The organism is Vibrio rhodolitus (assembly GCF_003350325.1).
GTDB lineage: Bacteria > Pseudomonadota > Gammaproteobacteria > Enterobacterales > Vibrionaceae > Vibrio > Vibrio rhodolitus.
Genome location: NZ_QLYZ01000010.1, coordinates 115,344 through 156,130 on the forward strand (window position 1 = coordinate 115,344; position 40,787 = coordinate 156,130).

34 protein-coding genes and 1 pseudogene (1 of these 35 only partly in view) are annotated in these 40,787 nt (G+C 45.4%); 16 read left to right on the forward strand and 19 right to left on the reverse strand.

Going from position 1 to position 40,787, the window contains the following annotated elements:
* The 3 genes in view from DPF93_RS11420 to DPF93_RS11430 are tightly spaced (at most 11 nt apart) and all read left to right on the forward strand, a layout consistent with a single transcriptional unit that may run on beyond the window.
* Positions 1 to 3,322, forward strand: the 3' portion of a protein-coding gene (locus DPF93_RS11420; RefSeq protein ID WP_114766291.1) for a response regulator. Its footprint begins 1,847 nt before the window's first position; only the last 3,322 of its 5,169 coding nucleotides appear in the window; the start codon falls outside the window, past its left edge; its stop codon occupies positions 3,320 to 3,322.
* A 9-nt stretch (positions 3,323 to 3,331) separates the two neighbouring features.
* Positions 3,332 to 4,498 (forward strand): HD domain-containing phosphohydrolase, encoded by a 1,167-nt coding sequence (locus DPF93_RS11425; RefSeq protein WP_114766292.1) that lies wholly within the window; start codon positions 3,332 to 3,334, stop codon positions 4,496 to 4,498.
* A gap of 11 nt (positions 4,499 to 4,509) precedes the next feature.
* The gene (locus DPF93_RS11430) at positions 4,510 to 6,033 is read left to right on the forward strand and encodes a response regulator (protein ID WP_114766293.1); all 1,524 of its coding nucleotides are present in this window, start codon (positions 4,510 to 4,512) and stop codon (positions 6,031 to 6,033) included.
* A 39-nt stretch (positions 6,034 to 6,072) separates the two neighbouring features.
* Here the strand turns inward: DPF93_RS11430 and DPF93_RS21475 are convergent, their stop codons facing one another.
* The 3 genes from DPF93_RS21475 to DPF93_RS11440 form a co-directional block, all read right to left on the reverse strand.
* Positions 6,073 to 6,657 (reverse strand): GGDEF domain-containing protein, encoded by a 585-nt coding sequence (locus tag DPF93_RS21475; RefSeq protein WP_244204714.1) that lies wholly within the window; start codon positions 6,655 to 6,657, stop codon positions 6,073 to 6,075.
* Complete coding sequence (locus DPF93_RS21480) at positions 6,654 to 7,373, reverse strand: hypothetical protein (protein WP_244204715.1); 720 nt, start codon at positions 7,371 to 7,373, stop codon at positions 6,654 to 6,656. The genes DPF93_RS21475 and DPF93_RS21480 overlap by 4 nt, the downstream gene beginning before the upstream one ends.
* A 198-nt stretch (positions 7,374 to 7,571) precedes the next feature.
* The gene (locus DPF93_RS11440) at positions 7,572 to 8,456 is read right to left on the reverse strand and encodes a LysR family transcriptional regulator (RefSeq protein ID WP_114766294.1); all 885 of its coding nucleotides are present in this window, start codon (positions 8,454 to 8,456) and stop codon (positions 7,572 to 7,574) included.
* Positions 8,457 to 8,552: 96 nt separating this feature from the next.
* On the opposite strand from DPF93_RS11440, the gene DPF93_RS21330 reads away from it, so the two are divergent.
* A complete protein-coding gene (locus DPF93_RS21330) occupies positions 8,553 to 8,723 on the forward strand; it encodes a hypothetical protein (RefSeq protein ID WP_164675355.1) in 171 nt (56 codons plus the stop codon).
* 95 nt (positions 8,724 to 8,818) lie between these two features.
* Here DPF93_RS21330 and DPF93_RS11445 read toward each other — a convergent pair whose 3' ends face one another.
* The 3 genes from DPF93_RS11445 to DPF93_RS11455 form a co-directional block, all read right to left on the reverse strand.
* Positions 8,819 to 9,358, reverse strand: a complete 540-nt coding sequence (locus DPF93_RS11445) for an isochorismatase family protein (RefSeq protein ID WP_114766295.1) — start codon at positions 9,356 to 9,358, stop codon at positions 8,819 to 8,821.
* Positions 9,359 to 9,380: 22 nt separating this feature from the next.
* Positions 9,381 to 9,851, reverse strand: coding sequence for a GNAT family N-acetyltransferase (locus DPF93_RS11450; RefSeq protein ID WP_114766296.1), 471 nt, complete (start codon positions 9,849 to 9,851; stop codon positions 9,381 to 9,383).
* A 188-nt stretch (positions 9,852 to 10,039) separates the two neighbouring features.
* Complete coding sequence (locus DPF93_RS11455) at positions 10,040 to 11,659, reverse strand: NAD(P)/FAD-dependent oxidoreductase (protein ID WP_114766297.1); 1,620 nt, start codon at positions 11,657 to 11,659, stop codon at positions 10,040 to 10,042.
* Between the two features lie 350 nt (positions 11,660 to 12,009).
* On the opposite strand from DPF93_RS11455, the gene fdxA reads away from it, so the two are divergent.
* Entirely contained in the window at positions 12,010 to 12,333 is a 324-nt protein-coding gene (gene fdxA / locus DPF93_RS11460) for a ferredoxin FdxA (protein ID WP_075649025.1), read from the forward strand.
* A 291-nt stretch (positions 12,334 to 12,624) separates the two neighbouring features.
* Here fdxA and DPF93_RS11465 read toward each other — a convergent pair whose 3' ends face one another.
* Entirely contained in the window at positions 12,625 to 13,359 is a 735-nt protein-coding gene (locus DPF93_RS11465; RefSeq protein ID WP_114766298.1) for an RNA methyltransferase, read from the reverse strand.
* Between the two features lie 293 nt (positions 13,360 to 13,652).
* On the opposite strand from DPF93_RS11465, the gene DPF93_RS11470 reads away from it, so the two are divergent.
* From DPF93_RS11470 to DPF93_RS11480, 3 genes are all read left to right on the forward strand, one after another.
* Complete coding sequence (locus tag DPF93_RS11470) at positions 13,653 to 14,807, forward strand: flavohemoglobin expression-modulating QEGLA motif protein (RefSeq protein WP_114766299.1); 1,155 nt, start codon at positions 13,653 to 13,655, stop codon at positions 14,805 to 14,807.
* A gap of 207 nt (positions 14,808 to 15,014) precedes the next feature.
* Positions 15,015 to 16,346 (forward strand): MFS transporter, encoded by a 1,332-nt coding sequence (locus tag DPF93_RS11475; RefSeq protein ID WP_114766300.1) that lies wholly within the window; start codon positions 15,015 to 15,017, stop codon positions 16,344 to 16,346.
* 215 nt (positions 16,347 to 16,561) lie between these two features.
* Positions 16,562 to 17,143 carry a prepilin-type N-terminal cleavage/methylation domain-containing protein gene (locus DPF93_RS11480; protein WP_114766301.1) on the forward strand — a complete coding sequence of 194 codons (582 nt, stop codon included), beginning with the start codon at positions 16,562 to 16,564 and terminating at the stop codon, positions 17,141 to 17,143.
* A 145-nt stretch (positions 17,144 to 17,288) separates the two neighbouring features.
* Here DPF93_RS11480 and DPF93_RS11485 read toward each other — a convergent pair whose 3' ends face one another.
* Entirely contained in the window at positions 17,289 to 18,560 is a 1,272-nt protein-coding gene (locus tag DPF93_RS11485) for a DEAD/DEAH box helicase (protein WP_114766302.1), read from the reverse strand.
* 224 nt (positions 18,561 to 18,784) lie between these two features.
* Here DPF93_RS11485 and DPF93_RS11490 point away from each other — a divergent pair, with 224 nt between their 5' ends.
* Together DPF93_RS11490 and DPF93_RS11495 are read left to right on the forward strand one after the other, a co-directional pair.
* Positions 18,785 to 19,321: a cytochrome b gene (locus DPF93_RS11490; RefSeq protein WP_114766303.1), complete on the forward strand. Its 537-nt coding sequence runs from the start codon at positions 18,785 to 18,787 to the stop codon at positions 19,319 to 19,321.
* Positions 19,322 to 19,433: 112 nt separating this feature from the next.
* Complete coding sequence (locus DPF93_RS11495) at positions 19,434 to 19,907, forward strand: peptide-methionine (S)-S-oxide reductase (protein ID WP_114766304.1); 474 nt, start codon at positions 19,434 to 19,436, stop codon at positions 19,905 to 19,907.
* A 17-nt stretch (positions 19,908 to 19,924) separates the two neighbouring features.
* Here DPF93_RS11495 and DPF93_RS11500 read toward each other — a convergent pair whose 3' ends face one another.
* The 7 genes from DPF93_RS11500 to trxB form a co-directional block, all read right to left on the reverse strand.
* Positions 19,925 to 21,331 (reverse strand): aspartate aminotransferase family protein, encoded by a 1,407-nt coding sequence (locus DPF93_RS11500; RefSeq protein WP_114766305.1) that lies wholly within the window; start codon positions 21,329 to 21,331, stop codon positions 19,925 to 19,927.
* Between the two features lie 39 nt (positions 21,332 to 21,370).
* On the reverse strand, positions 21,371 to 22,900 hold the full coding sequence (locus tag DPF93_RS11505) for an NAD-dependent succinate-semialdehyde dehydrogenase (protein ID WP_114766306.1): 1,530 nt from the start codon (positions 22,898 to 22,900) through the stop codon (positions 21,371 to 21,373).
* A 105-nt stretch (positions 22,901 to 23,005) separates the two neighbouring features.
* The gene (locus DPF93_RS11510) at positions 23,006 to 23,494 is read right to left on the reverse strand and encodes an Lrp/AsnC family transcriptional regulator (protein ID WP_114766307.1); all 489 of its coding nucleotides are present in this window, start codon (positions 23,492 to 23,494) and stop codon (positions 23,006 to 23,008) included.
* Positions 23,495 to 23,520: 26 nt separating this feature from the next.
* Positions 23,521 to 24,708 carry a M24 family metallopeptidase gene (locus DPF93_RS11515; RefSeq protein WP_114766308.1) on the reverse strand — a complete coding sequence of 396 codons (1,188 nt, stop codon included), beginning with the start codon at positions 24,706 to 24,708 and terminating at the stop codon, positions 23,521 to 23,523.
* Positions 24,709 to 24,919: 211 nt separating this feature from the next.
* The gene (gene cydC, locus DPF93_RS11520) at positions 24,920 to 26,656 is read right to left on the reverse strand and encodes a heme ABC transporter ATP-binding protein/permease CydC (protein WP_114766309.1); all 1,737 of its coding nucleotides are present in this window, start codon (positions 26,654 to 26,656) and stop codon (positions 24,920 to 24,922) included.
* The gene (gene cydD / locus DPF93_RS11525; RefSeq protein WP_114766310.1) at positions 26,649 to 28,436 is read right to left on the reverse strand and encodes a heme ABC transporter permease/ATP-binding protein CydD; all 1,788 of its coding nucleotides are present in this window, start codon (positions 28,434 to 28,436) and stop codon (positions 26,649 to 26,651) included. The genes cydC and cydD overlap by 8 nt, the downstream gene beginning before the upstream one ends.
* Positions 28,437 to 28,564: 128 nt before the next feature.
* Positions 28,565 to 29,527, reverse strand: a complete 963-nt coding sequence (gene trxB, locus DPF93_RS11530; protein ID WP_114766311.1) for a thioredoxin-disulfide reductase — start codon at positions 29,525 to 29,527, stop codon at positions 28,565 to 28,567.
* 514 nt (positions 29,528 to 30,041) lie between these two features.
* Between trxB and DPF93_RS11535 the strand changes: the two genes are divergently transcribed.
* Both DPF93_RS11535 and DPF93_RS11540 read left to right on the forward strand, forming a co-directional pair.
* Positions 30,042 to 30,698 (forward strand): 2OG-Fe dioxygenase family protein, encoded by a 657-nt coding sequence (locus DPF93_RS11535; protein ID WP_164675356.1) that lies wholly within the window; start codon positions 30,042 to 30,044, stop codon positions 30,696 to 30,698.
* Positions 30,682 to 31,923: a cysteine desulfurase-like protein gene (locus DPF93_RS11540; RefSeq protein ID WP_114766313.1), complete on the forward strand. Its 1,242-nt coding sequence runs from the start codon at positions 30,682 to 30,684 to the stop codon at positions 31,921 to 31,923. The genes DPF93_RS11535 and DPF93_RS11540 overlap by 17 nt, the downstream gene beginning before the upstream one ends.
* An 82-nt stretch (positions 31,924 to 32,005) precedes the next feature.
* Here DPF93_RS11540 and DPF93_RS11545 read toward each other — a convergent pair whose 3' ends face one another.
* Positions 32,006 to 32,830 (reverse strand): DUF2797 domain-containing protein, encoded by an 825-nt coding sequence (locus DPF93_RS11545; protein WP_114766314.1) that lies wholly within the window; start codon positions 32,828 to 32,830, stop codon positions 32,006 to 32,008.
* 234 nt (positions 32,831 to 33,064) lie between these two features.
* On the opposite strand from DPF93_RS11545, the gene DPF93_RS11550 reads away from it, so the two are divergent.
* Positions 33,065 to 34,378, forward strand: a complete 1,314-nt coding sequence (locus DPF93_RS11550) for a GGDEF domain-containing protein (protein WP_208638785.1) — start codon at positions 33,065 to 33,067, stop codon at positions 34,376 to 34,378.
* Between the two features lie 111 nt (positions 34,379 to 34,489).
* Here DPF93_RS11550 and DPF93_RS11555 read toward each other — a convergent pair whose 3' ends face one another.
* From DPF93_RS11555 to DPF93_RS11565, 3 genes are read right to left on the reverse strand one after another with little or no spacing between them, the layout of a single operon-like run.
* On the reverse strand, positions 34,490 to 35,230 hold the full coding sequence (locus tag DPF93_RS11555; RefSeq protein ID WP_425275305.1) for a SanA/YdcF family protein: 741 nt from the start codon (positions 35,228 to 35,230) through the stop codon (positions 34,490 to 34,492).
* Positions 35,230 to 35,553 (reverse strand): DUF3392 domain-containing protein, encoded by a 324-nt coding sequence (locus DPF93_RS11560; RefSeq protein ID WP_114766315.1) that lies wholly within the window; start codon positions 35,551 to 35,553, stop codon positions 35,230 to 35,232. The genes DPF93_RS11555 and DPF93_RS11560 overlap by 1 nt, the downstream gene beginning before the upstream one ends.
* A gap of 56 nt (positions 35,554 to 35,609) precedes the next feature.
* Positions 35,610 to 37,298, reverse strand: coding sequence for an NAD-dependent malic enzyme (locus DPF93_RS11565; protein ID WP_114766316.1), 1,689 nt, complete (start codon positions 37,296 to 37,298; stop codon positions 35,610 to 35,612).
* Positions 37,299 to 37,526: 228 nt separating this feature from the next.
* On the opposite strand from DPF93_RS11565, the gene DPF93_RS11570 reads away from it, so the two are divergent.
* From DPF93_RS11570 to DPF93_RS11580, 3 genes and pseudogenes are all read left to right on the forward strand, one after another.
* On the forward strand, positions 37,527 to 39,872 hold the full coding sequence (locus DPF93_RS11570; protein ID WP_114766317.1) for a helicase-related protein: 2,346 nt from the start codon (positions 37,527 to 37,529) through the stop codon (positions 39,870 to 39,872).
* Between the two features lie 229 nt (positions 39,873 to 40,101).
* The gene (locus DPF93_RS11575) at positions 40,102 to 40,479 is read left to right on the forward strand and encodes a transporter (RefSeq protein ID WP_114766318.1); all 378 of its coding nucleotides are present in this window, start codon (positions 40,102 to 40,104) and stop codon (positions 40,477 to 40,479) included.
* 148 nt (positions 40,480 to 40,627) lie between these two features.
* Positions 40,628 to 40,787, forward strand: a pseudogene (locus DPF93_RS11580) (IS3 family transposase); the annotation flags it as partial.

Consider the following 40,787-nt stretch of genomic DNA (forward strand, 5'->3'; position numbering starts at 1 on the left):
TGCCATGAGCGGTAACGCGGTCTTCATTCCTCCGATTAAGTCCGATGTGGTGTTGCAAGAAGAAGGTGAAACGCGACCGCCAACGATGTTTTTTGCGGTGCCGGTGACCAATAGTGCAGGCGAAACTATCGCAGTTTTGACTAAACGAGTGGATTTTCAAGGTGTGTTCTCCGGCGTTCTTTCAGCCGGATTTATCGGCAAAAGTGGTGAAACCTACGCGATTGATCGCTCCGGTTTACTGCTCTCCAATGTGCGCTTTGAGCAGCAACTGCAACGAATTGGTCTGTTAGATGAAGGGCAACGCTCTTCACTCAACATTCGCGTTGCCGATCCGCAGCAAGACCTTTCTCAAACACCTCAGAGGGCCGACCCCAACTGGCCGCTTACGGTTATGGCTGAGAGTATTAGTCAGCGTCAGTCTGGACGAAATTTGACGGGATACAATGATTACCGTGGCATACCTGTGGTGGGTAAATGGATATGGGATGATGCGTTAAATATTGGCATTGCGGCAGAAATGGATGTGAATGAAGCCTATTCGCTCCTTAACACATTTCAAATTACCGTTTGGTCCATGCTGACGGTGGCGCTGGTGCTAATGATAGGAACCAGTGCGTTTACCCTGCGCTTGGGTACGCGTGCGACGGCGGCTCTTGCAAGAACTCAGGTCGAGCTAGAAAGGCAAGTTAAGCAGCGCACCGTCGAATTGGAAATAAACGCCGAGCGGACACGTAACATTATCGACAATGCCTCTGACGGCATTATTGTGGTGAATAGCCAAGGGGTTATCGTTGAATTTAGCCCTGCAGCCGAGCAGATATTTGGCTATCGCGCTGAAGAGATCCTCAAACCGAAAACTTTAATTGAGTCGCTGGTGTTGCCTCCATTTCATGATGCCTACCAGCAGCAAGCAAATACAGAGCAGAGCCAACTTAATTTGGTGATGGAGTTTATCGGCTATAAAAATCCAGGTGAAGAAATCGATTTAGAAATATCGGTTAGTCAATCTGAAATCGCGGGTGAGGTGCTGTATACCGGGATTGTGCGTGATGCCACCAAACGCAAAGAAGCCGAGCGAGAGCTAAAATTAGCCAAGCAAAAAGCTGAGGAAGCCACCCAAGCCAAAAGTGATTTTCTTGCCAACATGAGTCATGAAATTCGCACTCCCATGAATGCCATTATTGGCATGAGTTACTTGGCGATGCGAACCGAATTGAGTAAAAAACAGCAAGATTATGTCAGTAAGATCCAAATATCTGCCGAGAACCTTTTGGGGATTATCAATGATATTTTGGACTTTTCTAAAATTGAGGCGGGCAAACTCGATCTTGAGCAAGTGGACTTTAACTTACAAGATACCATCGATAATCTTGTCCAAGTTGTCTCGCATAAATGCCAAGAGAAGGGATTAGAGTTATTAGTTAATTTGGATCCTAAGCTACCCAATAACTTAATTGGTGACTCGCTACGACTTGGACAGATATTGCTCAATTTAACCAATAATGGCATGAAATTTACCGAGCAAGGTGAAATTGTTGTCAAAGCAGAATTGGTGGAACAAGTCGATGACACCATCACCGCTAAGTTCTCTATCGCCGACACTGGGATAGGCATGACAGCGGAACAAATGGCTCGTCTATTCCAGTCATTTAGCCAAGCTGACGCGTCTACCACCCGTAAATACGGTGGTACCGGTTTAGGTTTAACCATCAGTAAGAACCTAGTCGAAATGATGCAAGGTAAAATTTGGGTGGAGAGTGAATTTGGACAGGGAAGCACGTTTTGTTTTACTGCCAAGTTTGGGTTGTCGCAACAACTTGAAACCAACAACATCAACAACACCGATAGCTTAGAAAATTTGTCGGTCTTGATCGTTGATGATAGTGATGCCGCTCGGGAAATTCTTGATACGATTTGTCAAAGCCTACATTTCACCACAGATGTTGCCTCGTCCGGTGCAGAAGCGTTAGAGAAAATTGAACAATCTCAGTCAGTTGGTCAGCCGTTTGATGTGATCCTCGCGGATTGGAAGATGCCAATGATGGATGGCTTGGAATTAGGTCGCCGCATTGCTCAAATCGATCATTTAGAGAAGTCTCCCTATTTTGTCGTCGTCACGGCGTATGACAAAGATGAGCTAACAGAGCATCTTGATGGGCTTAGCATCGACGCTTCATTGACCAAGCCAGTGAGCGCATCGACTTTACTCGATACGCTAATTGGCGTCATTCACCAAGAGCAGGGGCAACGCCAGTCAGTATCCAGCAATCAAATTGACACATCAATAGCCCAGGGCATCGCTGGCGCTCAGGTGTTACTGGTGGAAGATAATGAGATTAACCAGCAAATTGCTCTGGAGCTATTGAGTTTAATTGGCGTTGAAGTGGCGACCGCCAGTAATGGTCAGGAGGCGGTAGATAAAGTCTTGGCACATCCTTTCGATTTAGTCTTAATGGATATTCAAATGCCCGTCATGGATGGTTATCAAGCAACGCGCACCATTCGCAATACAGGGAAATATGACTCGCTGCCAATTATCGCGATGACAGCCAACGCGATGTCTGGAGATAGAGAAAAGTGCCTTGAGGCGGGAATGAATGCCCACTTGCCTAAACCTATCAACCCTAATCAAGTCTTCCAAGCGCTTGCTGATTGGATAGCACCGACCGGACAAACTGTTGAAGTACCAACTCATGCCAGTGATGACGATAATTTCGTTATTGAGGGTCTAGATACTCAAAGCGCATTAGCACGAATGGGTGGCAATACCAAAGCCTATCAAAAGACACTTCACAATGTGGTTCAAAGTGAAGCGGACGTTGCACAACGTATAAGCAATGCGGTCGAACAAGGGGATATCGATACTGCGGTCATTTCGGCTCACTCGCTAAAAGGCATCGTGGGAAATATTGGCGCGAACTATTTGGTGGAACCAGCACAAAAGCTCGAGCACACACTTACTGAGCAGAAAAATCAGCAGCGTTGTGAACTCGGTAAAGCAGAAAAAGAAATGATTGCCGAAATCGATACCTTAGTGAAGAAGATGATTAGCGCGATTACGCAAGCGCTTAACTCTAGTGCGCGAGCGCCAGAAAAGCATGATTTTGATGCGGTTAAGTTTCAGCAGCTTGCGACACAGCTTTACAGCCAATTAGATGACTATGACAGTGCTGCAGTCGATACCTTTGATGAAATGATGGCGAGTTCGGGAGCGACTGTTAATCCAGATCTTGCTAAACAAGCGTCGAGTGCTATTGCCAATTATGATTTTGAAGCTGCCTTGCCACTGATTAAGAAACTGCAACAAGAGATTAAGGTTTAAGGAGGAGTGATGATAGAAAGTGCCCGCAAAGACAAATCCGTTATCTTAGCGATTGACGATACTCCAAACATTATTGATACCGTAAAAAGCATCTTGGCAGAGGAACATACAGTATTAGCCGCGCCCAACGCTCAAGTTGCATTTCATGTCCTTGCCAAACGTCTTCCCGATTTAATTTTGCTTGATGTGATGATGCCTGGAATCGATGGCTATCAGATGTGTGAGCAATTAAAAGCAAATCCTGAAACACAAGATATTCCGGTGATCTTTCTCACCGCGAAGTCGCAAGAGATCAACGAGACGACCGGGCTTGCATTAGGCGCAGTTGATTATATTACCAAGCCAATTTGTCCGATGACGTTAAAGCAGCGGATAAAAAATCACTTGATGCTTAAAATCGCTCATGACCAGCTTGCCAAGCAGAATCAAATGTTAGAGAAAAGGGTGCAGGAGCGCACAAGGCAGCTAAATGATCTACAAGATGTAGCATTAGTCGCGATGGGGGCATTAGCGGAGTCGCGCGATCCGGAAACGGGCAATCATATTCGTCGCACGCAGGGGTACGTAGAGCTGCTGGCTAAAGAGTTAGCCAAACTCGAGCAGTATCGTGATTATCTGCAACCAGAAGTTATCACAGCGATGGCGAAATCAGCGCCATTACATGACATTGGCAAGGTTGGGGTGGTTGACAGTATTTTGCTCAAACCTGGTCCTCTAACTGAGGATGAGTTTGAGGAAATGAAAAAACATACTCAGTATGGCTACGCCGCAATCTGTGCGGCTGAAGGCTCGCTTGGTTATGCTGATAACTTCCTTATTTTTGCCAAAGAAATCGCTTATTCCCACCATGAAAAATGGGATGGTTCTGGCTATCCACAAGGTTTAAAGGGGCAGGATATACCGCTATCTGCGCGAATCATGGCGATAGCTGACGTATATGATGCGTTGATTTCTGAACGCGTCTATAAGCCAGCCTTTAGCCATGAAAAGTCAGTCAGCATTATTGAGCAAAGTCGCGGCAGTCATTTCGAGCCTTTGCTGGTGGATGTGTTTCTCGCTAATGCCGACCGCTTTCGTCAAATTGCGGCGGTCTATCAAGATAATTCCAGTAGCCAAAGCAATGGCATAAACAAGCAAGAAGCGCCAAACGCAAACAATATGGTAACCAGTGAGTAAGGAAGAGTGACATGGATGAATTTAAACGGGTGAATTACGACTCGCCTTACAAAGGAATGTCGGTACTGATTGTGGATGATTTTGAAGCCATCACTCGAACATTGTGCAGCGCGTGTGAACAGATGGGGTTTAAGAATGTGTACCAAGCTCGTGATGGGCTGGAGGCCGTGCAGTTTCTCAGTCGCATGAGCGTGGATGTCATCATTTCAGACTGGAAGATGCCCAAGATGGATGGCTTAGCACTGTTAAAAAAAGTGCGTGAGTCTAAACAGCACGCGAACGTTCCTTTTATTATGCTGACTGGTAATTTGTATCAGAGTGATGTTGTTCAAGCGATCGAAGCGGGCGTGTCTGAGTACTTAGTTAAACCTTTTTCTAAAGCGACATTAAGTGAAAGAGTACACAAAGCGTTTGTTTCACCTATCAAAGTCGGTGGGGTATCGCGAAGCGAGAATAAATCTGAACAGGCAGATAATGAAAGGCAACGAACTATCTTAGTGGTTGATGATGAACCTTCCAATCTTCAGGTGTTGGGTGAGGTACTAAAACCAAACTATAAGATCAAAGTGTGTCGCAGCGGTAAGCAAGCACTGGAAATTTGCGCAAAAAGTAACAAACCAGATCTAATATTACTCGATATTATGATGCCAGAAATGGATGGTTTGGAAGTTTGCTCAGCCCTTAAAGGTGATCCTGAAACAGAGTTTATTCCGATTATTTTTGTCTCGGCATTATCGCAAACTGATGATGTGGTGAAAGGACTAAAATTAGGCGCCGTCGACTATATTCAAAAACCTGTCATTCCTGAAATCGTGCTTGCGCGGGTTGATACCCACATCAAAGCAGTGATTCAAAGAGAAAAGCTGTCCGCACAGATTGATAGCTTGATTGACGCTTCACGTCATCAAGATGAAGCGCTGCAGACATTTTGCCATGACTTACGCAATCCGCTTACCGCCTTGCATGCGACCCTAACTGGGATGATTTCTGACAACCCGGACATTGAGTTACTTAAGCAAAGCTCTGAAATGCTGGTGCAACTGATAGATAACCATAGTGTTTTGATGGAGCTCGAACATGGTGAATTTTCTAGCACGCTTGGTCCTGTGATTGTCGAACATGCCCTCAATCAAGTGATTGCAAGTTTTCAGGCTAAAGCAGAGGCGAAGCAACTTGAGATCAAGCAAGATATCGACCCTGCGCATCTATATCTCGGTGATGAGGTATTAAGCTATACCATGTTCAGCAATCTGCTTGTTAATGCAATAGAAGCCGCACCGGATCAATCAAGTATTAATATTTCATCAAGCAGAGAAGAAGACCTGCTGGTGATCAAGGTCGTTAATCAAGGCGCCGTACCGCAAGCGATTCGCCAGCATTTCTTCGATAAATTTATCAGCTCTGGTAAAGATTCAGGGCGAGGTGTTGGGGCATACTCGGTTAGGCTTTGCGCCAAAGCGCAAGATGGCGATGTGAGTATGGAGTGTGATGAGAACAGCACGATATTAACACTTACAATGAAAGCGGTCGATTAGACCTTCACCAGCAGCGATAACTGCTGATGGCTCAGGCGGTTAGATCGTCACTTGGTTACGCCCATTTTCTTTCGATTGATAAAGCGCTTGGTCTGCAATTTGATAGGCTTCAGCAAAGCTACCTTGTTCGAGGTAGACGCCGCCGACGGAGATAGTGACGTTCAAATCTGCGATTTTTTCTACCACAACACACTGGCGAATCGCTTCGGCTTTTTCGCGTAAAACCGTCTCGTCCATATCTTTAAATAAGATGATAAATTCTTCGCCACCCCAGCGAACGGCAACATCACTGGCACGAATCTGTTTTGCAATACGGCGAGTGACTTCGCTAATCACATCATCGCCCATTTTGTGACCGAAGGTATCATTGATCGACTTAAAAAAATCGATATCTATAATAAGCATCGAAAACTGGTTGAGCTTTTTCAGTCTTGTTTCATAAAAGTCTCGGCGATAAAAACCAGTCATACGATCACGATAAATGCGTTGTTTGTTACGCTTATAGAGCACCATCAACATGTGACCAAAGAGCGTAATTAAAACCGCAGGAACAAAGGTTCGTTCAAAGATTTCCCACGCGCCAAAACCGACATAGGTCGTCTCTGCATCGGTACATGAAATCACGGCAGGCACTCGAAATGAGAACCGATGCTGCATAGTGTCAGCAGCAGTAAAGAACTCGCGATTAAACTGATCAATTTTGTAGTCGATAAAGCTGTTTTTATATCAACAGCAAGAAGCGCATCCAATTCTCGATTGTTGTAGACGGGGTAATAGACCGTTCTTACCATCTGATTTGTGCCAGGTTCTGCATATGGCTCTGATAACTTGATATTGCAGCCATAAAACTGATCGAAGGTCTTGCTCAGCCTTTCTTGTTCAACAATGTTGGTCATTACATCGTTGGCTTTGTATTCACTATAACGATTAGCGTATGCAGGACGTAGAGGATCAAAGTGACCGTAAATAGATGGGTGTTCGAAGATCGCGATTGTCCAAACATGTTTGGGAGCGACGGTCTCTAGTTGTACGCGTAGTTTATTAATACCCGTCGAGAGTATTTTTACGTTGGTATCCTGCGAGACCATAATACTGACGCCGTTACGAACGTGGGTACCGCGGGTAAGATAGGTGGTATCGGTATTGTTGTAATACTGGGCAAAGCGACGACTAATGGAATATATCTGATTAAAATCGCTGACAATGGATTTAGACAGTTGTTTGAGTAGCAGAGCATTATAAATCGCGTATGAAAAACCGACGATGAGCATCGTTAAGACTAGCAGTTTTACACATGGTAAAATGTGTCGTTTATAAGTGTGATTGAAAGTTATGCTCATTAGTTTTCATATTCTATGCTTGAGGCGCAAGTTTAGATATCGATGCTATTAATTCAATTATATCTAGCAATTGTCACGATTGATTATTTTTATGACAAATTCATCTCAGCAAGGAAATGGAAGTGTACTTTGAGACACATTGCTAGGTGGTGCGTATAATATTTCATCAAATCAGTGTGATAGCGACAGGGAATAGACTTATTTGACGCAATTTTTACCGTGATGAGAGTAGCAATCGCTACTCGTTTTCTTGAGCCATTCCAATGCGACGCCCATTTTTTTTTCTTTTACGATGAGCCTATCGACCTGAATTAACCAGTCACACTCTTCATCGGGCAATTTGAGTTTTTGTAAATTTGGGGCTTTCTCAATCATATGATCGGGCGCCAATAGCCAACTATCAGTGACTTGCAGTAGCTCAGTGGCTGATTGTAGGTGGTTAACGTGGGTTAAGGTAGCCGAGAATGATTGGCTGTAGTGGCAGTCGTGATCGGGCAGTACGATTTGACGATATCTTTTAACTTGTTCAAAACTCATATTCTTTTCGCCAAGTAGAGGGTGGCTTTTGTTTACAGCGATTGAAAATGGCACATAGCCAATTGAGCCGACTTCAATTCCGGTTGGATAGTTTGTACTCCAAGCCATAAAACCTATATCAGCTTTACTACTATTCACCAAGGCGACAACGTCTTGGTTGTTTTCAATACAAAGATGCAGCTCGGTATCAGGAAACTGAGCTGAAAAATCCCCCATCATTTGGTAGAAATTGTTCGTCAGTAACAGAGAATTCACTGCAACCGTTAACTTCGCTTCAATACCTGCGTTAAACGCTTGGAGCATGTTCGAGACACTTTGTGAGTGCTCAAGTAATGCAATTGCGCGTCTGTAGAGGTGGCGACCTTGCTCAGTCAGAATTGGCGTGCGTGATGAGCGATCAAATATCAAAATACCGGTATCAATTTCCAAGTTTGAGATGGTTGTACTGACTGCAGATTGCGCCTTGGCGAGTTTTCTTGCTGCCGCTGAAAACGAACCACACTCGACACACAGCACTAAGGTTTCTAATTGTTGTAAGTTAAACATGATTATCTATCTAAAAATTAGATGGTAGTTAACTATGTTTAATATCATATTTAGATGACAATCGTAACTCAAAGCAAATCAATTAAATGGTAAGTAATGAACTACGAATCTTCTGAACAGTTGAGCGACACGCAAAAACAACTGCAAGAGCTACGAGAGCGTTTGAAAAAAAACACAGAATCGATGAACAATTCAGCAAAGAAAATCGACGTAAATCAAGCTATGTCGGCTGTAATAACCACCATTGGAACGTTCGAAAAGTCTTAGTTGGTTCGATGCTTGTTGGCGGCTATTATATCCAACAAGCATCAAACCCAAGAAATCTTCCTAAGTTAAGTTTGCTTATGTTCAGCTGCGATGCATCATTTGATCAGCGATAGGATGGGTTTGAATTCTTCCGCTCGACAATCTTTGACTAACTCATACAAGCACATTTCGAGACCAGTAATTTTAACGTTCTCTCGAGAAAACTTAGTCAGTGCCAGTTGTTTGTTTTGTGCTGCTCGAGATGAAATACAATCACTGACAACATGAATATCAAAGTGGAGGTTGGCGAGGTGGGTGGCAGTTTGATAAACGCAAATATGCGCTTCAATTCCACAAACTAGCCACGAGTGTTTTTGTGCTTCATTTAACGCATGTTTAAACCCGACTTCACTACACCCATCGAAGGTGAATTTGGTAATAGGCGCTTGCTCGCCCATTAGTTCACTAATACTATCGACGGTAGGACCGAGTTTCTCTGGGTTTTGCTCAAGCCAAATTATCGGCAGTCCAAGTGCTTGCGCACCTTGTATCAGTTTACTGCAGTTGGCAATCAAAGTTTCGCTGTCATCAACTAAGCTAGCAAGTTTACCTTGGATATCAACAACGATTAGGCCAGTATCTTCTTTATTTAGCATATTAAGCCCTCATTAGAATTCATTACTCGCCAACAATCAGTTGCATTGGAACGTCAACCATACCTTTATGGTTACGTACTCCTTGCGTTCGCTTAAAGCCAAAGCGCGCATACACTTGTTCGGCATTGAGTGCCGAGTTAACAGTAAACGTACCACTATTACCATTTTGTAGCGATATCGCTTTAAGCTGGTGCCACAGTTGCGTTGATAAACCTTGTCCTTGATGATCTTCTTTGACAAATAAATGGTACAGATGCGAGTAGTCTCGAACGCTACCTGCAGCGACCACTTGTTTGTATTGATTTTCTGCGACTAAATAATAATAGTTGCTTGTGAGGTACTCGGCGATTTTATCGGCTGACATAGAATTGAGCACGATATGATGCACGCTTTCATCCCAAGTAGGACAAACGAATTTTTTGGTTAGAGGGACAATAAGGCTACTGATTTGCTCGGCATCCTCAGTCGTTGCGCGGCGAATGGTGATTTTCATACACTTCCTTGCTTATCAGTTGAGCGTAACTGTTTGATCATTTTACGCATATCCATTTGCGTATCTTGATAGATTAAAAGCTCGTCGTTATCTCTACTAAGGTATCAAGATGATCTATTGAGTCAATATAACAGCAATAAAAAAGCCAGCTTGAATAAGCTGGCTTGAAACTGGAATTTAGAGTGTACTTACGCGTTTTCTAGCTGCGCCATGATATCGCGAGCAACGGCTTCCGCGACTTTGATGCCATCGATACCCGCAGAAAGGATACCGCCTGCGTAACCTGCACCTTCACCTGCTGGGAAGAAGCCTTTTAGGTTAACGCTTTGGAAATCTTTACCACGTTTGATACAAACTGGTGAAGAGGTACGTGTCTCTACGCCGGTCAATAGACCATCTTCACTTGCAAAACCTTTGATCTTGCGATCAAACGCTGGGATGGCTTCACGGATTGCTTCAATAGCAAATGGTGGTAGTGCTTTTGAAAGATCCGTTAGCTTGATACCTGGCGTAAATGAAGGCTCAACGTCACCAATCGCACTTGGATCGCGACCTTTGAGGAAGTCACCGATTTTCTGTGCTGGTGCGTCATAGTTTTCGCCGCCCAGTAGGTAAGCATTTGATTCAAGTTCACGTTGGAAACGAATACCTGCCAGTGGGTCGCCAGGGTAATCCACTTCTGGAGAAATACCCACTACGATAGCGCTGTTTGCGTTACGTTCAGCACGAGAGTATTGGCTCATGCCGTTGGTTACTACACGACCTTCTTCTGACGTCGCTGCGACCACAGTACCACCCGGACACATACAGAAGCTGTATACCGTGCGACCATTTTTACAGTGGTGCACAAGTTTGTAGTCTGCCGCGCCTAGAAGAGGGTGACCAGCGTTAGGACCAAAGCGAGCTTCATCGATCATAGATTGTTTGTGTTCAATACGGAAACCAACAGAAAAAGGTTTCGCTTCCATATAAACGCCACGCTCGTTTAGCATTTCAAATGTGTCACGCGCACTGTGACCAACAGCCAGTACCACATGACGAGATTTGATTTCTTCGCCGTTTGATAGCGTTACGCCAGTAATTTGCTCGCCATCCATTTGGATGTCGTCAACGCGCGTGCTAAAACGAATTTCACCGCCAAGTTCTAGGATTTTCGCGCGCATTTTTTCAATCATGGTTACCAGTTTAAAGGTACCGATGTGCGGCTTACTTACGTATAGGATCTCTTCCGGTGCGCCAGCGGCAACAAACTCAGTGATTACCTTACGACCGTAGAAGTTTGGATCTTTAACTTGGCTGTAGAGCTTACCGTCAGAGAAAGTACCAGCGCCACCTTCACCAAACTGTACGTTCGATTCAGGGTTTAGGGTGCGCTTACGCCAGAAGCCGAAGGTGTCTTTAGTACGCTCACGTACTTCTTTACCACGCTCAACAATAATTGGGTTAAAACCCATTTGCGCAAGTACTAGACCTGCGAATAGACCACAAGGACCAAAACCAATCACCACAGGGCGCTCAGTTAGATTCTCAGGTGCTTTCGCGACAAACTTGTATTCCATATCTGGCGTTTGGCGTACATGCGGGTCTTTAGTGAATTTCTCTAGTAGGGCATTTTCATCGCCCTCAACAATCACATCTAGCGTATAGATAAGGTGAATGTTAGTTTTCTTACGAGCATCGTAGCCACGTCTAAATACATTGAAAGAGATAACTTGCTCAGCATTAATGCCAAGCTTTTCTGAAATAGCGTCAAGCAGTGCGCCTTCCTCGTGATCAAGAGGAAGCTTGATTTCATTTAAACGTATCATGTTGATGTCTCGTTGTTTATGGTGTCTTAGCTGCAAAGGCGAGGGACCTTGCGCTCACAATGGCGCGCATTTTACGAGAAATTCCTTTGTCTGTCATACTAAAAAATCCCCGTCCTACTTGAATCCACAGCGTTGTTGGCTGGCACTCGCAAACCTCATCACATAGTTGGTCTATGCTCAGAGGCTTTCTATGTTTAGGGGGGGGGCTTGCTTAGTCACATAATTTGATGGTTTGGGTGTAAACTAAAAAGGACTCAAGCGATAAGGTTTGATTACCAGTCTATTGAAGTCATAGGGGGATATAAGTATTATTCCCGCCTTATTTTTTGACGAATTAAGAGTTGATTGTCATGGCGTTTGTCGTAACGGATAACTGTATCCAATGTAAATACACTGACTGTGTCGCGGTATGCCCAGCAGATGCCTTCCATGAGGGCCCAAACTTTATGGTAATCAACCCAATTGAATGTATCGACTGCGGTTTGTGTGTTGATGAATGTGCAGCGCAGGCGATCTTTCAAGAAGATGAATTACCTGAAGGTCAAGAAATCTACAAAGAGCTAAATGCTGAACTTGCTGAGATTTGGCCTGTGCAAACAGAAGTAAAACCAGCAATGGATGAAGCTGAAAAGTGGAATGGTGTAGCCGATAAGTTGGATATGCTAGAGCGATAAGCTTTTACTTGTTGATATAAAAAAGCGTAACGGCTGTATTTCAGCGTTACGCTTTTTTTGCTTTTGCGCGTCCTATTTGCATCTGCAGCGTTGTTGACGTGTGCTCGAAAACCTCATCTCATAGTAGCCTATGCTCAGAGGCTTTTCTCACTTGTCGCCTAGCTGTAGCCGCAAATAGTTAGCGCAAAGGAAGCTAGGTGATTCGAACTATGATAACAAGATGAACCTAGTCTAGCGTCTTAACAATTGCAGCGTTATTGACGCGCACTTGTAAAACAACCGATGGTGGCGTTAGCTGTGTTGACGACGAATATTGTCGAGGATAATGCCTGTTGCCATCGCTACATTGAGCGACTCTGCGCCACCAAATGCTGGAATAGTTATTTTGTCAGTGACAAATTTTGCCGCTTCCGCGCGAATACCGTGAGACTCACTGCCCATCAATAGAATACCTTCTGCGGCAAATTCCGTTTGATGTACGCTAATACCTTCCAAGAATGCACCATAAACCGGTAGGTTTGCTTCGGCTAAGTAGTTTGGTAAATCAACTTGGTGTACCTGCACGCGACCAAAACTACCCATCGTCGCACTGATGGTTTTTGGGTTGTATGGATCGGCGCAATCGCTACTTGCGATGATGTGTTTGATGCCATACCAATCTGCAACGCGAATAATGGTGCCTAAGTTACCCGGGTCTTGCACGCCATCTAAAGCAATCATTAAGCCATGTGCTTGTGGCTTCGCGTAGCTTGGGATTTCTACCACCGCGATAGCCGCATTATTGCTGACTAACGTACTCGCTTTAGTTAGATCATCCAATGACGCTTCAATACATTCAAAACGGTTTAGCGTTGCTTGGTTTTCAGCTAAAAATTCTGCTGTGCCGAAGACGTGTTTAACCACAAGCTCGCTAGTGGCGAGCTCGAGGACGTTTTTTTCACCTTGAACAAGGAATAAGCCATGCGCTTTACGCTGCTTCTTTTGACCTAAAGCACGCAGCAATTTGAGTTGGTTTTTTGAAATCATTATTTTGCCCCAGATGAAAACGCGGGGATTATATACCTAAGTTACGGTTAGATTCTATGATTGCACCGAATTGCTAGTGAGTTTATCCCGTTTAGTGACCCAGTTGGCGTAAAAATTATTCAACTCTCATTGGGTGAGAAAATAAGCCCAACACTCAATTGTTGCGTGTTTGAAATGGGCGCATATTGTCAATGGGGATAGCTCAAGCTTTGTCGCTTTAGTTAAATGATAAATTCCCAAAACGTGATGGAATCACGAGTTATTAGCATGGAAGAACTGCCGGGGTAAGTAGATTGAACAGAGAAAACATCATTCCATTGACGCATGCCACGCTCAAGCATGCCAAAGCGCTGGATAGCGAACTGTTTTCATTGGTAAACGGCATTGAGATATTAAGTGCGGTTAGCCCGACTAACTATAATGAACAAAAAGCGGATTTTTTTAAACGCCACTTTTCAACCGAGCCGCAATTTACCTACAAGCCAAGTGGCATTAATGCATTCCAGCTCAAGCGTCAGTTATTCAACTTACCGATTGAGAAAGTGGAAGATGCAGATTTGCAGCGCATCTATGAAGATGTGATCATCTCTTACGTGGATAAGATCGATCAAATCGAAACGTTAGGTAGCCAAGACTTTCTGTACAACTCGCTGCGTTACTTTGGCGAACCTACCGAAAAAGATATCCGTAATGCCAGCTTTATCCTCCATCTGCCAGATTCAGACGACGATGAGCAGTTGGTGGACGCGAGCGGTATCCAAGCGATTATGGAGCTGTTCGCCCAAAAGCAAGGCTACCAATATGACTTGCTGGTGGATGACAACATGATCGCCAATGCTCTGGTGAATAAAACCACAGTCAAGATCAACAGCGCGGCGAAGGTGCCATTGGTTGAAGCTCACGCGCTGGCACACCATGAACTCGGTGTTCACTTAGTCACGACGCTGAATGCGCAAAGTCAGCCATTCAAAGTGCTGCAACTGGGCTGTCCGGTAAATACCATGACCCAAGAAGGCATGGCGATTCTAAGCGAGTATTTGGCGGGGCATTTGACGATTAAGCGGTTGAAGATCCTTGCGCTGCGCGTGCTGGCGGTCGAATCAATGATTAAAGACAAATCGTTCCGCACCACTTTTATGATGCTCAAAGAGCAATTAGGGGTAGAGAAGAACTTAGCCTTTACCATTACCTCTCGAGTTTATCGTGGTGGTGGATTTACCAAAGACTATCTCTATTTACGCGGATTCCATGAGGTATTGCATGCCTATGAGGAGCAAGAAGGTTTTCTTAATCTGCTGTGTGGTAAGACGGCATTAATGCATCTTCCGCAAATTAATCGCTTGGTCGAGAAGGGTATCCTTAATCCACCGCACAACATCACGCCATCGTTTGTTCATCCAACGGATAACGATGAAGTGCGACGCTTTATTACTCATGCAATAAAGTAACCCTTGTACTTGCAACGAAAGCAGCCAATAGCTGCTTTTTTTGATCATAAATGCCGTGGCGAGACAAGCTAATCGCGAGTGAGTGATACGAAGATAGAAAGTAATGGCTTTTTATTAGCGTGTCGTGGTATCTAATAGCGAATCATTCCCATTAATCATTAAAAGGTTGATGGTTACATTTGCCTTACCCGGAATTCGAAAGATTTCATGACATTTAAAGAAATCCTCCAAGTTCGTAATGTGCGCTATTTCCTTATGTTTCGAAGTAGCTACTTTGCGCGTTTTTATTACCCGATATTTACTTTACTCTACTTAGATTACGGCTTAACGCTCTCTCAGTTTGCGATGCTTAACGTGGTTTGGGCGGCAACGATTGTTTTAGCTGAAGTTCCTTCAGGTGCGTTTGCAGATACCCTTGGGCGCAAAAAGCTGGTGGTGTTGTCATCGATAGTGATGTTTATTGAAATTGCCATGATCGCCTTTGTGCCGACAGGCAATGCGACTCTGGTGTTTTGGGTTTTCTTAATCAACCGAATTTTAAGTGGTCTTGCCATGGCGCTGGCGAGTGGAGCGGATGAAGCACTCGCCTACGATACGCTGAAAGAACAAGGTAAAGAAGAGGCATGGCCGCGCGTATTGCAAGTGCAACTTCGTCTATCATCAAGCGTTGGTATTTTTGTCACGCTTGTTGGCGCTGCAATGTATGACGTTAATTTTATGGCTGGCGTTTATGCTTATCTAGGATTCGATGTCCCGCAAAATACTCAAGATATTATGCGTATCCCGGTATTTGCCACATTATTTGTTGCCATGCTTGCGATCTATGCCGCGCTTAGTATGCGTGAAGCGAAAAAGGTGTTGCCATCAGACAGCACCAAATGGTCGACCACGGTGGCGAGCTTGAAATTAACCCTAAACACCGCCAAATGGGTAATGGCAACGCCATATGTGTTATTTATTTTGCTCTACTACAGCTTATTTGAACACACATCACGTATGTTTTTGACCATGAGCAGCCAATACTACCGAGCTATCGATATTCCGATCATCTACTTTGGTTTTATCGGTGCTGGGGTCAGTTTGCTTAAAATTATTTTAGCCGGACAAAGCCGCCGTTTAGCTGAGAGTATCGAACCGAAAACCTTCCTTGTGCTAATGGGCTTAGCAACAATGGCAACCTACTATTGGATCAGTTTAGGTTGGTCAATTTATGGTGTGATACCGGCGCTTATTTTAGTGTTCATTATTATGACAATGAATATCTTCATCAGTTATCACTTGAATAAAAAGACCGAATCGCACAACCGAGCAACAGTGTTAAGCTTCAAAGGATTGATGTTTAATCTTGGCTATGGATTGATCGGCGTGTTGTACGCTTACCATTACAAATTGGTGGCGCAAAACTACTCTGAAGCGGAGATTGCACAGCACATTGATTTTATCGCTTCGTTATCATCATTCTTCTACTACTTCAGTGCATTATTTATCTTAATAAGTGCAGTGTTCTACTTTAAGCACAAAAAGCGGGCTATTTTCTAGCTCGAATACTGTGCATCAATAGATGAAAAGCGAATAGCCATATAAATAGCTGTTCGCTTTTTTTGCTATTCGCCACTTGATTATGGCTATTCTTGCCACCGAGAAATAATCACGTGATATAGATTTGCTTTTATTAGTCAAGTTACCATTATGTAACTTGTAGGTGATATGCTTCCAAAATATGAATAAAAGTCGTTCTATCAGGAATCGTGGTGATGAGAGGCAAATTTCACAAAGGATTTACTTTAATCGAGTTGGTCGTAGTAATTGTGATCTTGGGTGTACTAGCGGTGGTAGCTGCCCCAAAATTTATTAATCTATCTTCTGCTGCGCGTGTCTCCAGTTTGGAAGGGGTTGCAAGTGCTATGGAGTCAGCTGTAACGCAAGTACAGGCGAAAGCTTATATCCAAGGGTTATTACCAGAAGAAACCCAGCCCTCAGGAGGTAATGCTCAAGCTGACTATGTGATTGATTTTGGTATTGGTGAGGTTGAAATTGATTGGGGTACGCTTTGTCCTGAAAGTGAAGGGGAGGCTGCTGATAAGTTAACCATGGTTGACTTTCTTACTCTAAACCTCTCTAGCGATCTCACGTTTTCCCAAGGTAATCGACACCTTGTGGTTGGCTATGATTACCCTTTCTCAGACAGTGATTTAAATAGTAAACATTATGACTCTGCTGCTGATTTACCTGATGGCTGTTATGTCATTTACGACTCTTTTGGTCGCTCAAATGGTAGTCGGTGCCCTAGTGGAGGCTGTGAGTGTACGGTGACGCTAATTGAAACAAATTGCTAGAAGGGATTATGGCTGTTAACGCTTAGCAGCATATCGATGTTTAGCTGCAAGCATTGCGGTTATAAAAAAGCAGCCTAGGGCTGCTTTTTTATCGAGTTGACGATTACGTTGCAACTAAGTACCCGTGCCTTTCGGTGTGGTTGGCCTAGTTATTACCTTGCGCAGGTTGTTTCTTTTTGCGTTTTTTCTTGCCAGTACCGGCAGGCTTCGCCATTGGTTTATTTGCCGTTAGCATCTCTTCGGTAATCGTTTCTGTTACCTCAAAGCCGGGTACTTGTTCGCGTTCGAGTCGGATTTTGTTCTTTTTCTCGATAACTTTAAAGTGGTTATAATCTTCAAAGTCAATCAGTGATAGCGCTAAACCAACTTCACCTGCACGACCACTTCGACCAATGCGGTGCATGTAGTCGGCAGGACTACGCGGAAGGTCATAGTTAATTACCACTGGCAGCTTTTCTACATCAAGACCACGAGCCGCAATGTCTGTTGCAATCAATACATCAAGTTGACCCGCTTTAAAGTCTTCGAGTACACGGGTGCGTAGAGCTTGGCTTTGATCACCATGAAAGACTTCTACCGCAATACCACGCTTATAAAGCTTATCAGCTAAATGCTCACAACCTTTTTTAGAGTTAACGAAGATCAAAGCTTGGCGCCAATCGTTCTCTTTAACTAGGTGGGCAAGTAGCGCTGTTTTCTTGCCTTTATCAACCGTAAAGACGCGCTGGACTAATGTACTTGCTTCAGTGCTTTGTAACTGTACTTCTACCGGATTATTAAGTAACTCACGAGTCAGTGACTGCACTTCTTCAGGGAAGGTTGCCGAGAATAACAGGGTTTGTTTTTGTTTTGGCATTAGTGCCAGCAGTTCAGACAGCTCATCGGTAAAGCCAAGGCTCATCATGCGGTCTGCTTCATCAAGCACTAAGGTTTTTACACGATCCAGTTTCACCGCGTTGCTGGAAATGAGATCCAACAGTCGCCCCGGAGTGGCGACTAGAATATCCGTGCCACCTCGCAGCGCCAGCATTTGGCTGTTGATGGAAACACCACCAAATACACACACTGTTTTCAGCGCACCATTAAAGTGGGCAGAGTAAGACTTAATGTTGTCAGCGACTTGTTTTGCAAGCTCACGCGTTGGAACCAAAATCAGCCCGGTTACCGAGTTATTTTTACGATAAAGGCTCGGGTGCTGATTAATAAAAATGCTCTGCAGCATTGGTAGTGAGAACGCCGCTGTTTTGCCTGAGCCGGTATTGGCGCCGGCAATTAAATCATGACCCGCTAAAACACTTGGGATCACTTGTGCTTGAATTGGCGTTGGTTGTTGGTATTCAAGTTCAGTTAATCGCGCTAACAAAGGTTGAATAAGTTTAAGATCAGCAAAGTTGGCTGAGGTTGTCGCTGTAGTCATGAATAAAAGGTTTAAACGAGTATGATGGCGCGCATTCTAGCCTATTTAACGCCGGTTAAGTAGGGATTAATTAGGCTAGGCAGCGATACAGTCTAGATAACCATTTGAAATGAATTTGAAATCTTAAAGTTACAATTTACTCAAATTTACATAACCATTTATAGTTCTTGACGCGAGATTGTTGGATAATTGCGCAATAACCACACAAATAAAAGGGTAACACAATGCTCAACAATCAATCTCTGTCATGGCAGACAATCGCACTACACTGGATCACCGGGCTTGCATTTATTGGTGTCTTTGCTCTTGGTCTATATATGGGTGAACTGACACCGGAAACTGGCAAGTTTCAAATGATGGGAATCCATAAATCTTTAGGCGCTCTGATTTTGATTGTCGCCTTGATTCGAATTGTTTGGCGCTTAAAAGAAGGCGCGCTTCCGCCTGCCTCGCCGGTAGCTGCTTGGCAAGACAAATTAGCCAAAGCCATTCATGGCATCTTAATGCTGGCAACGCTAGCAATGCCAGTTTCAGGCATCGCAATGAGTGTTGGTGGTGGGCGCGGTGTTGATATATTCGGTTGGCAGTTTATCGCCAAAGGCGATGAGATCGTCTGGCTGCAAGAATTAGGAGGCGCAATTCATGGACTTTCAGTTAACATCATTATTGCCGCATTAGTTCTCCACATTGCCGGGGCCATCAAACACCAAATAGTCGACAAAGACAGCACTATTTCACGTATGGTAGGTCGCGCTAGCTAGTGAGCAGAACGCGGTAAGTTTTTAGCACACTAAGCGGAGCTCAAGCGAGCTCCGCTTTTGTTTTTTATCGGCTTCTCTATAATGCCTGGCAAATGTCGATGTGAGGTTTGAGATGGAAGAGATATATCTAGCGGGTGGATGCCTTTGGGGAGTGCAAGAGTTTATGCGCCATTTACCTGGCGTTATTAGTACCGAGGCAGGGCGAGCAAACGGCAGCAGCGACACTACCCAAGCGCCTTATGATGGCTATGCTGAGTGCGTGCGAATCAAGTTCAACCCTAGCGCCGTCACTGTAACGCAGTTGATGGAATATCTTTTTGAGATCATTGACCCATATAGCCTAAATCAACAAGGGCAAGATATCGGAACTAAGTATCGAACAGGTGTCTACAGCCGTGCAGAACACCATTTAGTGCTTGCTCGACAATTTATCGCTAATCGTGAAGACAAAGGGCAGATTATGGTGGAGGTTATGCCGCTCACCAACTATGTGAAAAGCGATCCTGAACACCAAGACCGCTTGACCTTACATCCCAATGATTACTGCCATATTCCCCTCGATTTGCTGCATAAGTATCGTAAGTAGGTACTTTTGACTCGACCTTACTTCGCTTGCCATTGTTTACTGGTGACGAGTGAGTCCATCACTTTGTTGATGGCATGGTGGGCTTTGTCGACCATTAAGTCGATGTCATCACGGGTTGCAACAAGTGGCGGGGCAAAGCCTAAAATGTCGGCATGAGGCATTGCACGTGCAATTAGACCCGCTTCTAAGCAGGCGGCGGCAATTTGCGGCCCCACTTTTAAATTGGGATCAAACAACGTTCGCTGCTGCTTGTCTGCGGCAAACTCTAAGGCGTGCAACATGCCTACGCCGCGCGTATCACCAACAATCGGATGGTTGGCAAAAGTCTCCTGCATTCTCTCTTGCAGATATTGTCCGGTGTCGGCAGCGTATTGAATCAAGTTCTCTCTTTCGATGATATCCAGATTGCAGTTTGCCGCCGCTGCGCCAAGAGGGTGTCCTGAATAGGTGTAGCCATGACCAAAGGGACCCCAAGCATCGGTGCCGTTTTCTAGTGCCTGCCACACTTTTTCACCTACGATCACGCCTGAAAGTGGTTGATAGGCAGAGGTGAGCCCTTTCGCTACAGTAATCAAATCCGGGCGCATATCGTAGTAAATCGAACCAAATGGTGCGCCAATGCGACCAAATCCGCATACCACTTCATCGGCAATCAGTAGGATGTCGTATTTATCTAACACTTGGCGAATAGTGCGCCAATACCCCTCTGGCGGCGGCACAATACCACCGGTACCAAGCACAGGTTCGGCGATCATCGCGGCTACCGTATCTGGACCTTCTGCAAGGATCATCGCTTCGAGTTGCTCGGCGCAGTATGTGCTGAATTCCAACTCACTCATCTCACTATCTTGGCGATGGTAGTAATATGGGGCGATAGTGTGCTTAATTCGCTCTATTGGTAGGTCGAAGTGGGCATGAAAAAGAGGTAGCCCGGTCATTGAGCCCGACGCTATGCTGGAACCATGATAGCCACGATCCCGAGAGATGATTTTTTTCTTCTCGGGTCGGTTAAGTAAGTTGTTGTAATACCAAACCAGTTTTAATTGGGTTTCGTTCGCATCGCTGCCAGACATGCCGTAGTAAACTTTGCTCATTCCTTGCGGCGCCATTTTGATGATCCGATCGGAGAGTTCAACCAGAGCTTCGTTGGTATGACCGACATAGGTGTGATAATAAGCAAGCTTCTTCGCTTGCTCATAAATGGCTTCAGCCATTTCCTCGCGCCCGTAACCGATATTAACGCAATACAGACCAGCAAAGCCATCGAGCAGTTCATTACCTAAGGAGTCTTGAATACGCACGCCGTTAGCCTGGGTGATAATGCGACCTGCGAGCTCACCATGTGCGTATTGTTTTAAGTGTGTTGAGGCGTGAAACACACGCTGGCGGTCAATTTCGAGTAATTTTTGAGTACGGTTATCCATAAATCCTCCTAATTTACTGACATGAGCTATTGGCATCGACTAGCTACCGCTGGCGGTTGGTAAAGCGCCCAAGCAGCAGTACTTAATTTCACTAAATTCATCAAAGCCATGTTTACTGCCTTCTCGCCCAAGCCCTGATTGTTTCATGCCGCCAAATGGGATGGGGTGTCCCGTCATCTTGACGGAGTTAACGCTGACCATGCCAAATTCTAAGCCGCGCAAACATTGCCAAATTTGGTGAATGTCATGCCCATAAACATAAGCCGCTAGCCCATATTCGGTGTCGTTACTCATTGCAATCACTTGCTCAACAGTGGAATAGGGCATAACAGCGGCAATCGGGCAAAAGTTTTCTTGGCGATACACGTCCATGTCCTCTGTCACACCAGTTAGTAGCGTCGGTGGGAAATAACTGCCTTCGCATTCTTGTACTGCGGTGAGGTCAGTTTGTGCAGTAACTGTTGCGCCTTTGATGAGCGCGTCGTTAAGTAGCTGCTGCGCCTTTTCAACGGCTTTGTGATTAATTAAAGGTCCAACGCTTGTCGAGTCCTGCATGCCGTTACCCACGCTTTGCTGGGTGACTAGCGTGGCGAAGTGGTCGATAAAAGCATCGAATTGCTGGTGGGGGACAAATATACGATTGGCGGCAAGACAATCTTGCCCAGACGTCTGAAACTTGGCATCGCAAGCGGCTTGGGCGGCTTGCTGGATATCCATATCGGGTAACACGATGAAAGGTGCATTTCCGCCAAGCTCCATGCTGCATTTTTTTACCGTCGCAGCGGCGTCGCTCAGTAGCAGCTTACCTATTGGCGTCGAGCCGGTAAAAGAGAGTGCTTTTACCTTATCCGATTGGCATAACACGTGGGAGATAGTACTCGCTTTACCAGTGACGATGTTAAATACCCCTGCGGGAATTCCGGCTCGGTCTGCCAGTTCGGCAAGTGCGAGCGCTGAAAAAGGGGTTTCACTAGCCGGTTTAATTACTACCGTGCAGCCAATTGCCATGGCTGCTGCCGCTTTGCGCGTGATCATCGCATTAGGAAAGTTCCAAGGAGTGATGAGCGCTGCCACACCAATGGGTTCACGAATTGTTGATAGCTGGGCATTGGCGATATGACTTGGAATTGTTTCGCCATAACTACGTCTTGCTTCTTCAGCAAACCAGCGAACAAAAGAAGCGCCATACTCAACTTCACCTAATGCTTCGGCAAGGGTTTTACCTTGCTCAATAACCATCAAGCGAGCGAGGTCTTGCTTGGCATTGAGGATTAGTTGATACCAGTTAAGTAAATAATCACTCCGCGCGTCGGCTGACAATTGTCGCCAACTAACAAAAGCCGTGTCAGCAGCATCGACGGCAGAGGTAATTTGCGGCTGTGAGAGTTGAGTAAAGTAACCGACTATTTCGCTGTTGGCTGGGTTAATGACCGGCTTGAATTCGGTGCCGCTGACCCATTTGCCATTGATATAAGCAAGGTTTCTCAGCAGTTTTACATCGTCGAGTGCCGTCATAATTTCGTGATTGGCTTTGGAGTCATCAATATCAAATTGTTGGGCAGTATTCATTGTTGACCTATTGATTGTTGAGCCGTACTCAAACAATAGGTCGAAGTTGCGGTGTTTTTTTTCTGAACAGCCAGCAAATCGTATCGGTATTTTCGTTTGTTGCACTCAGAGACAGAAAGTTTTGTCTTGGTATTGCTGCAGCGTATCTGGTTGGTGATGTTTGACGACTTTAGTGACGATGTAGGTATAGTAGCGTTCAATACCGATATCTGAATCGAGCCATTTATCGATGCAGCGCTGGTATTGATCAATATCGATGCACTGGAACTTAATGATGTAGTCCACACCTCCTCCGGTAGCATAACATTCAGCTACTTGAGGGGTTGAGGTGACCAGAGTTTCGAAGCGGCGAAATGCATCAGCGTTGTGCTGTTTAAGGGAGACTTCTACCATCACCAAAGTTGGTTTGGTCTGCGATGCGAGGTTTATTTTTGCACCGTAACCTTCAATGATCCCAGCTTGTTCGAGCTTTTTGACGCGCTCCCAGCAGGGACTGACGGAAAGGTTTATTTGTTCAGCCAATTGTGACTTGGTAATACGTCCGTGCTGTTGCAGGATCTGTAATATCTTGATGTCATATCGGTCAAGTTTCATCTACGCTTTCCTCGCTCTATTGGCGCTCAATGCTTGATAAAGAGGTGGCGGGGAAAATTACATAATGTCTTGCCACCGTGGCGAGTGATAATAATGCTTTCAGTGGTTTCCAGCCCCCAATCCTCAAACCATAGCCCCGGCATTAAGTGAAAGGTCATGCCTTCTTTTAATTCGGTGTGATCACTATCGCGCAGGCTCATGGTTCGCTCGCCCCAGTCCGGTGGGTAGCTTAAGCCTATAGGGTATCCGCATCGCGCCCCTTGGCGAGAAAATCCTGCTCTGTCCAAAATACCATTGATAATGTTTGCTACCTCAGCACAGGTGTTACCGGGACGTGCAGCATTGAGCCCAGCATCTAAGGCTTTAGTCAGGGCTTCATCCGCACGCTTAAATTTATCACTTGGTTCACCTAAGAAAATGGTGCGCGATAAAGGGCAGTGATAGCGGCGATGAGCGCCAGCAATTTCGAAAAAAGTGCCTTCGCCTTTTTTAAAGGGTTTGTCATCCCACGTAAGGTGAGGTGCGGCTGCATCGGTGCCGGAAGGTAGCATAGGCACAATCGCTGCGTAGTCACCAAAGTGATCCTCATGACCGAGTATGGCTTGGCGGTTTAGCTCGGCGACCAAATAGTGCTTTGGCAGACCTGGCTCAATCATCTCAAAAGCGATGCGGTGCATGTTCTCTACAATTCGCGCAGCACGCTGCATATAAGCAAGCTCTTGTGGTGACTTTACCGCACGACACCAATTGACCAAACCAGTGCAATCAACCAAACAGGCACAAGGTAGATTGTTCGATAGCGCCTCAAAAGCCGTGGCGCTGAAGTAGTAGTTATCTTTTTCTACGCCAATTTTGCCCCGATCCCAAAGCTTAGGTAGCAGAACGCTTTCGACTAAGTACTCCATCGGGTGGAGAGGTGGATTCATCACATAATGATCGGGGTAAAAAGTGATGTTCTCAGCACTTAGATAGGTGGTGCGATAGGCACCATTGGCATCTTGAATACGACCAAACCAAATCGGCTCGCCACTTGAACCAACTACCACACATTGCGGAACGTAAAATGACCAGCCGTCATAGCCCGTTAACCACGACATGTTAGAAGGGTCATGAATGATCAGTATATCAATTTCCTGTTCCTGCATTGATTGACGAACTTTGTGCAAACGCAGTTGGTATTCGTCGAGATCAAATTGCAACGCAGCGCTAGCCATGTGCAATCTCCTCTAAAATAATAAGCCGGAAACTGACGTCCCCCTAGAATGTGAGATAAAAAGCGAGTAGGAATTTTTAGTATAAGATGAACGCGATAAATTCAGCTTGTGCCAAAAAATCACTTTTCTCAAGCGCACAGCAAAAATTAACCGCAAACAAAAAGACCGCTAGTGTGGCTAGCGGTCTTGGAGTTATTCAATCAAGTTGAATTTATAGCGTTTGGTTAAGCTGATAGTAGCGACCGTGCTGGGACATTAACTCTTGGTGTGAACCATGCTCAACCATCTGACCATTCTCAATCAGGCAGACTGCATCCATCTTATCCAGATTCACTAGACGGTGAGTAATGAACACCACAGTTTTGCCTTCAAAGTGCTTCTCAAACAAGGTCATAATTTGTTGTTCAGTTTGCTTATCGAGACCTTCGGTTGGTTCATCCAACAATAGGATTGGTGCATTGTGCAGCAGTGCACGCGCAATACCAATACGGCGTTTTTCGCCACCAGAGAGTTGACGGCCGCCATCACCTAACCAAGCATCTAAGCCGTTTTTGTCTGCCGTTTCGCCTTCTAAAAGTTTGCTTAAGCCGACTTTATGCAGCGCCCGGCTGATCTCGTCATCGGTTGCATCTGGTTTGGCGAGGCTGAGGTTATCTCGCAATGTGCCGTTCAGTATATCAACACGTTGGCTGACAACCGTGATGGCTTTACGCAGTTGAGACTCGCTCCATTGCTGGATAGGTTTGCCGGCAATGAGCAGCTCACCTTGGTTTACGTCCCAGTAGCGAGTAAGTAATTGCAATAACGTTGATTTACCAGAACCGGTTTGACCCACAATCGCGACGCGTTGTTGCGCGCCAATCGCAAGGTTGACCGCTTCTACCGCAGGTTTGTTTCCATCTGGGTAGGTAAAGCTGACATCACGATACTCGATGCTGTATTGCTCGTTGTGTGAAACGTTTTGCTGAGGGAAATTAACATCAGGCTCGGCTAAGATCACTTCATTTAAGCGACGCGCAGACGTTAACGTTTTACCTAGGTGTTGGAAAGCTCCCGCGATTGGCATCAGCAGTTCGACGCTTGCCATGGTGGCAAAAGCAAATAGGGCGATCATTGGATCAGGCTCTGCACCAGCAACGCCATCGGCAGCCAGCCAAAGCATCAATACCAAGGTCCAACCATTTGCTAGCATGAGTAGTGCTTGGGCAATACCGGAGAAGTGAGCATCAAAAAACTGATTCTTCAACAGCTTCTCTTGTGCTGCATAAATCGCGTTGCGGTAGCGCTCTTCGGCACCGAACAAGGTTAATTCACTGTAGCCTTGCAGCCAATCCAATGTGGTGATGCGTAAGTCAGCTTTATTCTGCGTTAGTTCACTGCCGTTACGTTTGCCAAGCTTGTAGAACAGCACAGGCCATACAATAAGCAGGGTTAGTAGGATAGCCCCAAGAGTTAACCCGAGGGTTTGATCAAACCAACACAATACCGCGGTGAGCGCAGCGATACCAAGCACACCAACCACCATCGGGCTAATGAGGCGCAAATAAACGTGGTCCATTGCATCGATATCAGCAATCAAACGGTTCAGCAGATCCGCATCGCGCAGGTTAGCGACTTTACCTGGCACCAGTGGTGCCAGTTTCTTAAAGAAGAAGATACGCAGATCGGTTAACAGCTTGAAGGTTGCATTGTGGCTAACCACTCGCTCACCCCAGCGACCAGCAGTGCGTCCCATCGCGAAACCGCGAACAAAAGCTCCCGGTAACATGTAGTTAAACGTCTCGCGCGCGATGGTTAATCCCGCCACAGCTGCAGCTGAAAGGAACCAACCAGAGAGAGTCAGCAAGCCAATCGAGGCAAACAGAGTAAGAAACGCCAGTAGCATGCCCAAAGACAAACCAAACCAATGTTTTTTATACAGTTTTAGATAAGGGATTAAATCACGCATCTAGATTACCCTCATTGTGTTGCTGTAGAGCTTGGTTGGCGCTAAGCATTTGTTTAAATAGACCTTCACTGTTAGCTAAGGCGTTAAATTCACCGGCTTGTACAATTTGACCATCTTGCATCACTAAGATTTGATTAACGCTCTGTAGCGGTGCTAATTGGTGGGTGACGATCAGTGCGCTCTTGCCTTGGATTTGCTGATTAAGACCCTCAGTCACTAAGCGTTCACTGCGCGCATCCAAGCTTGCGGTTGGCTCATCAAGTAGCCAGAACTGACCATTTTGTAGCATGGCACGAGCAAGCGCCAAGCGCTGTGCTTGACCGACGGATAGACCGCCAGAGCGATCAGAAATCGGATAATCAAGACCATGTTGATGGACAAATTCCGCTGCGAATGATTTTTCGAGAACCTCGTTTATCGCTTGATCGGATACTTGTTGTTTACCCAAGGTGATATTTTCTCGGATTGTGCCATGCAGTAGCAGCGGGTTTTGCCCCACCCAACTGATGTTTTGGCGCCAGTTGGCTAAGTCTAAGTCACTACGTTCGATACCATTAATGGTTAAAGAGCCTTGGTATGGTAAAAAGCCGAGCAAAGCATTCACTAAGCTTGTTTTACCTGCGCCGCTTGGTCCCACTAGGGCAGTGGTTTGCTGCGCATTGATTTCAAAGGTTACCGGACCAAGTAGTTTCTTACCTTCAAGGCTAAACACTTCAAGGTCGGTTGCTTTTACGGTAATGGTGCGATTATCGGCAATGGCTGTGGTGCCAGATTTCACCGCCGTTACATCTGTTTCTAGAAACTCAACAATGCTTTCTGCTGCGCCTACCGCTTGTTGCTTAGCGTGATAGAAAGTCCCTAGGTCACGCAGTGGTTGGTAAAACTCGGGAGCGAGAATGAGCACAAACATCCCGGCAAAAAGCGTAACGCCTAAGCCGTAGTCGCCGAAATTCAACTCACCGATAAAGGCAAAACCGAAATACACTGCAGTTAGAGCAATCGAGATCGAAGTGAAAAACTCTAAAACAGCAGAAGATAGGAAGGCGATACGCAGCACTTCCATGGTACGCGAACGGAATACTTCAGAGGCGCCTTGCATTAATTCAGTTTCCGCTTTGGTGCGGTCAAACAGACGAATGGTGGTCATTGACTGTAGGCGATCGTAAAAATGCCCTGAGAGTCTTTGCAGTGCTTTAAAGTTCTTTTGTCCGGCGTCGGCAGCTTTAATCCCCACCAATGCCATAAACAAGGGTACTAATGGAGCGGTGATCAAGAAGATCAAGCCTGCAGCCCAGTTTACCGGGAATACCACCACGAGAATAATAAACGGCACCAAGACGGCCAGTGACATTTGTGGCAAATAACGCGCGAAGAAGTCATGCATTTCTTCCACTTGTTCCAGCAGTAATGCTGCCCAAGTACCCGCTGGCTTGCCTTTGATATAAGCAGGACCTAGCTCGCGTAACTTATCTAAAATCAGTTGGCGAATGTAAAGTCGGATCTGTTCTCCACAGCGATAGCCAGCGATTTCACGTCCCCATGAGCACAGGGCGCGCACCGCAACAATGGCAGCGAGACCAAGGAAATGTCCAACCAGAGTGGATTTGTCGACTTGTTCAATAATTAATTGATGAAGGATTGAAGCGAGCAGAGCTGCTTGCCCCAAAAGCAAAACGCTTGAAAATACACCCAGACCGACCGCGACAAGTAACCAGCGTTTTGCCAGTTTACTTTGTTCACGTAGCCATTTGTTCAAGCTGCGCTGTTTCTTTTTATCCATGTACGAAGGCTTACTGCTGTTTTTTTAGTTTTTGAACTGGCGATTATACAAAATAAAGCCCCGCGGTAATACCGCAGGGCTTTAGGGATTTAGTGAAAAAATGTGAGTAAGCCCGACAGAGCTCTAGATTAGCCTTGGTCAGCCAAACTATCTAAGTAGCGTTCAGCATCAAGCGCGGCCATACAACCGGTGCCAGCCGAGGTAATTGCTTGGCGATAGTTATGGTCCATAACATCACCCGCAGCGAACACACCTTCGACGCTAGTTTGAGTTGCGTTGCCATCTAAGCCTGATTTAACAATGATATAGCCATCTTTCATTTCAAGTTGACCAGCAAAAATGTCGGTATTTGGTTGGTGACCGATGGCGATAAATGCGCCCATCACTGCCAATTCTTCAATCGCATCAGATTTGGTGTCTTTTAAGCGAACGCCCGTTACGCCCATGTCATCACCAACGACTTCTTCCAACGTTCTGTCGGTATGCAAAATAATATTACCGTTTTCGACTTTATCCAGTAGGCGTTTAACTAGGATTTTCTCGGCGCGGAAACTATCACGGCGATGGATAAGGTGAACTTCAGCGGCAATATTTGACAGGTATAGCGCTTCTTCAACCGCTGTGTTACCGCCACCGACAACCGCGACTTTTTGATTGCGGTAGAAGAAACCATCACAGGTTGCACAGGCAGAAACACCGCGACCTTTAAATGCTTCTTCAGATTCCAAGCCTAGGTATTTTGCTGATGCGCCAGTAGAGATGATCAGCGCATCACAGGTGTATTCACCGCTATCGCCAAACAAACGGAAAGGACGCTGACTAAAATCAACTTGGTTGATGTGGTCAAACAGCATTTCAGTTTCAAAACGCTCAGCATGTTCTTTCATACGCTCCATAAGAGCGGGACCGGTCAATCCTTCAGGATCTCCTGGCCAGTTTTCTACTTCCGTTGTTGTGGTTAGCTGACCACCTTGTTGCATACCTGTAATAAGCACTGGTTTCAGATTCGCACGTGCTGCATAGACAGCAGCAGTGTATCCGGCAGGACCAGAACCAAGAATAAGTAGGTTGCAGTGTTTTACGTTGCTCATTAGCGCTCCATTAAGCATGACCCGAGCTACGCCGTTGGCGATGTGGGCATCACTCTTAAAAATATTCTCTTCGATTGTATTAGAAATAATGGGGGTAGGGAAAGGACATTCAAGTCACGTGATTTAATTAATTGGCAATAACTTATAGCCAGTAAACAGTTTGCTTGGCGAGACGCTGAGCGCTTGCGCGGTTTGCTGTCCAGGCGGGTGGTTGACACTAGCCACTCTTGATGCAAACAAGCGGCTAAAAGTCAGCATTTTGTACTTAAAAACGCGCTTTATTCGATGGTTTTCTCAGCGACTAGTCAGCAATTCTGGTTTTTTGACCTATGCATAAGCTGAACTGGTCTTAATCCCTATAATTACTCCTACTATTGATATTATCCTCCAAATTTGAGTTTTAATTAGAACTAATTACTAAAATGTCTTGAAATTCCAATATAATTGCGAGAAAGTGAATGTAAAGGAAATGTTAACCTAACTGCGCTATTGTACAATCATTAAGGAGTCGATGATGTTACATGGTCACGAAAATACATTACAGATCACTAGCCTCAGTGGTAAAGCAATCAATCAACTTTCGCCCTCATTTGAACAATTACCACAAACCGATCACGCCGATGGGCAATATCGACTGCGCCGCTATTCAGTGATCAAGTTTGTCGATAATCAGGTTGTTGCGACTAACAAAAACGACTTTGTACAGTCAGACGAAATTAATCGCTTTCAAGGTAATGTTGTGCGCCAATTTGAGCCACTGCTTGATGCCACCTTGTATGGCGAAGGGATGCGTGAGCTATGCCAGTTATTTGTGAGCAAAAACGGTTTGCCGAATGGACAAGAGATTGAAATTCACCAAATTCGTATTGCCGCTGTGTATGACGAAACCCAAGTCGCACCTGAAGGTGTCCACCAAGATGGCTTTGATCATATCGCGTTAATTGGCATTGGTCGTCACAACATCGTAGGTGGTGAGATAATGCTCTATAGCGAGAGTACCGAAGCACCATTTTTCCGCAAGGTACTGCAAAATGGTGAAGTGGCAATGCTTGCTGACCGAGAGCTTTGGCACAATGCTCGTCCTATCCGCGCTGTTGACGGTGGGCAACAAGGCTTTATGGACTTGTTTGTCTTAACCGCTAAGGATGGTTCTAATGAACTTAACTCCTGAATTCACCTTAGAGAAAGTGCGCGCCCAGTTTAATGCTTTGCATCAAAGCTATAATGATTTGCCGGTGACGTTTTTTGATGGTCCTGGCGGCTCACAAGTACCGGAATCAGTACTTGAAGCCATGGTGAGTTATCTTAGCCACTATAACTCAAACCTTGGTGCGCCGTATTTCTCAAGCCAAGTGACCACTGATCTGGTTACTCAGGCTCGTCAGGCGTGTCAGTCACTACTTAATGCGCCAACCAGCGACTCAATCATCTTTGGCGCTAACATGACAACGCTAACATTCTCACTAAGCCGAGCAATTAGCCGTGATTGGCAAGCGGGCGATGAGGTGATTGTCACGGCATTGGATCATTATGCCAATGTCAGCAGTTGGCAGCAGGCTGCGCACGATAAGCAAGCCAGCGTTAAAGTTGCACAGATCAACGAGCAAGATGGTAGCTTAGATGTCGAGCATCTGTTATCGCTCGTTTCAACAAAGACGCGCCTAATCGCCTTAACTTTAGCTTCTAATACCACCGGCTCGATAGTCGATGTCGCCCCAGTGATTGAAGCGGCGAAGCAAGTGGGAGCGCGAGTCTATATAGATGCAGTTCACTACGCGCCGCACCATTTAATCGATGTGCAAGCACTCGACTGCGATTTTCTGGTTTGTTCTGCCTATAAATTTTTCGGTCCTCACATCGGCATTGCCTATATGCATCCTAAATGGGTGCAAACGCTGCAGCCATATAAAGTCGAACCAGCGCCTGAACTTGGTCCGGCTCGATTTGAAACTGGCACGCAAAGCTTTGAAGCATTAGCCGGATTGGTCGCTACGATTGATTATTTGGCTCAATGGGGTGAAGGCGGAGAGAGCTTGCGAACCAGATTGGAACAAAGCTTTGCTATCTATAATCAACATGAATCGCAATTGAGTGCCTATTTTTTAGCTAAGCTTGGCTCATTGCCACAGGCGAAGTTATACGGGCGCGACTATGCTGACAGCAGCGCAAGAACGCCAACATTTGCGTTGACCTTTGAGCGATTGACCCCTACAGAGGTGGCAAAGGCGCTGGGGGAGCTAAATATTTGTTTAGGCGCTGGTCACTTTTATGCGTTAGGTTTGGTGCGCCAACTTGGGCTTGAAGATGGTGTGGTGCGTATTGGGATGATGCATTACAACACTAAGCAAGAGATTGACCGTTTGTTTGAGGCATTAACGGAGCTGTTAGAGCGTTAAGCCCAACGCATCGTTTATTACACAACAAAGCCACCGTTCGGGTGGCTTTGTTTATTTGTGGATGGCGCTAACTATTTAATAGCTAATCGCTAACCGTCACTTCGTAAGAGGTGAATTTGCGGATATTAATCACTCCAGTATCAAAGATCAGGTATTGCCCTTTAATACCTTGTAAAACACCGCTAACAACCGGGTTCTTATCGAAGTTGTGTGATGTGATTTTCTTTGGATGCTCAAGTACCGGATAAGCAATTGCTGTGATCGCTTCACTTAACACTTCTATTGAATCATCGCCATATTGCTGTTTAATTTCAGCAATTTTATCACTCACGAGTGGCAACAACTGCGCGAATTTTTCTTCTAGAGGTAACGGTTGACCATCTTCTTTTAGTAAAGTGCGCCAGTTGGTTTTATCGGCAATGTGCTTGGCTAACTCAATTTCAATTAGCCCTGAAATATGACGTGTCTTAACCTTAAAAATAGGCAAGCCTTGTGTGGCACCTTGATCTATCCAGCGGGTTGGAATTTGCGTATGGCGAGTAATGCCCACTTTCAAACTTGACGTATTGGAGAGGTAGACAAAGTGATCGACCATGCAGTTTTGTTCGCCCCACTGCGGCTCACGACATGTGCCTTGTTCATAGTGGCAGGTTTCTGGCTTCATGATACACATATCGCAGCTAGCGAGTTTTTTCATGCAAACAAAGCAGTGACCTTGTGAATAGCTTTTCTTGGTCTTCTTGCCACATGACTGGCAAAAAATATTACCGGTGTGAGAGAGGGTAATGTTTTGACCAATAAACGGCTTGAGATCGACCAACTGATCACCTACTGGCAGTTGATAGTGGACAGTATCTTCTAAATCCGCGCGCATTTTGCGCAATGTTCCAGTGATATTTAACGACATGACTTTGCTCTGGTATTATTTTGAGACTAGCTTAGCAAACTTTGTGTCGCATTTCGCTAGAAGTACATCGCTCGCTGACTGGAAATCACAGCTTTGCGAGCGATCGAATATGACTTGAGTCTGAAATTTCTCTCTGCAAATTATGTTTTGCTGTGCAACTAGTAGAAAAGTGCGTAGATTCATTCTCAAAAATAATAATCCTTACATTAACTTCCTGTTTGAGTGAGATGTTGAGTGAACGGAATTCATAAGCTGATTTTCGCTTTGTTTGTATTTACAGTCTTTATTATCACGCTGCATTGGCAATTTGGTGAGCAGAAAAGCTACCGCGTTAGTCCGAACGATTTTGCTTTTTTGCCGACCAATGATCAGATTCAAAAAGGCGCGTCAACCAGCGTGCTGGAGCAAAATGGCGAAGCAATCCAACTTAACTGTGAGTTGAAAAAAAGCCCTGACTATAAATGGCCATATTGTGGCATCTCAATTCAACTGAACAAAGACGCGGTAGAGCGTGGGCTCGACTTGTCGGATTTTCATACCGTCAAACTTGATGTCGACTTTATTCGTTTAGATAGCGATAAGAAACCCGCGTTACGTTTCTATCTACGCAACTACAATCCTGCCTATTCAGCTACCGACAATGAATATACTCACAAATACAATGGCTTAGATTATCGTCAGGCGGATTATAGTCAGCCGCTTACTATTCCTTTGAAAAACCTTCAGGTTCTTACTTGGTGGTTGGTCGATAATCAGATCCCAATTGAGCATTCAGGACCGGAGTTTAATAATGTTACTCGAATTGAATTTGCGACGGGCTCGGGCGCAGAAGAAGGTCTGTATCAATTAAATATTAATAGCATCGAGTTTATTGGTTATTACATCCACAAAGAGACCTTGATGCTGCTTCTTTTGATGATTTGGGTTGGGTTTGCCATTACCTTTAGTGCAATGGAGATCCGTAATGGTCGTCTTAAAGTCATGCAGTCGGAAAGCCGCCGCGCCTATCTACAAGAATTGAACCATAAGCTTAAAAAGCAAAATATCCAGTTTGCGGAGCAAGCCCATCGAGACGCATTAACTGGCGCAATGAACCGCCATTCGGTGCGGGAATGGCTTGAGAAACAGTTTAATAGTTATGTCAAACCAACTGACCCGCTTTCAGTAATTTACCTCGATATTGACCACTTTAAGCATGTTAATGATCGTTTTGGTCACAAGGTTGGCGATGACATTTTGCGTGAATTTACCATGGTGGTGATGTCGGAATTACGCGCCACCGATCGTTTAGTTCGCTGGGGTGGTGAAGAGTTTGTGGTGTTCTGCCAATCAACCTCACTCAAGCAAGCGTACATGTTAGCGGAGCGCTTACGTCAGAAAATCGAGCTATATCAGTGGATGCATGGCGAGGTGTTAACCGCGAGTTTAGGCGTCGCTCAAATGGGTGATGAGACACCACAAGATATGGTGACTCGTGCTGATGAATTGCTATATAAAGCTAAGCGCGGTGGACGTAACCGAGTAGAAGTGAGCGGTTTAGAAGCATAGTGTTTTGCAGTCTTGTTTAAGGATACCGCTTGCTGACATTGCGCATTGCAATCGCTCATGAGAGTTTGTGTGCTAACGACTCGCTCAACCGAACATTAAGCGAGTCGATCCTTACTCACTCAGCTTTTCTTCATTTACTGGCGTCTCTTCAGCTTCTAACTCATCATCACTGTTGACGATCGGCTCTTTGGGACCGAGAAATTTTGGTTTAGCTTGGGTGATATATAGGTCGAGCACGGCTTTGGCTCTGGCAAACACTTCGCGTAGTCTTACTTTGTAGCCAGAGTGTTTGGTCGGACCGGAAACGGCAAGACAGTTAGCCTGAATATTGTGGAAGTTAGCGATAAACAGAGCCCGTTCACAGTGAAACTTCTGCGAGATAATCAAGAAATTGTCAGTATCGAAGATCTCTTTCGCTCTCACAACTGAGTCCAAAGTACGAAATCCTGCATAGTCGAGGTAGATACGCTCATCGGGGATCTCGGCGCGCAGTAGGTCGCGTTTCATCGTCCAAGGTTCATTGTAAGAGCGATGGGCGTTGTCGCCACTGAGCAAAAAGTTCGTTACTTTATTGTTTTGATAAAGCTCTATCGCCGCATCAATTCGGTGCACATAATATTCGTTAAGCACTTTGCCAAGATATTTACTGGTACCGAGCACAACCGCAACATTATGTGGCTTAACTTCATCGACGGAGAAATACAGCTGCTTTTGTGTTTGAGCGCTTACCCAGCGGTCAATGGCAAATAGAGCGGCAGCCATTAGCAATGCGCACAATAGCAGCACCTTGCCGATTTTGAATACGAGGTTTGAGTATTTATTTGATGATTGGTGTTGGAAAATATTACGCACTAAATCTGTCTATTCCTTTGAGCCCATAAACCAATAGCTACAAAGCTCATCACAACGATTGAAAACATCATGCCATAAGGCAATTGACTCAGTGTCCGAGTCAGGTAAGGGGTTGCTTTTACGATAATTAAGCCGTATCCAAACGCATTTATCAATATGAATACGCAAGTTCTCACTACAAAGTTTTGCGCCCTTAACAACCTTCTAAGACTAGTATTGATTTCGCCACCAAACATAACCAGTGCACAGGCAATTAATGCGGTCGATATTTCACTTAAATATGGGGCAATGTAACCGCCGGCAGGATCTAAATACTCAAACATGATCTCTCCAATGAAAAAGCCCCATTTATTGGGGCTTTTGTTGAGTTAACGCTACCTTAGAAAGCAGTACGCTTGTAACGGCGATAAACTGGCTGCCAGAAGTAGGCTTCGATCGCTTCTTCTAGTGCTTCATCGGTGATTTCTTGCGCTACGCCTTGCTCAATCGCTTTTTTACCTACCGCAAAAGCGATCTTTTTCGATACAGTATGAATCGCTTCTAGAGGCGGTAGTAGGGCACCTTGACCATTAATTGCCAGCGGTGAACACGTTGCTAGCGCACGGCTCGACTCTTGTAGCATCTCATCGGTTACGCGACGCGCAGAGACTGCCAATACACCTAAACCTATACCAGGGAAGATGTAGCTGTTGTTACATTGAGCAATCGGGTAAGTTTTACCATCATGTACCACAGGATCAAATGGGCTACCGGTTGCCACTAAAGCTTCACCGTTGGTCCAACGAATAAGGTCGTTTGGTGTTGCTTCGACGCGGCTAGTTGGGTTTGACAGTGGGAAGATGATTGGACGCTCACAATGTTTGTGCATCTCCTTAATCACTTCTTTGCTAAATAGACCCGGCGCGCCAGAAACGCCAATAAGCACGGTTGGCTTAGCGTTGGTCATCACATCCAATAGTGAGAACGCGTTGCCTTCGTTTGGCCACTCGGCTGTGTTTTCTGCTCTTTGCACTAGCTTTTGTTGGAAGTCGAGTAGGTTTGGCATACCTTCTTGCAGCAGACCCCAGCGATCGACCATGTAAACTTGTGAGCGTGCTTGTTGGTCGCTGATCCCTTCAGATACCATTTGCGCAATAATTGCTTCAGCAATACCACAACCTGCCGAACCTGCGCCAAGGAAAGTGATACGTTGTTCAGACAGTTTGCTTCCCGCAGCCTGACAAGCCGCCAGTAGCGAGCCAACAGTAACAGCGGCGGTACCTTGAATATCATCGTTAAAGCAACAAATACGATTTTTGTAACGTTCAAGTAGCGGCATCGCATTCTTTTGTGCAAAGTCTTCAAATTGGATTAGCGCATCAGGCCAGCGGCGTTGTACTGATTGGATAAATTCTTCAACAAACGCATCGTAGTCAGGACCGGTAATACGCGGGTGACGCCAACCCATATACATAGGATCGGCTAAGCGTTGTGGGTTGTTGGTACCAACATCCAAAACGATTGGTAGCGTGTACGCAGGGCTGATACCGCCACAAGCGGTGTAAAGTGCCAGCTTACCGATTGGGATACCCATACCACCGATACCTTGGTCGCCCAGACCTAGAATACGCTCACCATCGGTCACAACAATAACTTTCACGTTATGATTTGAGGCATTGTTAAGGATATCGTCCATACGCTCACGGTTAGCATAGGAAACAAACAGACCGCGTCCACGACGGTAGATGTTTGAGAAATTTTCACATGCAGCGCCAACTGTCGGCGTGTAGATGATTGGCATCATCTCTGAAATATGGTTCTGAACAAGACGGTAGAACAGTGTTTCGTTGGTATCTTGAATATTACGTAGGTAGATGTGTTTATCCATGTCGCTTTCAAAGCTGCGATATTGCTGATAAGCACGCTCTACTTGCTCTTGGATAGTCTCAGTGGTTTCTGGAAGCAAGCCTTCGAGGTTAAATGAAATACGTTCTTCGGCAGAGAATGCACTGCCTTTGTTGAGAAGAGGTGTACTTAAAAGAGCAGGACCCGCAAACGGGATATAGAGTGGACGTTTGTCGTTATTCATTGAAAACCTATAGTCGAGAACGAAACATGGTTAAGCAGAAGCAGCCAGCGCTAAAATATTTTAAGTGCTGGCAAAGAACTGTTCAGTCATACACCAGTGCAGAATGCCACTGATATAACAGCGTATTGTAAACTGGGATTGGTCTAGTCACAAGGCACGTAATCAAGAGTGAGATCTTAATTCGCTTACTGCTATAATCGCCATTAAATTCATAAAAATCACGCCGTTATGACAGTGCTACCCATTGACTCTCTCAAAGAGACTTTTCTTGACTCTCTCACTACTCAACATCTTGTTGTCGAAGCAGAAACTGGCTCCGGTAAGTCAACACGTTTGCCGCTGTGGGCAAGTGAAAAAGGGCGTGTCTTAGTGATTGAGCCGCGTCGTATTGCATGTACTTCTCTGGCGCAATTTTTGGCGCAGCAATGTAGTGAAGCCATCGGTGAGTCGATTGGCTATGCGATTAAGTTAGAAACTCGCTTTAGTGAGCATTCAAAAGTGGTGTTTGTCACTCCCGGGGTCGCACTACGCTGGTATGCAGAAAACCAGTTGGCGGATTTTGAGATCGTGATTGTTGACGAGTTTCATGAGCGCCGTTGGGATACTGACTTACTCGTCGCGCTGTTTAAGCATCATCAAAAGCACCGCTTGGTGTTAACATCTGCCACCATTGAGGGTGAAAAGCTTGCCAATTATATTCAAGCTAAGCGCCTTGAGGCATCGGGGCGGAATTACCAAGTCGCCATAGGGCATGTGGCGACAGACAGCCGCCAACTACCAGATATCCGCAATCTTGAGCAGCGAGTTAAACTTGAAGTTCTGCAAGCATTAGAGTCGGTGTGTGGCGATATTTTGGTGTTTCTTCCGGGGCGCAAAGAAATTACTCAGTGCGCGCAAATGCTGGCGGGAATTGATGGCGTGATTGTCGCGCCGCTGCACGCTTCGGTATCCGACAAGCAGCGTGAAATCGCACTTAACCCGCAAACACAAACCAAAGTGGTGTTGGCGACTAACGTTGCTGAAACCTCACTGACCATTGCCAATATAGCGCTGGTGATTGACTCGGGGTTAGAGCGCCGCACGGAGCAGCGTAACGGTCGCACTACTTTGAGCTTAAAGCACATTTCGCAAGCTAGCTCCAAGCAAAGAGCAGGGCGAGCGGGGCGGGTAATGGATGGTCAATGTGTGCGTTTATATGGTGAGCATGCAGCTCTAAGCGCCGTTACCCCTCCAGAGATGTTTCGCGAGTCATTAATCGAAGCCATGCTTGCTTCTGCAAGTTGCAATGAGGCGTTGAGCGAGCTGGATTTTCTTGACCTGTTACCGGAAAAGTCCCTTGCTCAAGCCAAACAAATTCTTCTCGACATGGCGGCGATTGAGCCAAGCGGTCTAGCGACTGAGCACGGACGTAAAATTTATCCGTTGCCAATTGATGCCCTATTAGCAGACTTAGTTACGCGTATGCCTACTCGAGCACTGAAAGAGGTCATGATTGACTATACGGCAGTGTTGGCAACACCGGCACGACTTTATCAGGTGAAGGGTGATGAAGAGCAGCTAGAGGCACAGGCAAAAGAGGAGAGTAAGGGCTGTGATGGTCAATTGGCGGTTGGAATTTTGCGCGGTAAGCACTATCCGGCGATCAGCGTTGATCAGGAGGCTTTAGCTGAAGCTAGAGGGCTGTCTGAGCAAATGCGAGAGCTATTTGAATTGCCTATGCTCGAAGTCGCCTCGCGTTATGATCATCAGCAGTGGCTAGAGGCGATGGCTCGTCTGCACCCAGAATTAGTTTTTGTGCGCCGCGCAAAACGCAAAGAAGCTTTGGCAAATGGGATGATGGAAGTGGTGCTAGGACGCGACTCGCGTTTACCAAATGGTGTAGAAGCGGCGCTGGTTCTTGATACTCACAGCATTCCGGGGCGAGGTGTTAAGCAGACGCTAACTCTTGCCACCCAGACCATGCCGCTAGAGCTGCGCATGTTGCCACAAATCCCGGTTGGTGAGTGGCAACAAGGTGACACCGTAGCTGATGAGACGGGGACCTTTGTAGAAATGCAGCTGGTGTACGCTGGGCGAGTTATCGCCACAGAAAAACAAGCGGCGCAGGGCGCGTTAGCATTACAACCTATGCTAGAAGCGGTTAAGCAGGGAGAAAAGCTCGCCGGGCTTTACCTGCAACGAAAGCAAGAAATTGACCATTGGCGTATCTATGTTGATTTAGGGCTAGCGGAGACAACGGATCATCATGATGTGACCTTTGATATTTGGTTCAATCAGCAGTTGGAATTGCTAGAGCTTGATGATGTTGATGAGCTGGATCTGTTTAGTGCCGAGGATTTTCCCTTTGAAGGCATTCCTTATTGGCAATATCAAGAATTTGCCGAATTGCATCCATTCACCTTGTTGCTTGGCGACCTTAACTTGGATGTTGAATATTACCCAAGTAGAAAACTGATTCATGTGGTTTATCGCGATGGTTTGCGTAAAGGTGATCCAAAGCGCTGGGAATTGCCGCGTTGGAATGGTTGGAAGATCCAATACAAAAAAGCCAGTCGAATCGTAGATGTAAAGTGATTTCTATCGTGTCAATTACAGATACTAATGATTTATTTTGGTAATGTAATTATTAAGCAACTGATTGGCTATATAAAAAATATGTACCCTGATTGTTAGTTTATTGGTTTTTATATGCCATTTTAATAGCATTGAGGGGCATAACAGACCAATGTTCTATATCCTATTGATCTATTACGCATCTTGACAGATATTAAAATCACTTGTTGCCTGATCTACGGGAGATGATATGGAACATCAAGGCAAGGCAAGTGTGGTTTTTGACTATACCTCATTCTTAGGTGAGGCTTACAGCAAGAAATGGACGTTTCTTGAGGCGATAAGCACGATTTCACCTGTTTTCAGTATTGCTTGGAAAGACACGATTAAGCAGTCGTGGACTCCAGAAGAGCGGTTAAAAAATCAAGCGATGAAGTCTCTTTCTGCCAGCCGCAGTGATGAGTCAAATATTCACACACTACTTGAGCTCGCAAAGTCGGAAGGTATTCATGAGTTGCGTTTGGTTATGCCCTATGAGCTTGACCAAGACCAATTAGAACGAATCCAACAACGATTAAAAGTGAATATCACGAATTTGGAGCAGGATGAATTGATGGTGACCTTTTAGTGTTTTAAGTTTGAATACTCAACCTTAAAATATTGACTCGCTAAAATTTATCCAAAAATAAAGCCAGCTGAAAAGCTGGCTTTTTTTCTATCTGTTGACCCGTCCTAAATAAGGTTGACACAACCCAATCAGAAAATTGGAGAGTGTTATGAAATCAGCAGCTAGACGAACCCAACGTGACTATTCACTCGCTTTTAAATTGGATGTCGTTGACCAAGTTGAAAGAGGTGAACTGACTTATAAACAGGCTCAAGAGAAGTACGGCATACAAGGTTGTTCTACAGTATTAGTGTGGCTCCGAAAACACG

Coding starts and splice junctions, on each gene's coding strand:
- DPF93_RS11565 (WP_114766316.1), bottom strand. CDS start 37,298: ATGAATAACGACAAACGTCCACTCTATATCCCGTTTGCGGGTCCTGCT.
- DPF93_RS11485 (WP_114766302.1), bottom strand. CDS start 18,560: ATGACTACAGCGACAACCTCAGCCAACTTTGCTGATCTTAAACTTATT.
- DPF93_RS11480 (WP_114766301.1), top strand. CDS start 16,562: ATGAGAGGCAAATTTCACAAAGGATTTACTTTAATCGAGTTGGTCGTA.
- DPF93_RS11495 (WP_114766304.1), top strand. CDS start 19,434: ATGGAAGAGATATATCTAGCGGGTGGATGCCTTTGGGGAGTGCAAGAG.
- DPF93_RS11570 (WP_114766317.1), top strand. CDS start 37,527: ATGACAGTGCTACCCATTGACTCTCTCAAAGAGACTTTTCTTGACTCT.
- trxB (WP_114766311.1), bottom strand. CDS start 29,527: ATGAGCAACGTAAAACACTGCAACCTACTTATTCTTGGTTCTGGTCCT.
- DPF93_RS21480 (WP_244204715.1), bottom strand. CDS start 7,373: ATGAGCATAACTTTCAATCACACTTATAAACGACACATTTTACCATGT.
- DPF93_RS11450 (WP_114766296.1), bottom strand. CDS start 9,851: ATGAAAATCACCATTCGCCGCGCAACGACTGAGGATGCCGAGCAAATC.
- DPF93_RS21330 (WP_164675355.1), top strand. CDS start 8,553: ATGAACTACGAATCTTCTGAACAGTTGAGCGACACGCAAAAACAACTG.
- DPF93_RS11500 (WP_114766305.1), bottom strand. CDS start 21,331: ATGGATAACCGTACTCAAAAATTACTCGAAATTGACCGCCAGCGTGTG.
- DPF93_RS11560 (WP_114766315.1), bottom strand. CDS start 35,553: ATGTTTGAGTATTTAGATCCTGCCGGCGGTTACATTGCCCCATATTTA.
- DPF93_RS11440 (WP_114766294.1), bottom strand. CDS start 8,456: ATGTTTAACTTACAACAATTAGAAACCTTAGTGCTGTGTGTCGAGTGT.
- DPF93_RS11535 (WP_164675356.1), top strand. CDS start 30,042: ATGTTACATGGTCACGAAAATACATTACAGATCACTAGCCTCAGTGGT.
- DPF93_RS11545 (WP_114766314.1), bottom strand. CDS start 32,830: ATGTCGTTAAATATCACTGGAACATTGCGCAAAATGCGCGCGGATTTA.
- DPF93_RS11490 (WP_114766303.1), top strand. CDS start 18,785: ATGCTCAACAATCAATCTCTGTCATGGCAGACAATCGCACTACACTGG.
- DPF93_RS11425 (WP_114766292.1), top strand. CDS start 3,332: ATGATAGAAAGTGCCCGCAAAGACAAATCCGTTATCTTAGCGATTGAC.
- DPF93_RS11575 (WP_114766318.1), top strand. CDS start 40,102: ATGGAACATCAAGGCAAGGCAAGTGTGGTTTTTGACTATACCTCATTC.
- DPF93_RS11540 (WP_114766313.1), top strand. CDS start 30,682: ATGAACTTAACTCCTGAATTCACCTTAGAGAAAGTGCGCGCCCAGTTT.
- DPF93_RS11475 (WP_114766300.1), top strand. CDS start 15,015: ATGACATTTAAAGAAATCCTCCAAGTTCGTAATGTGCGCTATTTCCTT.
- DPF93_RS11510 (WP_114766307.1), bottom strand. CDS start 23,494: ATGAAACTTGACCGATATGACATCAAGATATTACAGATCCTGCAACAG.
- DPF93_RS11455 (WP_114766297.1), bottom strand. CDS start 11,659: ATGATACGTTTAAATGAAATCAAGCTTCCTCTTGATCACGAGGAAGGC.
- DPF93_RS11505 (WP_114766306.1), bottom strand. CDS start 22,900: ATGAATACTGCCCAACAATTTGATATTGATGACTCCAAAGCCAATCAC.
- fdxA (WP_075649025.1), top strand. CDS start 12,010: ATGGCGTTTGTCGTAACGGATAACTGTATCCAATGTAAATACACTGAC.
- cydD (WP_114766310.1), bottom strand. CDS start 28,436: ATGGATAAAAAGAAACAGCGCAGCTTGAACAAATGGCTACGTGAACAA.
- DPF93_RS11445 (WP_114766295.1), bottom strand. CDS start 9,358: ATGCTAAATAAAGAAGATACTGGCCTAATCGTTGTTGATATCCAAGGT.
- DPF93_RS11515 (WP_114766308.1), bottom strand. CDS start 24,708: ATGGCTAGCGCTGCGTTGCAATTTGATCTCGACGAATACCAACTGCGT.
- cydC (WP_114766309.1), bottom strand. CDS start 26,656: ATGCGTGATTTAATCCCTTATCTAAAACTGTATAAAAAACATTGGTTT.
- DPF93_RS11465 (WP_114766298.1), bottom strand. CDS start 13,359: ATGATTTCAAAAAACCAACTCAAATTGCTGCGTGCTTTAGGTCAAAAG.
- DPF93_RS11430 (WP_114766293.1), top strand. CDS start 4,510: ATGGATGAATTTAAACGGGTGAATTACGACTCGCCTTACAAAGGAATG.